Genomic DNA, 57671 nt, shown 5'->3' on the forward strand with positions numbered 1-57671 from the left:
CCCGAAACCGGGCGATCTATCCATGGGCAGGTTGAAGGTTGGGTAACACTAACTGGAGGACCGAACCGACTACCGTTGAAAAGTTAGCGGATGACCTGTGGATCGGAGTGAAAGGCTAATCAAGCTCGGAGATAGCTGGTTCTCCTCGAAAGCTATTTAGGTAGCGCCTCATGTATCACTGTAGGGGGTAGAGCACTGTTTCGGCTAGGGGGTCATCCCGACTTACCAAACCGATGCAAACTCCGAATACCTACAAGTGCCGAGCATGGGAGACACACGGCGGGTGCTAACGTCCGTCGTGAAAAGGGAAACAACCCAGACCGTCAGCTAAGGTCCCAAAGTTATGGTTAAGTGGGAAACGATGTGGGAAGGCTTAGACAGCTAGGAGGTTGGCTTAGAAGCAGCCACCCTTTAAAGAAAGCGTAATAGCTCACTAGTCGAGTCGGCCTGCGCGGAAGATGTAACGGGGCTCAAACCATACACCGAAGCTACGGGTATCACCTTCGGGTGATGCGGTAGAGGAGCGTTCTGTAAGCCTGTGAAGGTGAGTTGAGAAGCTTGCTGGAGGTATCAGAAGTGCGAATGCTGACATGAGTAACGACAATGGGTGTGAAAAACACCCACGCCGAAAGACCAAGGTTTCCTGCGCAACGTTAATCGACGCAGGGTTAGTCGGTCCCTAAGGCGAGGCTGAAAAGCGTAGTCGATGGAAAACAGGTTAATATTCCTGTACTTCTGGTTATTGCGATGGAGGGACGGAGAAGGCTAGGCCAGCTTGGCGTTGGTTGTCCAAGTTTAAGGTGGTAGGCTGAGATCTTAGGTAAATCCGGGATCTTAAGGCCGAGAGCTGATGACGAGTGTTCTTTTAGAACACGAAGTGGTTGATGCCATGCTTCCAAGAAAAGCTTCTAAGCTTCAGGTAACCAGGAACCGTACCCCAAACCGACACAGGTGGTTGGGTAGAGAATACCAAGGCGCTTGAGAGAACTCGGGTGAAGGAACTAGGCAAAATGGCACCGTAACTTCGGGAGAAGGTGCGCCGGTGAGGGTGAAGGACTTGCTCCGTAAGCTCATGCCGGTCGAAGATACCAGGCCGCTGCGACTGTTTATTAAAAACACAGCACTCTGCAAACACGAAAGTGGACGTATAGGGTGTGACGCCTGCCCGGTGCCGGAAGGTTAATTGATGGGGTTAGCTAACGCGAAGCTCTTGATCGAAGCCCCGGTAAACGGCGGCCGTAACTATAACGGTCCTAAGGTAGCGAAATTCCTTGTCGGGTAAGTTCCGACCTGCACGAATGGCGTAACGATGGCGGCGCTGTCTCCACCCGAGACTCAGTGAAATTGAAATCGCTGTGAAGATGCAGTGTATCCGCGGCTAGACGGAAAGACCCCGTGAACCTTTACTATAGCTTTGCACTGGACTTTGAATTTGCTTGTGTAGGATAGGTGGGAGGCTTTGAAGCGTGGACGCCAGTTCGCGTGGAGCCATCCTTGAAATACCACCCTGGCAACTTTGAGGTTCTAACTCAGGTCCGTTATCCGGATCGAGGACAGTGTATGGTGGGTAGTTTGACTGGGGCGGTCTCCTCCTAAAGAGTAACGGAGGAGTACGAAGGTGCGCTCAGACCGGTCGGAAATCGGTCGTAGAGTATAAAGGCAAAAGCGCGCTTGACTGCGAGACAGACACGTCGAGCAGGTACGAAAGTAGGTCTTAGTGATCCGGTGGTTCTGTATGGAAGGGCCATCGCTCAACGGATAAAAGGTACTCCGGGGATAACAGGCTGATACCGCCCAAGAGTTCATATCGACGGCGGTGTTTGGCACCTCGATGTCGGCTCATCACATCCTGGGGCTGAAGCCGGTCCCAAGGGTATGGCTGTTCGCCATTTAAAGTGGTACGCGAGCTGGGTTTAGAACGTCGTGAGACAGTTCGGTCCCTATCTGCCGTGGACGTTTGAGATTTGAGAGGGGCTGCTCCTAGTACGAGAGGACCGGAGTGGACGAACCTCTGGTGTTCCGGTTGTCACGCCAGTGGCATTGCCGGGTAGCTATGTTCGGGAAAGATAACCGCTGAAAGCATCTAAGCGGGAAACTTGCCTCAAGATGAGATCTCACTGGAACCTTGAGTTCCCTGAAGGGCCGTCGAAGACTACGACGTTGATAGGTTGGGTGTGTAAGCGCTGTGAGGCGTTGAGCTAACCAATACTAATTGCCCGTGAGGCTTGACCATATAACACCCAAGCAATTTGCTGACTCGAGAGAGCACCAGATTGCGGTGTGTGAAGACGAAACGAACCGAAAGTTCGACTGCACCTAAAAAGGCAGCACAAAACACCGAAAGCTACCACATACCCAATTTGCTGAAGCGCGGCCCTCTGGCCACGATTCGGTACCCGAATTTCTTGACGACCATAGAGCGTTGGAACCACCTGATCCCATCCCGAACTCAGCAGTGAAACGATGCATCGCCGATGGTAGTGTGGGGTTTCCCCATGTGAGAGTAGGTCATCGTCAAGATTAAATTCCGAAACCCCAATTGCGAAAGCAGTTGGGGTTTTGTTTTGCCCGCAGGAAAGTTCTTACAGCATTCGCGGACGCCGTCCGGCTGTCACAACCTGCCGACAATGCTAAGGTTCTGCCCTGGCTTTCGTACTTTTCCAAGGAAACCTTTATGCCGGACGCCCAGTCCCTCAATGCTGCATTCATGGTGGTTCAGAGCAATAGCCTGGACGAACTGCGCAGCCTTGTGATCAGCATAATGCGGCGTTATCCGCTGGCTCCCCTGGAAAACGAAATAGCTCTGGTGCAGAGCAACGGAATTGCCCAGTGGCTCAAATTGGCCTTGGCTGAAGACCCAGAGGAAGACGACCTCGGAGGTTGCGGCATTGCAGCGGCGATTGATGTACAACTGCCGGGGAGTTTCATGTGGCAGCTTTATCGCATGGTCTTGGGTCGAGATGAAATTCCTCCCAAATCGCTGCTGGATAAAGCCCCGTTGACCTGGCGCCTCATGCGCCTGCTTCCCCAAGTTATCGATCGTCCGCATTTTGAACCGCTGCAACGCTTCCTCATCAATGACACTGACTTGCGCAAGCGCTATCAACTGTCCGAACGTTTAGCGGACCTATTCGACCAGTATCAGGTGTACCGTGCTGACTGGCTGGAAGACTGGGCCGAGGGTCGACATCAGTTGCGCAGCGTCAGGGGCGAAGTAAAACCACTGCCGCCGACCAGTTGCTGGCAGGCAGAGTTGTGGCGTGCGCTGCTGGATGACGTAGGCGAACAGGGGATGGCGCAGAGTCGTGCCGGCGTTCACCAACGGTTTATCGAGCGCATCAACAACCTGACCGAAGCTCCTGCGGGATTGCCTTCGCGAGTGATCGTTTTCGGAATTTCTTCGCTGCCAGCCCAAGTGCTCGAAGCACTGGCCGGGCTTGCGCGTTTCAGTCAGGTCCTGCTGTGTGTACATAATCCCTGCCGACACCACTGGGCCGATATTGTTGCCGACAAGGACCTGTTGCGGCATCAATACAAGCGGCAATCGCGCAAGACTGGAATGCCCACAGTCCTGGACCCTGATGCTTTGCATCAACACGCTCATCCACTATTGGCCGCATGGGGCAAACAAGGCCGGGACTACATCAACCTGCTCGACAGTTATGACGACCCCAACAGCTATCGGGCGGCTTTTCGCGATGGTCGCATAGACCTGTTCAGCGATACTCAGCCACACAACCTGCTCAATCAACTACAGGACGACATCCTGGAGTTGCGCCCACTCAATGAAACCCGTGAACACTGGCCCGCTGTTGATCTGACTCTTGATGAGTCGATCCGTTTTCACATTGCCCACAGCGCTCAACGTGAAGTTGAAATACTGCACGACCAGCTTCTGGCGCGCTTCAGTGCCAACCCGGATCTGCGCCCCCGCGATGTGATCGTGATGGTGCCTGATGTCGATAGCTACGCACCGCATATCCGCGCAGTGTTTGGTCAACTTGACCGCCATGATTCGCGGTTCATCCCCTTCACATTGGCGGATCAGGGGCAACGTGGTCGTGATCCACTATTGATCGCGGTCGAACACCTGCTCAAGCTTCCCGACAGTCGTTTCCCGGTCAGTGAAATTCTCGACCTGCTCGATGTTCCCGCACTTCGCGCGCGTTTTGGTGTGGAGGAGCGCGACCTGCCAACACTGCACCGCTGGATCGAAGGTGCGGGCGTGCGCTGGGGCATGAATGCCGAGCAACGCGCGGGCCTGGGGTTACCCGACGAATTAGAGCAAAACAGCTGGCATTTCGGTTTGCGCCGCATGCTCCTGGGGTATGCCGTCGGCAGCGCCAACGCCTGTGAAGGGATCGAACCTTATGATGAAATCGGCGGACTCGACGCCGCACTGATCGGGCCGTTGGTGGCTCTGCTCGATGCCTTGGAACTCGCCCATCAACAGCTCACCCAACCCGCTCAACCCAAGGAGTGGGGGGATCGCTTGCAAGCGCTGATGCAATTGTTCTTCAAAGCCAGCAACGAGCATGACGACTACTTGTTGACCCAGCTCGAAGAGCTACGTGAGACCTGGCTGGAAACGTGCGAGGCTGTAGGCCTTGCGGATGAGCTGCCACTGACTGTGGTTCGTGAAGCCTGGCTCGCGGGGCTGGATCAGGGGCGCTTGTCTCAGCGCTTTCTGGCCGGCGCCGTGAATTTTTGTACGCTGATGCCCATGCGCGCCATTCCATTCAAACTGGTCTGTCTGCTGGGGATGAATGACGGCGATTATCCCCGTGCGCAGCCGCCGCTGGATTTCGACCTCATGGGCAGCGACTACCGTCCGGGTGATCGTTCGCGGCGTGAGGACGACCGCTATCTTTTGCTTGAAGCGCTTTTGTCAGCACGCAACCAGCTGTACATCAGTTGGGTTGGTCGTAGCATCCGCGATAACAGCGAGCGGCCGGCTTCAGTGTTGATCGGCCAATTGCGCGATCACCTCGCCAGCGGCTGGCGATTGCTCGACGAAAATCGTGATCTGCTGGGTGCCATGACGCAAGAGCATCCGCTGCAGCCGTTCAGTGCGCGCTATTTTCATGAAGGCGATCAGCTCTTCAGCTATGCCAGTGAATGGCAGGTTCTGCATCAACAGCATGAGCCTCAAAACGAAACTCAGCGACTTACCCCTTATGTACAAGAGGAGCCGTTGAGCCTTGCTCTGTTGCAGGATTTCTTGCGCAATCCCGTTCGGCATTTTTTCACCCAGCGCCTCAAGGTGTATTTCGAGGCTGCCGAAGCGCCGCTGGCCGACGAAGAACCCTTCGTATTGGATGCATTGCAGCGCTATACGCTCAGCGACAGTCTGCTCGAAGCCGCTCTCCGGCAACCGGACAATGTCGATCAGGCTCTGAATGCCCTGGCCCGACGTCTACAGAACAGCGGTCTGCTGCCAATGGCCGGGTTTGGCGAGTGCCTGCAACGAGAGTTGATCGAACCTTTGCCGGATTTGCTGCAACGTTATCAACAATTGCTGACACTTTGGCCGACCCCACTGAACAGTGCGATGCCGATCAATCTGGAGTTGCAGGGTTTGCGTCTTGAAGGTTGGCTCGCCGGGCTGCACCAGCGCACCGACGGTGGCCTGCTGTCGGTCACGACCATTCCCAACAGCATTGGCTCGATCAAAAGCCGCAAATGGCATCGCCTGACCAAACCCTGGATCAATCATCTGGTGGCCTGCGCCAGTGGACTTTCGCTGACGACAGCATTGGTCGCCAGCGACGATACCTTGCTGCTTGAACCCATGGAGCCAGCACGGGCGATACGTTTCCTTGGTGACTTGCTCCTCGCCTGGCAGGCAGGCATGCGACAGCCGCTGCCAATCGCGGTAAAAACCGCTTTTGCGTGGCTTTCCCAGACCGATCCCCTGAAGGCCGAAGCCGCGGCACGTAAAGCGTATGAAGGTGACGGGCAGACCAGCGAAGGCGAGCGCCGCGAGAGCCCGGCGTTGTCTCGGCAATACGCCGACTTCGATGCATTGCTGGAGGACGAAACATTCTCCGGTTGGTGCGGCGCGTTGTACCGCCCACTGTTTGAAGCACCCTGGCGTTCACTGTCCACTGAAGGGACTCGCGCATGAGCACAAAGACACCCCTCGCACTGGCCTTCCCGTTACAGGGCAGCCAGTTGATCGAAGCCAGTGCCGGTACCGGTAAAACCTTCACGATTTCTGCGCTCTATCTGCGGCTTATCCTGGGGCACGGTGGCGAGTCGAACGGGTTTGGTCGTGAATTGCTGCCGCCGCAAATTCTCGTTGTCACCTTCACCGATGCCGCGACCAAGGAACTGCGTGAGCGCATACGCACGCGTCTGGCTGAGGCCGCGCGATTTTTTCGTGACGAAACGCCTGCCCCTGACGGACTGATTACTGAACTGCGCGATCAATTCGAACCACAGCAGTGGCCAGGTTGTGCCAACCGCCTCGATGTCGCTGCGCAATGGATGGACGAGGCCGCCGTTTCGACCATCCACAGTTGGTGTCAGCGCATGCTACGTGAGCACGCGTTCGACAGCGGCAGCCTGTTCACTCAATCGCTGGAAACCGATCACAGCGACTTGCTCGGCGAAGTGCTGCGCGATTACTGGCGACTGTTCTGTTACCCGATGCAGGGCGATGCCTTGAACTGGGTTCGTAGCAACTGGGGCGGCCCTGCGGCATTGCTGCCTCGTGTGCGCGGCCTGTTTGCGAGTGAGCGCGACAGTGACGAGGGAAAGGCTCCGGCAGAGCTGATCGATGAATGCCTGCAAGAGCGCCGTGCAGCGCTGATCGAACTGAAAATGCCTTGGCGGCAGTGGGCAGACGAATTGCTCGCCATCTGCCAGCAAGGCGTTGCGAGCAAAACCGTCGACGGGCGCAAGATGCAGGCGCGGTACTTCGAGCCGTGGTTCGAAAAGCTCAAGGCATGGGCTGAAGACGAGTCGCTGGAGCAACTCGATATCGGCACCGGTTTCACCCGACTGACCCCCGACGGCATGGCCGAAGCGTGGAAAGGTCAGGCCCCGAACCATCCGGGCCTGGACGCCATGCCAAAGCTCAAGTCGAGTCTCGATGCATTGCCGACCCCCGATGCCGCTGTGCTGCAACATGCCGCCAAATGGGTAGGCAGACGCTTTGAAGAAGAGAAGCGGCGTCGCGCCGAGATGGGCTTCGATGACATGCTGTTACGTTTGGATGCGGCTTTGCAATCCGACGGTGGTGAACGCCTTGCGACGTTGATTCGCGAGCAATTTCCGGTCGCGCTGATCGATGAGTTTCAGGACACCGATCCGGTGCAGTACCGAATCTTTGAAAGCATCTATCGCATCGAAGACAACAGTCCCGAGACCGGCTTGTTCCTGATCGGTGATCCGAAGCAGGCGATCTACGCTTTCCGCGGTGCAGACATCTACACCTATCTGCGCGCGCGTCAGGCCACCACTGGCCGACTGCATACGCTGGGTACCAACTTCCGTTCCAGCCACGGCATGGTCAACGCGGTCAATCATGTATTCGAGCGCGCCGAGTCCCGAGAGCAGGGCCGCGGCGCGTTTTTGTTCCGCGAGAAAAACGGCGAAAACCCGGTGCCGTTCCTCCCCGTCGAATCTCAGGGGCGCGGGGAACAGCTGCAAGTTGCCGGGCAAGTTGTCGCGGCGTTGAATGTCTGGCACTTGTCCACCGACCAGCCACTGTCGGGCGCGGTCTATCGCCAACAGTTGGCAGCCGCGTGCGCCAGCGAAATCACCGCGTTGCTCAATGGCGGGCAAAACGCTAGCGCAGGGTTCACTCAGGACGGCAAAGACTTCAGAGGCCTGAGGCCGTCCGACATTGCGATTCTCGTACGCGACGGCAAAGAAGCCCAGGCCGTACGTAGTGAACTCGCCAGCCGAGGTGTGCGCAGTGTTTATCTCTCGGACAAGGATTCGGTATTCGCGGCCCAAGAAGCGCACGATCTGTTGTCCTGGCTCAAGGCCTGTGCCGAACCGGATGTCGAACGTTCCCTGAAAGCCGCGCTGGCCTGTATCACCTTGAACCTGCCATTGGCAGAGCTAGAACGTCTGAACCAGGACGAGTTGGTCTGGGAAACCCGAGTCATGCAGTTCCGTGGCTATCGCGAGCTATGGCGCAAGCAAGGCGTGCTGCCGATGTTGCGACGCCTGCTGCACGACTTTCACCTGCCGCAAACCCTGATGACACGCACGGATGGCGAGCGCGTGCTGACCAACCTTTTGCATCTGTCGGAACTGATGCAGCAAGCGGCTGCGGAACTGGACGGCGAACAAGCGCTGATCCGCCATCTCGGCGAACTGCTGGCCGTGTCCGGTCAGGCCGGTGAAGAGCAAATTCTGCGTCTGGAGAGTGACGAGCAGCTGGTCAAAGTCGTGACCATCCACAAGTCCAAGGGCCTGGAATATCCACTGGTGTTCTTGCCGTTCATTTGTTCGGCGAAACCCGTGGATGGCAGCCGCTTGCCGCTGCATTACCACGACGGCGCGGGAAAGGCCCAGATAAGCCTCAAGCCAACCGCCGAACTGATTGCGCAAGCGGACGACGAGCGTCTGGCCGAAGACCTGCGCCTGCTCTACGTTGCCCTGACGCGGGCGCAGCACGCCTGTTGGTTGGGCGTGACGGATCTCAAGCGTGGCAATAACAACAGCTCGGTGCTGCACCTCTCTGCGCTGGGTTATTTGCTCGGTGGTGGCGCATCTCTAGGCGAGTCCAGCGAACTGAAACGCTGGCTGCAAGACCTGCAACAAGATTGCCCGGCCATCAGCACCGGTGAAATGCCGCCACCTACCGATGAGCATTACCAGCCGCCACGCAATGACGCCGTGCTGAGTGCCACGCTGTTGCCCAAGCGCAAGGCCAGCGAAAACTGGTGGATCGCCTCCTACAGCGCCTTGCGCATCAGCGACGTGTTGAGTGTCGGCAGCGATGAGGCACCGGACAGTCCGCAAGCGCAAAAACTATTCGATGATGAGCGCCTCGATCCCGACGCCCCGCGAGAAATCATTTCCGGTGGCGCCGATATCCATCGCTTTCCCCGTGGCCCCAATCCAGGAACGTTTCTTCACGGTTTGCTGGAATGGGCCGGTGATGACGGCTTTGCCGTTACCCGCGAGGCGCTGGAAGATGCGATCGCCCGTCGCTGCAACTTGCGTGGCTGGGAAGGCTGGATTACCACCCTGAGTGACTGGCTGCAGCATCTGCTCAAGTCGCCACTGCCAGTTGCAGGCGGGCAGCCGCCGGTTGTTCTGGAACAGCTGAAGCAATACCGCGTCGAGATGGAGTTCTGGTTCGCCAGCCATAAAGTCGACGTGCTCAAACTCGACGAACTGGTCCGGCAGCACACTCACAGGGGCGTGGCCCGCGTGGCGGCAGAACCGGTGCAACTCAACGGCATGTTCAAAGGCTTTATCGACCTGACCTTTGAACACAATGGCCGTTACTACGTGGCCGACTACAAATCCAACTGGCTCGGCGTGGATGATCTGGCCTACACCGAGCAGGCCATGGAACAGTCGATCCTCGACAACCGTTATGACCTGCAATACGTGTTGTACCTGCTGGCGTTGCACCGCCAACTCAAGGCCCGGCTGCCTGATTATGACTACGACCGACATGTCGGCGGGGCGTTGTATCTGTTTCTGCGCGGTACTCGCGCCGACAGTCGCGGTGTCTATTTTATTCGTCCGCCCCGCGAGCTGATCGAACGCCTCGACCGGATGTTCCAAGGCAAACCCGAACCCAAGACCGAACCCGCCTGGGAACAGGGAGTCCTGCTATGAGCCGCACCTTTGCCGACCTGCTACCCACGCCGTTGGCAGCCGACAGTCTGTCGAAACTTTCGCCGCTGACCAGCGCTGATGACTTGTTGATATTGCTGACGCGTTGGGTCGAGCGCGGCTGGTTGCGAGCGCTGGACAAAGCATTCGTCGCATTCCTTCACGAACTCGAGCGCGACACGGATCCGCTGGTGTTGCTCGCGGCGGCCCTGACCAGTCATCAACTTGGCCACGGTCACGTCTGTCTTGATCTGTACGAAACCCTGAAAGCTCCCGACTTCGCACTTTCGCTGCCCCCCGAAGGAGATGTGCAAGGTGGTGTGTTGTTGCTGCCTTCGCAATTGCTCGAGGCGCTCGATGGTGCTCACTGGTGCAAGGTGCTGGCGGGCAGCGCTCTGATCGCATTGGCGGCGGATACCAGCGATTTCGCACAGCAACGCCCGTTGGTGTTGGCGGGGAAACGCCTGTATCTGCGACGTTACTGGACCTACGAACGGCGCATCGACACGGCGTTGCGCCAGCGCCTGCAACAAGTCGAGCCGACGCCGGACGATCTGCCGCAGCGCTTGAATGAGTTGTTCGGATCAGCGAGAACCGGCGAGGTAATCGACTGGCAGAAACTCGCCTGTGCCATCGCGACCCGTGGTGCCTTCAGCATCGTTACCGGTGGTCCGGGGACCGGCAAAACCACCACGGTCGTGCGTTTGCTGGCCCTGCTTCAAGCGCCCGCAGTCGCTGCCGGTCATCCGCTGCGGATTCGCCTGGCGGCACCGACGGGCAAGGCAGCGGCGCGGCTGACCGAGTCCATCAGCCAACAAGTGCAGTCGCTGAAAGTCACCGAAGAGGTGCGGGCGAAGATCCCTTGCGACGTCACCACCGTGCACCGTCTGCTGGGCAGTCGTCCTGGCACCCGGCACTTTCGGCACCATGCCGGCAATCGCCTGCCACTGGATGTGCTGGTGGTCGACGAAGCTTCGATGATCGACCTGGAAATGATGGCCAATCTGCTCGATGCCTTGCCACCCCATGCCCGACTGGTACTACTCGGCGACAAAGACCAATTGGCCTCTGTGGAGGCCGGTGCGGTGCTGGGAGATTTATGCCGTGACGCCGAGAGTGGCTGGTACAGCCCGCAGACCCGGCAGTGGCTGGAGTCGGTCAGCGGTGAGTCGCTGCAGGACAGTGGTTTGCATGAAGACGTCGATGGCGCTCACCCCTTGGCCCAGCAAGTGGTCATGCTGCGTCACTCCCGGCGTTTTGGCGAGGGCAGCGGCATCGGTCAGCTCGCGCGTCGGGTCAATCAACAGCTGCCGGATGAAGCGCGTCGGTTGCTCGCGGCCGGGCACTATGACGATGTGTATTCGTTGCCGCTCAAGGGCGAACAGGATCACAAGCTGGAGCGCCTGTTGCTGGAAGGGCACGGCGACGGCCCGCAGGGTTATCGCCGTTATCTGAGTGTGCTGCGTGATCAGCGTCCACCCTCGGGCCGGCCACTCGAACATCCGGACTGGGTCGTTTGGGCCCGCGAAATCTTGCAAGCATTCGACACTTTCCAGTTGCTGTGTGCCGTGCGCAAAGGGCCGTGGGGTGTCGAAGGTCTGAATCAACGCATCACCGCCGCATTGCTCAAAGCACGTCTGATCGAAAACGACCAGCAATGGTACGAAGGCCGTCCGGTCCTGATGACTCGTAACGATTACGGTCTGGGCTTGATGAACGGCGACATCGGGATCGCCCTCAAGCTGCCCGAGCGCGAAGGGCCCGACGCGGGCAAACCGGTATTGCGCGTGGCGTTCCCGCGCAACGACGGTCAGGGCGGCGTGCGTTTCGTACTGCCCAGCCGGCTCAATGACGTCGAAACCGTCTACGCGATGACGGTGCACAAGTCCCAAGGCTCGGAGTTTGCCCACACGGCGCTGATTCTGCCGGATGCCTTGAATCCGGTTTTGACCAAGGAATTGATCTACACCGGCATTACCCGGGCCAAGCATTGGTTCACTCTGATCGAATCCCGCGCCGGTGTGTTTGAAGAAGCGGTGCAACGCAGGGTCAAACGCCTGAGCGGACTGATGCTGGAACTGGAGGAGGGGGACGTGCCTGCGAGGTGAAAATCCTGACGATTGACGGCGATTACTGACCAACCGGTCAGAGGTCACTGTCTCGCTGGTGTTTCACTGCTGTGCTATCGTTGCGGCATCATTTCGCTACGATCCAAGAGAATCCCTGCATGAAGGTGTCTGTCTGGGCGACAGAGCGCGTAGTTGTCTGCAAGCACGCGTTGCTTGTCGGTCTGCTCTGGTTGTTGACGGGTGCGGCTTTCGCGCAATCACTAGCGCCGACAGGCATGGCCGAACAGCGGGCCAAATCTGTCACGCAGGTTGTTCTTGGCATTCTCAGTTACGCGCGCTGGCCAGTGGAACCGGCGCAATTGCGCCTGTGCATCGTCGGCCCGACCGAATACACCGACGATCTGGTCAAAGGCACCACTCAAGCCACCGGCCGGCCGGTCACCGTACGTCGCCTGCTGGCCGATAACCCGGCCATCGTCAGCGAATGCGATGCGGTGTACATCGGCAAACTCACGCCCGATGAACGCAATCGCTTGTTCGCATCGCTGATCGGTCATCCTGTGTTGAGCATCAGCGAAGGCGGGGATCAGTGCACCGTCGGCAGTCTGTTCTGTCTGCGCGTTGGCGATGACCAGGTATCCTTTGAGGTTAACCTCGACTCCGTAGCCCGCAGCGGCGTGCGCATTCACCCCAGCGTGCTGCAATTGTCGCGTCGCAAACCGGCGGCGCCATGAAACTGTTCAGAACCAGTAGCCGCCCGACGTTGGGTTCGGTCATAGGCCGAGGGCATTTGATTGTCGCGCTGGTTGGCGTGGCGATGGCCAGCGTTTCACTGACGTTTCTCGGTGTTCTGGCGCTGCGGGTGTACGCCGATCACAATTTGCACCTGATTGCCCGTTCGATCAGTTACACCGTTGAAGCGGCCGTTGTGTTTAATGACAAGACCGCCGCGACCGAAGCGCTGGCCTTGATTGCCTCTACCGAAGAGGTGGCGGAAGCTCAAGTGCTGGACGCTCAGGGTGATGTGCTTGCCCATTGGCAACGGCCAGAGAACGGCTTTTTCTCCGGCTTGGAAATGCAGATCACCCGTGCCGTTCTCGAGAAACCGATCAGCCTGCCCATCCTCCATCAGGATCGCGAGATTGGGCGCATTCTGCTCACGGGGCACGGCGGTAGCCTGATGCGTTTTCTGTTGAGCGGTCTGGCCGGGATCTTTCTATGCACGGCGATCAGTGCCTGGGTTGCGCTGTATCTGGCGCGTCGCCAGTTACGCGCGATCACCGGTCCCTTGCGCAGTCTTGCCAGTGTGGCCCACGCCGCGCGTAGCGAACGAGCGCTGGACCGCCGCGTGCCACAGGCGCAAATCGCCGAACTCGACAACCTCGGCAATGACTTCAACGCCCTGCTCGACGAACTGGAGTCGTGGCAAACCCATCTGCAAAACGAAAACGAAACCCTCGCTCATCAGGCCAGTCACGACAGCCTTACCGGTTTGCCGAACCGAGCCTTTTTCGAAGGACGGCTGATCCGCGCGTTGCGCAATGCCAGCAAACACAATGAGCGCGTTGCCGTGTTGTTTCTCGACAGTGACCGCTTCAAAGGCATCAACGACAACTTCGGCCACGCCGCCGGTGATGCGGTGTTGGTGGCCGTGGCCAATCGCGTTCGTGCGCAGTTGCGCGAAGAGGATCTGGTGGCACGGCTGGGCGGTGACGAGTTCGCCGTTTTGCTCACGCCGCTGCACAAGGTCGAAGATGCCGAGCGGATTGCCGACAAGATCCTCGCCAGCATGGACATGCCCATCGCGCTGCCGGGCGACACCAGTGTGGTGACCTCGCTCAGTATCGGCATTGCGGTTTTCCCCGATCATGGCGCCACGCCGGGGGCCTTGCTCGATGCCGCCGATGCGGCGATGTATCAAGCCAAGCGCCTGTCGCGCGGCGCCCAATTCACGACCGGGGCGGAGCACCCGGTCGATTCCGTTCAAACCAGGAGCTGACTCTCGTGTTCACACTGTCCATTCGATCTTTTTATGCTGTGCTGTTGATGGCCGTACTGGCCCTGACCGGTTGCCAGACTGCGCCGCAAAAAGGCCTGACCCCGGCACAAGTCGCCGTTCTCAAACAACAGGGCTTTGAGCTGACTGACGAGGGCTGGGAGTTTGGCCTGTCCGGGAAAGTGCTGTTTGGCAGCGACGTCGAAAGCCTGAACACGCAAAGCACCGAGATCGTCGAACGCATCGGCAAGGCCCTGCTGGGTGTCGGCATCGAGCGCGTGCGGGTCGATGGTCACACCGACGCATCGGGCAAGGAAACCTACAACCAGCAACTGTCGCTGCGCCGCGCGAAAAGTGTCGCCAAAGTGCTGGGCACAGTCGGCATGAAACAAGAGAACATCCAGTTGCAGGGGCTGGGCAGCAAGGAACCCGTGGCGTCCAACGATACGGCGGCCGGTCGCACGGAAAACCGCCGGGTGTCGATTGTGGTCAGCGCCGACTAGTCGGCGAACTGCATCTCGCGGGTCTGCCCCATCAGCAGGCCCTGATTGCGCTCGGTCACCTCGCGGATGTAATCCCACAACAGGGTGATCCGCTTCAACTTGCGCAGATCCTCCCGGCAGTACATCCAGAACTTCAAGGAACTCAGGTTAACCCAATGAATACAGGGGCTAACCGCCATGAGTATCCTTGAAGTTCGACCTGCTGTTACAAGCACCGTTACAACCCTCGCTTTTCCTTCGAAGCCAACCACAAGGCTTGCTAAGCCCTATCACTACAGACGCAACGGTATTTACTACATGCGTCTCAGGGCTACGGGTAGCACCACTGAGGCTGCTGCGGTTTCTCTTCAGACCAGCAATAGGCGGGAAGCATTAGACACCTCAGAGCAGCTCACGGGGCTGGTCAGGGCATTTCATTTGGAGAACCCGGACGCTCTTTGGAGCAAGCTGAAGGAGCACTTCCGTTTGGTCTCAGCGGAGTTATTTGAATCTGGACGCGAGGTCGTCACACAGTTTTGGGGGGCGTTGCACGATAGCCGCTCCGATTCCGTGAGCAGGTCGCTCAGTCTTCTTAAATCCGAAAAGGGAGCTTCGGTATCCGTACCTGTAATCGCACCAGCAGTGACCTTTGAGTTTCTTTCAGCACTCTATTTGGCTGACCGTGGGCAGGACCAGAAGGTATCGACCCTTAAGGAAACCAAGATTTGCCACGGGACTCTCTCTGCTGCTCTTGGAGAGCTGGACATGCGGACTCAGTCACGGGCTGACCTTGTAGCTTTGCGTGATCGTCTTGCAGATGGCCGAATGCCCTCAACGGTCAATAAGCTGATCGTGAAGCTCTCGGCGGTTCTTGCATGGTCAGTTGAAAACGGTCACATGTCCAAGTCGTACGACAAGAAACTTAAGCTCACGAAGGGCATTGAATCGACCCGTAAGGCGTTCACTCAGGATCAGATAAGCAAGCTGGTTGCCTACTCCAACACCCTCCCTGACACCTCTTGGAAACGTTGGCTGTTGAGTCTCGGTGCAATTACTGGTGGACGTCTGAATGAAATCTCACAGTTGTCGGTAAGCGATGTTCAAAACCTAACTTCAGGCGTCACAGCGATTCACATCATCGAAGCAGGCGAAGGAAAGTCAATTAAGAACAAGCGCAGTGAGCGACTGGTGCCACTGACTGACGGGGCTTATGGTTTCGACCTCGCAGCATTCTTGCGGTACGTCGAGTCATGCAAGCTCAGTGGGGCGGAGTCATTGGCTCAGATAGGTTACAAAACAGGAGGAGAGTGGGCGAACAAACAGGCAATCCCTGCTGCTCTCGGAGAGTCTTTTGCTCCTGGCTTGGTGTTTCATTCAATGCGCCACTCGCTTGCGTCCTTGATGCAGGCCAGAGGTGTACCGACGGCGTACGCACAGGCTGTAATGGGGCATGCCTCAGGCACTATCACTTTCGATGTCTACGGTTCAGGCGTGCCCGTTGAGACTATCGCTGAGATGCTTCGAGAATTGCTCGTTGGCGGGGGCCAGTGAGCGTGTTGTTGGGGGCTAATTACGACGCTGAAAACTCGTGAAAACCCCTCGATACACCCAGCCGCAACCGTAGCCAATGATATACAGAACAGTGCAAGCGCCAGTCCAGATAACGAGCATGGGGATTTTTCCGTCGGCTTGTCCTATTCAGTTGCCATTGCGTCGACGTGCTGCCGGAACAAAAAGAGACATTTCTTATATAAGGCGCGGGTGCAGTTCTCGTATTGTTTTCAGGAGATATGTCCGGCATTCAGCAGCGTTAGAAGCGCAGCAACTAAGCGTTTTAAAATGGAAAGCGCCTCTACCGGCTATCAAAAAATATTCTCGGAGACTGCATGAAAGTAGTAATTATTAAAATTTCATTATTATTTGTCATATCTATATTGTCTCTTTCCGTTAGCGCGGAATGTACCTTTTATCCAGGTCAGCGTGAGGCGTCCATTCAACTTAAGTTGCCTCCAACTATCTCAATTCCTAGAGATGCAACTAATGGAACAATTGTCTACCGGACAGAAACGACACTTGCTTCACCGTCCAACTCGATCAAGTGTACGACCTCTTTCTTCAGCGGATCAATCAGTGCTGGGGTTAGCAACGTTAATGGGACATTCCCAATTGGTAATAATACAGGCCTCGCATGGCGCTGGACTCGTGGAGGTAGTTCAGTTGGGCAATATCCGAGTGGAACTCGCAACCCTGCTGGCGATTATGACTCTAATGGCGAAACTCACGGCATTGAGCTGGTCAAAGATAGCAGCTATCTCTCAAATGGTGCTAAAGTCCCGGCCGGAACGCTCGGATACTATGTGCGTGATGGGCTTAGAGTTTTGAGTGTCGCGGTGACAGCAACGGAAGTAATCGCGCAATCTTGCCGCTCACCCGATAAAATAGATGTTCGTATGGGATCGCCAACTGCAAGCACATTGTTTGATCCTAACAATCCTCAATATATTTCTTTTTCTATTAGACTCACTGAATGCCCTAATGTAATTAATGCGATACATTATAGGCTGATACCAGCCGCTAGTTCACCCGCAATAGATGCACGTGTTGGTTTGATTAGTTTAAACGCTTCTTCTACTGCCAAGGGCGTCGGACTGCAATTATTAAGTGATTATGGAGGCTATTATGATTTAAATGGCATCTTCACTGTAGCGCGTGAATTTCGGCCCGGGATGCCATCCTATGATATCCATATGCTTGCAAAATATGTTAGGCTTCCTGGAGTTTCGCAAGCAGATATAGTGCCCGGAACGGCAAATGCTGAAATTATGTTTTTAATTAACTATCTTTAGGGGAACTCTGAAGACTTCCTGATTTTGGCAAAATCCCCGGATTCCATCCGCCGTGCCTTTGAGATTCTTGAACTTACCCAGTTAATGGCCTCCTTGGAGCACCACCCATATGGAGCAATTTTCACCGTTACCCCACATGCGGTTTCGTAAGCGGTGCGACTGGCGCGTGTAAAGGCCGGACGTGATCAACAACATGCTGATCGACCTCATGGCAACTATGGCTCGACTGGATCAAGAGAAGCGCGTGGAACGCATCAAGCAGGGTTTGGAGAACAAGAAAGCTGCTGAGCCTGAATGGAAGCCAGCAGGTAAAGGAAGGAATGCTGCCAAATGGTCGGAGGTACAGGCGCTGATGCAGAAACATCCAACCATGTCAGCTGATCAGATTGCCAAACTGGCTGACTGTGGTGTCGCTACGGTGTACAGGATCAAGAAAGAGACGAAGGCGGCGTAACGCTGGTTGTTGCACGGGCGATTCTGATCAAGCTATCCGGGGCCAAGTGCCCCACCTTATTTTAGGAAAGCTGCGGCTTTCATTTGGCCCCCTCGCACTTGACTTAGCACCTCGGGCAAAACCACCAAACTTATTTTTTCAGGCTGCTACACAAGCGACCCCACCCTATAGCTATTCCCAAAAATCGGCGAGGCCAGGAACTGGCTGGATCGAGTGATGTAGAATCCGCTGCCCGCCCACACCTTCAGTTTCAACACGTGCAGGATGACAGTCCCTTGATGTGGGCGGGGCTTGATTAGTCTGTGAACGCTCGCAGTCCATTCGTTAGGCAGTGATCTTTGATCGTTTGGCAGATACCTTCGGCAGAGTCGTCAGCACCATTCTCGGGAAAGAAGATCAGGTCAGAGCTCGCCGGGTGCTTCACCAGCCTCTTGAAATGCATGACTAGAGCGAGCTGGTAGTTGATGCTGCCTTCATCATTCTTGATGGTATTGATCAGCTCGATGAGCTCGGCTTTGCTGTACTCGGATAAAGAGTTCTTTACGTTCACTTCCAGTAATCCTGCGGAGTTTAGGCGGGCAAGGACATTGAGGATGTGATCAGCGCTCAGACTTCCCGACTCAAGTACCAGCTCCACCGCCACCAGCACCGGTTCGAGGCCAGCAATGGGGGCGGCAGTCAGCACCTGCACATGATTCGATCACCGTTGGTGTGACGCCTCAGTCCCCGTTTGAGAAACCGTAACGGCTTCGGCAGAGCAACGTATTTGAAGTCATGATGAGATCGAAAAGCAGGGCGCACCATGAGAATTGTCTGATTACGCTAAAAATGCTTCCGGCGGGTTGCGTAAATCTCAAGGCAAACACCGCTCATGAACATTGAGACGTTTCTCAAAGCGGCTATGTTGAATTTTTGTTAAGTTGTACTGCAAACGATTACTGACGCAGAAACACCAATGAATACGGATATCCAAACGTTCCCCCCCCCCTTCTGCCAAGGGTAGAAGAAATAATTCAGCGATCTATTGTTCGACTCTGATATCCCTCGCATCGATGGGACTGGCCGTAGCCATTGGACTCAAGCGGCTAATTAGCGGAATGTACAACTGTCAGCTCTGTCATCCGCCGAGAAAATTGAAGGAGGTCTATGCGGAATAATCGTTCAGAATATCAAGATGGTACAAAGTCAGCTTAGTCGTGACGACTATTTCAGGCTGCGTGACAATCGTGAGAGTGATGCTGAAACAGCATTGGGACTTTATCAAAAGGAACTCGCGGAGTGTCGCTCTCAAACTTTCATAGCAGATCAGGATGAGTCACTAGAATCACTGGCTATGCCTCATGGGCAACTGTCGACCACATCCGGGTGATGCTGTCATAGGCAATAGCTCACCGCAGCGCCTCTACCATGCACTCCTTGCAAGTTGATGTTGAGGATTTTATGTCAAAAGGATTGATACTACTTGTATGTGCAGCGCTGCTGAAATGCACGAATGCGTATGCCGACGGTTGCAATTTCCGTCCAGGAAGCAACACTCTAGAAGTTAATTTTAAACTCCCGCTTTCATTGAGCATACCTAGAGACCTGCCTGTGGGTTCAGTTATATATGAATCTCCCATTATGAGCGTTAATAACAACAATTCTGAATACATTTGTGATATTACTTTCGGTACCGGCATTGTTTCATTCAGTGGTGAAAGTGGAAATACACAAATATTCAAACTTGGCAATATAGGCGTAGGATTTCAATGGTTGGCAGGGAGTTCGCTGCAAATTTTGGGTGGATATCCAGACAATCGATTGCCAGCGGGCACCTATAAGGCTGCTTCGGCCCACCAGCTTAAGTTGGTGAAGATAGGTCCGATCGAAAATGGAGCGTATATTTCCGGGTCCGGCAGCCGCCTGGCGAATTGGAAAGTCGCCGAAAGTCTGATCCCCATGAAGCTCAACGTAACCGGGATGGTTATCCAGAACCTATCGTGTGAGACACCCGACGTCAAAGTCACCATGGGCCGTGAAGTACTAAGCGCCATCAGCACGGTTGGCGGGACCGCTACCGTTACGAGCTTTCAGATTCCCGTGAATAATTGCCCTGATGGGATCAAGAATGTCACTTACAGCTTGAGTCCAGTGGCTTCCAGCCCGGCCCTTGATACCGGTCGGGGAATCATTCGGTTAAATCTTCAGTCGACGGCCAAGGGCGCTGCAATTCAAATTACAGATGATGCCGGAATGCCCGTGGTTTTCAACAAAGCGTATCCACTCAAAGGTTATTTCTCCAGCGGTGGGAATCACAATATCCCACTGTCGGCCAAATATGTTCGCTCTCCCGTAGACACTGGCGGCTCTTCCGAACTGAAACCCGGTACTGCCAATGCAGAAATCGCGTTTATCATTGAGTATTTGTGACACATCTCAGGCCATTAGCCCTTCCTCAATCCAGGTCTGGAACTTGGTAGTTGCCGCAGCTCCCGCAACACCTGCACCCGTTGCAGCACTCCCGCCAGCAACAGCAACTCCGGCAGTACACAGGCCGCCACAAGACGCACCAGCAGCCGCGGCACCACCACCACCTAATAGAAGGCTTCCCTGTGCAGTGGGTAGCGCGTTGCCACTGATTTTCTTGAGAGGGATGTTTCCGTCTGCATCCGTTTCATTGCCACCGAGAATGGCAAACTCACCGTAGTTGCTCACCTTCTCGACAGGGATAAAGCCGGCTGGTTTCTTGTGGTCAATCACACCGTCTGGAAGATCGCAGCTCTTGGCGAACACACACCCCAAGCTATTTGGCTTGGCTGCTTCTTTGGTGGGAAGGTCTTTGTATTCAGCCCAACGCTGGGCGTGGATATCGACAGGCTCAACACCGCTATTGCGGTAGCCCTTTGGCGGGTTGGGTACATAACCAGACATGCAACTTCCTTTCGTCCTTGGGGAATTCCAGCCTGTAGCTGGGCAGCATCAACGTTACCGGGAAGCTCAGACGTTAGCTGTAGAACAAATCCCAAAAGCCTTGCTGATTGTTCCCTGTCTGCCGTGTCATTTGCTGAGGCGCGTAGGATATCGGGTTGGGAAGAGCTCTCGAATGATGGCAGTTTGCCGTAGCGCTTTTATCGCAATCTTCGACAATGCAGCCGCCATGACAGCCTTAAATTCGAACAATCAAGATATGAGCTTCGATGCGCGTTCAAATGTTACAAGTCGTGTACCAACTCCTGTTACAAAACGGTTGAAAAAAAGGCGTGCTGACCTCGCTACGATCCGGCCACCTGATTCCTTGAAGATCATCAGTCAGCAAACTGCATCTCGCCGGTCTCGCCCATCAGCAGCGCCTGATTGCGCTCCGTCACCTCGCGGATGTAATCCCACAACAGGGTGATCCGCTTCAACTTGCGCAGATCCTCCCGGCAGTACATCCAGAACTGCCGGGTGATGTCGATGTCCTCCGGCAACACTGGCAGCAAACGCGGATCCTGCGCGGCGAGGAAGCACGGCAGAATCGCCAGTGAGCGTCCTTGCTGCGCGGCGACGAACTGCGCAATTACGCTGGTGCTGCGCAAGTTGGCGCTGGCGCCGGGCAGTACGTTCGCCAGGTACAGCAGCTCCGAGCTGAACGCCAGGTCATCCACATAACTGATGAAATGATGCTTGCTCAAGTCGGCGGGGCGGCGGATCGGCGGGTGTTTGTCCAGATAGTCCTGAGTCGCGTAGAGCTGCAAACGGTAGTCGCAGAGTTTGCAGCACACGTACGGCCCGTGCTCCGGCCGTTCCAGCGCAATGACGATGTCGGCCTCACGCTTGGACAGGCTGATGAAGTGCGGCAGCGGCAGGATGTCCACCGAGATCGCCGGGTAGGCGTCGACGAAATGGCTCAATTGCGGCGTGATGAAAAAACTGCCGAAGCCTTCGGTGCAGCCCATGCGCACATGCCCGGAGAGTGCCACACCGGAACCTGACACCTGCTCGCAGGCCATGTGCAATGTGCTTTCGATCGACTCGGCATAACCGAGCAAACGCTGACCTTCGGTGGTCAGGACGAAGCCGCTGGTCCGCGACTTCTCGAACAGCAAAGTCCCCAATGCCGCTTCCAGCGAACTGATCCGCCGCGACACCGTGGTGTAGTCGACGGCCAGCCGTTTGGCGGCAGTGCTGGCCTTGCGGGTACGGGCGACTTCGAGGAAAAACTTGAGGTCGTCCCAGTTTAGCGAGCCTAAAGAGGTGATGTTTTTTTGCATGATGGACGGGCTTATATGTGCGTTCTTATTAGAAGTTTGCACATCTATACTCCAAAAACAGTCCGACAACCAATTCGTGACACACGCCTCATCTCAAGGCGAACCCTTCGCCTTGGCTCCTACGATAAAAACAAGTTCTGGAGACCAGCATGAACGCATCGCTTACGCCCAACGACACCACGCTGCAAAAGGTCAAACTGTTGATCGACGGCGAATGGGTCGAGTCGCAGACCACCGAGTGGCACGACATTATCAACCCGGCGACCCAGCAAGTGCTGGCGAAAGTGCCGTTTGCCACCGCCGCTGAAGTCGGTGCCGCCGTCAGCGCCGCCCAGCGCGCTTTCCAGACCTGGAAACTGACCCCGATCGGCGCGCGGATGCGCATCATGCTCAAGCTGCAAGCGCTGATCCGCGAACATTCCAAACGTATTGCCGTAGTGCTGAGCGCCGAGCAAGGCAAAACCATTGCCGACGCCGAGGGCGATATTTTTCGTGGCCTGGAAGTGGTCGAGCACGCCTGCTCCATCGGCACTCTGCAAATGGGCGAGTTCGCCGAGAACGTCGCCGGCGGTGTTGATACTTACACGCTGCGCCAGCCGATCGGCGTGTGTGCCGGCATCACCCCGTTCAACTTCCCGGCGATGATTCCGCTGTGGATGTTCCCGATGGCCATCGCCTGCGGCAACACTTTCGTGCTCAAGCCGTCGGAACAGGATCCGCTGTCGACCATGCTGCTGGTCGAGCTGGCGATCGAGGCCGGTGTTCCGGCTGGCGTGCTCAACGTGGTTCACGGTGGTAAAGAAGTGGTGGATGGCCTGTGCACACACAAGGACATCAAAGCGGTGTCCTTCGTCGGTTCGACAGCCGTTGGCACTCACGTTTATGACTTGGCCGGTAAGCACGGCAAACGCGTGCAATCGATGATGGGCGCGAAAAACCATGCCGTGGTGTTGGCTGATGCCAACCGCGAGCAAGCGCTGAATGCGCTGGTCGGTGCCGGTTTCGGTGCCGCCGGACAACGTTGCATGGCCACCTCGGTGGTGGTGCTGGTCGGGGCGGCGAAACAATGGCTGCCGGATCTGAAAGCGCTGGCGCAGAAACTCACGGTCAACGCCGGCAGCGAGCCGGGCACTGATGTCGGTCCGGTGATCTCGAAAAAAGCCAAGGCGCGGATTCTCGACCTGATCGAAAGCGGCATCAAAGAAGGCGCCAAACTTGAGCTGGACGGTCGCGACATCAAGGTACCGGGCTACGAGCAAGGCAACTTTGTCGGCCCGACCCTGTTTTCGGGCGTGACCACCGACATGCAGATATACACCCAGGAAATCTTCGGTCCGGTGCTGGTGGTGCTGGAAGTCGACACCCTTGATCAGGCGATTGCCCTGGTCAACGCCAACCCGTTCGGCAACGGCACGGGCCTGTTCACCCAGAGCGGTGCGGCGGCGCGTAAATTCCAGACAGAAATCGACGTCGGTCAGGTCGGCATCAACATTCCGATCCCCGTGCCGGTGCCGTTCTTCAGCTTCACCGGTTCGCGCGGTTCGAAACTCGGCGACCTCGGCCCTTACGGCAAGCAAGTGGTGCAGTTCTACACGCAGACCAAAACGGTCACGGCGCGCTGGTTCGACGACGACAGCGTTAACGACGGCGTGAACACCACCATCAACCTGCGCTGAGGAACGGTTATGAAAATCGCATTTATCGGTCTGGGCAACATGGGCGCGCCGATGGCGCGCAACTTGATCAAGGCTGGCCACTCGCTGAATCTGGTCGACCTGAACAAATCCGTGCTGGCGGAACTGGAGCAACTGGGCGGCACCATCCGTGCTTCGGCACGCGAAGCTGCTGAAGATGCTGAACTGGTGATCACCATGCTGCCAGCGGCTGTGCATGTGCGCGGCGTCTGGCTCGGTGAAGACGGTGTGCTCGCAGGTATCGGCAAAGGCGTGCCAGCGGTGGATTGCAGCACCATTGATCCGCAGACGGCCCGCGATGTGGCAGCGGCTGCGGCGAAACAAGGCGTCGCCATGGCCGATGCGCCAGTGTCCGGTGGCACCGGTGGTGCGACCGCCGGCACGCTGACCTTCATGGTCGGCGCCACTGCGGAACTGTTCGCCACGCTGCAGCCGGTGCTGGCGCAGATGGGCCGCAACATCGTCCATTGCGGTGAAGTCGGCACCGGGCAGATCGCCAAGATCTGCAACAACTTGCTGCTGGCGATCTCGATGGTGGGCGTCAGCGAGGCGATGGCGCTGGGTGATGCGCTGGGCATCGACACGTCGGTGCTGGCCGGGATTATCAACAGTTCGACCGGACGTTGCTGGAGTTCGGAGATGTACAACCCGTGGCCGGGCATTGTCGAGACAGCGCCGGCCTCGCGCGGTTACACCGGTGGGTTTGGCGCGGAACTGATGCTCAAGGATCTGGGACTGGCGACAGAAGCGGCGCGTCAGGCGCACCAACCGGTGGTGCTCGGCGCGGTGGCGCAGCAGTTGTATCAGGCGATGAGTCAGCGTGGGGACGGCGGGAAAGATTTCTCGGCGATCATCAACAGCTATCGTAAACCGCAATAGTAGGACAGTCTGGAACAAACTGTGGGAGCTAGCAGGCTAGCTCCCACAAGGATTCGAGTGAATCCGCGACATTTGCCGGGACATCACGTCGGGTGATCTCCCGGCTTTTTTGCATCAGGCGAAAACGAAATATTTACGCACGGTCTCGACCACTTCCCACGTACCTTTCATGCCCGGCTCAACCACGAAAATATCGCCGGCGCGCAGGTGGATCGGCGCCATGCCGTCCGGGGTGATCACGCAGTAGCCTTCCTGGAAATGGCAGTACTCCCACTTCACATAATCGACGCGCCACTTGCCCGGTGTGCAGATCCACGTGCCCATGATCTTGCTGCCGTCTTCGCTGGTGTAGGCGTTGAGGTTGACGGTGTGCGGGTCGCCTTCGAGTTTTTCCCACTTGCAGGCATCGAGTACCGGCAGCGGATGGGTGTCGCGTAGAACGGTGATAGGGGCGGTCGCGGTCATGGGGACTCCGGGCAGTGGACTTGAGGTATGAAGTCGCACCCTATAGCGCCCGGACGCGGGTCAGTTGTCTGTGCTCGACATCGAAGTGCTCAGAAGCGCGCAAACCGCTTAGAGGTTTTCCAGCGGGCAACTGACCCGGGCCTGTTCCAGACTGGCTTCGAAGCCTTCCAGTTGCGCGTATTGCCGGATGAGCTCGTCCATGCGGTTGTTGATTTCGCGCTTCTTCGCTTCGATGGCCTGTCGGGCCAGCGCCCAGGGCATCGCCTCGCCGTGGTGATCAGCGAAGATCGCCTGCAACTCCTTGAGGCGAAAACCCATGTCTTTGGCGCACTTGATGAAGATCAGCAGTTCGACGCTCTGTTGGTCGTAGAGGCGGTAGTTGCCTTGACGCCGGGGGTTGGGCAACAAGCCGATCGACTCATAGTGCCGGATGCTTTTGATGGTGGTGCCGGAGCGTTGCGCGGCTTGACCGATGTACATAAAAGTCCTTTTTCAATGTGAAACAGCGCGGGGCATTATCGGCAGACTTACCGGCCGGCGATAGCCTGCGCCTGTTGCAACCATGCTTGCCGTTGCTGCTCGGTGGAGCCGAGCACCGGGCCGAAGGTCAGCGTACGCACGGGTTTGATCCCGCAGAATTCGAGCGTTGCCTGGCGCACCTCATGCAGTCCGGGCATGCGGTAGACCCAGCGGTAATACCAGGGCGGTGTGTCCATGGTCACCAGCAAATCTGCGGTGCGGCCCTTCAACAGTTTGTCCGGGAACGCTTTGCCCTTGCGGTATTTGAAAGCGAAACCCGGCAGCAGCACCCGATCAAAAAAACCTTTGAGCAGCGCCGGAATGCCGCCCCACCAGATCGGGTACACCAGCGTCAGATGTTCGGCCCAAAGGATGTCGGACTGTGCCGCACTCAAGTCGCTTTCCAGCGCCTGGAGCTGTTGATAACCCTCGCGCAGCACCGGGTCGAAATCCATCTCGCCAAGCCGTAACTGACGCACCTCATGTCCGGCCTCTAGCGCTGATTGTGCATAGCGATCAGCGAGTGCGGCGCACAGGCTTGTCGGCGAAGGGTGGCCGAGAATCAGGAGAATGCGTTTGCCCATCGTCACTGTCCTTGCTGATGAAAAGCCAAGGATGAAGTCTGCCCCTTAGGGGAGAGTCAAGGCATGCAACAGGGCTTTGGCGTACCCCGGCAATACGCTGAAGTCTCTGGCACAGAGCATCAACGTGCGGCGGGCCCAAGGCTCATCAAGGGCGACGCTATTGAAGGTGCGAGACGGCCCGCGTTCGACGGCGGCCAGCGGCACAATCGCGAGCCCCGCGCCACGGCCGACCATGCGCATCACGCCGTCGAAGCCATCCGCGCGGATGCGAATCTGCATTCGCGAGCCACTGTGCAGCGCCTGCTCTTCGAGATAGATCGCCAGTGCGCTGTCGGCGCTCAGTCCTACAAAATCGTGGCGCAAGGCGTCGCTGAAACTGACTTCGGCGGCGCCAGACAACGGATGGTCCAATGGCAGAATCAGTAGCAGTGGATCGTCACGAAACACTTGAGTTTGTAAGTCGCTAGTGTCGACTGCGTCCGAAACGATCCCCAGATCCGCCGCGCCCTGGCGCAGGGCATGAGTGATGCGCGCGCTTGGCAGCTCCTGCAAGTCGATGTCGAGATTGGGATGACCGCGCAGGAAGTCCGCGAGTACTTCGGGCAGGTATTCGGTGATCGCTGTGGTGTTGCATAGCAAGCGCACCTGACCTTTGACGCCTTGGGCATAATCGGCCAGATCCTGTTGCAGGCGTTCGGCCTGTTGCAGGAGGATGCGCGCGTGCTGGGCGAGGGCTTTTCCGGCGGCCGTCGGCGTGACGCCACGGCGGCCGCGCTCAAGAAAATCGACGCCAAGCGAGGCTTCCATGGCGCGGATTCTGGCGCTGGCGGCGGCCAGGGATAAATGGCTGCGCGCCGCGCCGGCGGTGATGTTGCCGGTGTCGAGGATGTGCAGGTAGAGGCGCAGGTCGGTGAGGTCGAAGTGCATGGGGCAACCTCTAAAAGTTCTGGTGTCTGGACTGGCCTCATCGCGAGCAGGCTCACTCCAACATGGGATCTGTGGCGATCACAAAACCTGTAGGAGTGAGCCTGCTCGCGATGAGGCAAGAGGCTTCAAAGAAAATATCAGCCTCTTGTATGGACAGAGGCAGCCTCAGTATATGGCAGATTTCCAGCCTACCCAGAGTGGCGCACAGTAGCGCCATGAACACACTCGCAGACTTCTATCAAAACCTCGGCTTGGCCTTGTCGTTGCTGGTCATCATGACGTTCATGCTCGCCGGTCTGATCAAAGGCGTGATCGGCCTCGGCCTGCCCACGGTCGCCATGGGCTTGCTCGGTCTGGCTATGGCGCCGTCACAGGCTGCGGCATTGCTGATCATCCCGGCAACCCTGACCAATGTCTGGCAACTGGCGTTCGGCGGTCATCTGAAAGGGCTGATCAAACGTCTTTGGCCGATGCTGCTGATGATCTTCCTCGGCACCGGCGTCGGCACGTTATGGATCGGCATGGCGGGCGGGCATTGGGTGGTGCGCGGGTTAGGCGCGGCGCTGTTGCTCTATGCGTTGAGTGGATTGTTTTTGCCAACACAGCGCATCCAGCCGCGCCATGAAACCTGGCTCGGCCCGGTGAGCGGTTTGATCACCGGCGTCATCACCTCAGCCACCGGCGTGTTCGTGATTCCTGCGGTGCCATACCTGCAAGCGCTGGGCTTGAATCGCGATGAATTGGTCCAGGCGCTGGGCCTGTCATTTACCGTTTCGACGTTGGCGTTGGCCGCTGGATTGCTTTGGCGTGGCGCCCTCGGTGGCGGCGAACTCAGCGCGTCGCTGCTGGCGCTGATACCGGCCATTCTCGGTATGTTGCTCGGCCAATGGCTGCGCGAACGCATCAGCGCCGTGCTGTTCAAGCGCGTGTTCTTCATCGGTCTGGGCGCGCTCGGCGCCCATTTGTTGATCAGCGGTTAGCCGAGGCTTCGCTGAGCATGTCGATCGGGCGGATATCGAAATCGCGCTCCAGGTAGTCCATGCGCCGTTCAAGGAATGCCTTCATGTGTGGCAGATTCGAATGCACATCCAGGTGCGCCTGCGACGCCCAGATCTCGTAGAAGATGAACAGCGTCGGATCTTCCTTGTCGCGCAGCATGTGGTATTCGATGCAGCCGGGCTCGGCGCGGCTCGGCTCAACGTAAGCGCGGAACAACGCCTCGAAGGCCTCGGCTTTTTCCGGGCGGGTCTTGGCGTGCAGGATAAAACCCTGGCGTTCACTCATCACAACAACTCCTCGAATACAGATGGCCAAGCATGCTATGGCAATAATCGGCGTTCGATTCGTGCTTTTCAGTCAAATGTATTTTGCGCAATCACGGCTTATTCCGCGCGAGGCACCTCGTTAATCTGCCGCCATTCCAGTTTCCTTTCTCCACCCAGCCCACTGGCTGCGCCGAGGCTTTCTCATGAAAAAAGTGCTGTTGCTCAATGGCGGTAAAAAATTCGCTCACTCCGACGGTCGCTACAACACCACCCTGCACGAAGCCGCACTGAGCGTGCTCGATCGTGGCGGTGTCGATGTGAAAACCACGTTCATCGACGAGGGCTACGACGTGGCTGAAGAGGTCGCGAAATTTCTCTGGGCCGACGTGATCATTTACCAGATGCCGGGCTGGTGGATGGGCGCACCGTGGACGGTGAAAAAGTACCTCGACGAAGTCTTCACTGAAGGCCACGGCAGCCTCTACGCCAGCGATGGCCGCACCCGTTCCGATGCGTCGCAAAAGTACGGCAGTGGTGGCCTGATTCAGGGCAAGCAATACATGCTGTCGCTGACCTGGAATGCACCGCAGCAGGCGTTCGATGACCCGACTGATTTCTTTGAGGCCAAAGGCGTCGACGCGGTGTACTTCCCGTTTCACAAGGCCAACGAGTTTTTGGGCATGACTGCTTTGCCGACTTTTCTGTGCGTTGATGTGATGAAGCGCCCGAACATCGAGAACGATGTGGCGCGGTATGAACAGCATCTCAAAGAGGTGTTCGCTCTCAAGGCTTGATGGGTTTCGGGCTACTATCGGTTGTAACAGCAAAAGATCGCAGCCTTCGGCAGCTCCTGCCTTGAAAGCATTCCCCTGTAGGAGCTGCCGAAGGCTGCGATCTTGGCGATTTAAAAGAGGACACCCGTGAAAGCCAGATCCGATGAGTTGCAGATTTTCGTCTGCGTGATCGAATGCGGTTCGATTTCCGCCGCCGCCGAACAGGTCGGGCAGACGCCTTCGGCGGTCAGTCGCACGTTGTCGAAGCTGGAAGCCAAGCTCGACACCACGCTGATCAACCGCACCACGCGGCGCATGGACCTGACCGAGGAGGGCAAGTACTTCTTCGAACAGGCCAAGCTGATTCTCGATCAGATGGATCAACTCGAAGAGCGCCTGTCCTCGCGCCAGCAAACCCCGTCCGGGCGTCTGCGGATCAACGCTGCATCGCCGTTCATGCTGCATGCAGTCGTCCCCTACATCGATGAATTCCGCAGGCTCTATCCGGACATCCAGCTCGAACTCAACAGCAACGATCTGATTATTGACCTGCTGGAACAAAGCACCGACGTCGCGATCCGCATCGGCACACTCGCCGATTCGACGCTGCACGCGCGCTCGCTCGGTTGCAGTCCACTGCTGATCGTCGCCAGCCCCGCCTACCTGAAAAAACATGGCGCGCCGCAGCAAGTCGCCGATCTGAGCGAGCACACCTTGCTCGGCTTCACCCAGAACGAAGGCCTCAACCAATGGCCGCTGCGCTATGTGCACGGTGACCGTTGGCCGATCACCCCGGCGATCAGCGCCTCCAGCGGCGAAACCGTGCGTCATCTGGCACTGGAAGGTCAGGGCATCGCCTGCCTGTCGCACTTCATGACCATCGATGACATTCGTGCCGGGCGCCTGAAAGTCCTGCTCGGCGAATTCAACAGCGGTTATCGTCAGCCGATCAACGCCGTGTACTACCGTAACTCGCAACTGGCGTTGCGCATTCAATGCTTCCTCGACTTTATCCAGAGCAAACTCGCCGCGTACGCCAGCGCCGATTTCAAGGGCTGATTCGTGACCTCTGCGCAAGAGTGAATTGGCCGAGGGTGGGTTTTTCCCTCGGACCCACGGGCAGATACTCGTCCCATCACTTACTCACGCAGGGAGTTTCTCCATGAACGTATTCGTCACCGGCGCTGCCGGTTTTATCGGCGGCTCGATCGCTACCGGTCTGGTACAGGCTGGCCACACCGTCACCGGTCTGGTGCGCAGCACCGAACAGGCCGCTGAGCTCAAGGCACTGGGCATCACCCCGGTCATCGGCACCCTCGACGACAAAGTGCTGCTGGCCGAGCAGGCCCGCGCTGCCGATGCGGTGATCAACGCCGCCAGCAGCGATCATCGCGGTGCGGTCGAAGCGGTGCTCGATGCCTTGCGTGGTTCCAACAAAGTCTTCCTGCACACCAGCGGTTCGAGCATCGTCGGCGATGCATCCGGCGGTAAATCCAGTGACGTCATCTACTACGAAGACAATTTGCCGGAACCGACCGTCGACAAAGCCGCGCGTGTGGCCATCGACAACCTGATCCTCGCAGCGGCGAAGGATGGCGTGAACTCGGCGGTGATCTGCAACACGCTGATTTACGGCCATAGCCTGGGCGTCAATCGCGACAGCGTGCAACTGCCGCGACTGCTCAAACAGGCCCGTAAAAGCGGCGTAGTGCGGCACGTCGGCACAGGCCAGAACATCTGGTCCAACGTGCACATCGAAGACGTCGTTGCCCTGTACCTGCTGGCGCTGACCAAGAACGTACCGGGTACTTTCTACTTCGTCGAAAGCGGCGAAGCATCGTTCATCGACATGACCACCGCCATGGCCCAAGCGCTGAAACTGGGTCAGCCACAAGACTGGCCGTTGAAAGACGCCGAAGCCGAATGGGGCTATGAAATGGCCAACTACGGCCTCGGCTCCAACAGCCGCGTACGTGGCAAACACGCCCGCGAACTGTTGGGCTGGGCGCCAAAGCGTACCTCAGTCGTTGAATGGATTCGTGACGAGATGGTGTGAGCGGCTTCTTTGACGTTGTAAGTCGCATCGGGCAGACGAATCTGCCCGATGCTGCCGAGACGCCCCGCGCCATCGTATGAACCGGTACAGGACGTTCTGGCATCAGCCAGAAATATGCCTTCGGCGAGAGGCCCCGGCATGGCTCCCTAACGGCAGGATGCCGGTGGCGACAGTAACAATGTCAGGGATGATGCCGGTGCAGTTGCCACAGGCCGGGAAGTCCTGATTGAGTCCAGGGTTAGTCAGTTTTTGTACAAAAACGACGCTGTCGGACAACGCTCGGTTGAAGCCCCTCGAATCGAATTTTCCGTCCTTGAGAGGCAATTTACGGGCAATGTCGTTGACGGTTTGCACGTCGGCATGCAAGCCGGCAATGCCTGCGCGGATCGGGATTTCGGGATGTGCCCGAACATGATTCATGATCAGTTTCATTGTTTCGGGATGCAGAAACACACCGTTGCGTTGGTACTCTTCACGCAGCGCCGACTTGAACTGTTTCCTCGCCGTCACGGAATACGTACCCAAATCGCCCGGGGGCAGAAAGTCACTGTCTTTCCTCGATTGCGGATCCTTTCGAACGCCTTCAAACGTTGGGATTTGTAGATTCCGGGGGATTTTTGTCGGCTTTGAGGTAATGCCTGGAAAAGCATTGTTTCCCGATGGGCTGCCTTGAAAGTTATGGAAGGCGAGCATCTCTGAAGAACCGCCGCGCATGACGTAACTGGCATGTGCGATGTACTTTTTCAGGTTTTTTCCGCTGGGTGGGCCAGGGTCAGACTCGGATCGCTTGTGCACTCTTCTTCTGGGTTTGCCTTTAGCCTTGGGCTCGGGCGTGGCATTTTCGTTTAGTGTGCCGGTCAGCCAGCGTGTTTTTGCCGAGAACTTGCCGTAGGAACTGTTCGGTTGATCTATCAAATGGGCGAGCGGGGCTCTTTCAATCGCGCTGGCTGGAATGTCCAGATGGTTTAACGATTCGTACTTCTGCAAGCCGCCGTGATCGCTATATCTGATCGGGTTGTTACCCACCATGCAAAACAGGTTCAAGCCGTCGACGGTTCCGGCTGGGTCCGCGCTGATCCAGCGTTGCAACCAAGGGGCGTAGTAACGGTGGCCGTAGTAATACAGGCCGCTGCTGTCGCGTTCCTTGCCCGAGTAGCGCACCGTTGTGTATTGCGCCTCGATGACTGACCGCGCGGCGCTCCAGGCCGTGCCCCCAAAGGGGTAGTAAGTTTCCTGGCTGATCAGACTCGCGTCGTCGTCAAGCTCCAGCACGCAGGATCCACAGGGTTCGTCCAGGCTATAGCGCAGTTGCTGGCGCGGGCCCATTTCTGCGGGACGGCCCTCGGCCCAGTGCAGATAGCGGATGTTGCATCGGCCGGCCTGCATCGTAATGACCTCCAGGCGCTGCCTGTTTTGCGAACGCAACTCCAGTCCCGGCAAATAAACCACCTCATCGCGATGGGTAAGCGTCCCGCCGTAAAATGTGCGCGATTTGTACACGCGCTGGCCGCTTCCGTCATACACGTAGCGTTCCTCGTCATTGACGCCGTTGGCACGGCTGACCAGTGTCACGCCAGCCAATTGGCCCAAGGCATTCCATTGCAACGGTTGACCGGGCTGTAAGGTCAGCAGGTTACCGTGGTCATCCGAGTCTATGGCAGTGCCGGTAACCGAGTCGCCCTGATTCCAGGCAACAAGACGATTGCTGTCTTCGGCAATGTTGAGGTTTCTCGTATATTGATTGCCATCGCGAACATGGCGCAAGGTTGTCAGATTGCCTCCCGTGTCGTAAGCAAAATGCTGGGTGTAGTTGAACAACTCACCGACCGCAATCGTCATGCTTGCCGCGGGCACCAGTTTTGGCTGGGTGATTGCAGCCTGCGCTTCGCGGCCGGTGGCGCTGGTCAATTGGTAGAGGCTGTCATAAGTGAAGCGGCTGACGGCCTGTACCTGTTGATTGTTCGCGAAGCTGGTGGGCTGGGCCCTGTCGGTAATGGACAAGACGTTGCCCACCGCGTCGAAGGAGTACTGCAAATCCTGCAGGACCCGGCCAGCCTTCGAGGCATTCAGCTTAAGGAGGCGACCGCTGGCCATATCGTAAGTCGCGCGGTTGATCACGCCGTTTGCGGCCCGTTGGGTCTCGATCTGTCCAAACGCGTTGTACTCGATGTCGCTGATGATTACGCGTTCGGTGGGTTGGTCGGCGATTTTCAGGTGCAGCGTTTTGAGTTGCCCGGCGACATTGAACGAATAGCGTTGGGTATGGCCTTTCGCATCGGTTTGTTCCAGCGTTGCACCGCTGCTGTCGTACCGCCAGTGTGTGGTATGGCGTTGAACTTCAAGCAGGGCGTCACGTTTTTCGACTGAATCCGGCCAGTCTGGCAATTGTGGAGCGAATAACAATTGCCGCGTCTGGCTGGACGGTTCTCCGCACAGGGCATAGGCATCGCTCGACAGCGTGCCCGCACTGTCATCGTGGCGCACCAGTCGGGCGCAGCAATTGCGCTGTGCCGAGTCGGCAGAGCTGTCGCCATAGGTAAATCGTTCGGCAACGCGCATGGCTTGACCGGGCGCTTGTTCATCGACCCTCACCGGGCGTAACTGGCGATCATATTCCATGTTCCAGAGGTTGCCGCGTTGATCCCAACGCCTGCCAGTCTGGCCGCTGGCCTGAGCCAGTGACAGGCTCCACCCGGAATCGACACAAACCACGCCCAATGGCGTGCCGGCCAGCGAGTAGGACATCGTGCGATTAGGCGTGAGTTTTCGTGCGTCCTGTCTGGCATCCCACTGCTCGATCAGGTGCCCGGCAGTGTCGTAGGTATGCCGCGTGACCCTGGGGGCTGCGGGTACCTGCGATTCACTGCTGCGGTAATAAGCGATGTGGCGCACCATCAGTCCACGGCTGTCGATGACGCTGACGTCAGGTGTCTTGTTGTGCAGGCGGGCGCTCATGCTTGCACTCCTTTCGAGGTGGCGGACATGACTTCTTCGAGGGTGTCGTTCTCGTCTTCCATGACTGAATACCAAGGGTGATAACGGTGGCGACGCAGGTATGAAATCGCGCCCTGTTTTGCCAGAAATGTTTCGGTCGGTCTGCCCAGTGCGTCGTAATGCTGAAGGTCGTAATGGTCCAGTGTGCGCATCGACGTGTCCTTGACGTAGCAGTGACGATCGGCGAAGTACGGTCGATAGATGCGGATTGGCAGGCCCTTGTTGTTGTATTCCTGCCTGCCGGTGACGCACCAGCGTGTGGTGGTGACGCTTTCGTGCGCGACGTCGTTATCGAGGACGAGTCTGTTGTCGTCGCCGACCAGGTATGCCAGTCCCGGATCGACCTTTTGTTTGCTTTGCAACTCCCGCCCGAAGCCATCAAGGCAGCTCAGGGAAATACCGATCTGCGGCTGATCGCCGGGATAACGGTCCGCACTCAACAAGGCTGTGTGCACGGGCTCGCGATGGGCCCGCTGAATCAGGTCTGCAAGCTTTTGCGCATCACCGCTCAGCCGAGCGCCGCTGGCGGTAAGTTCGCGGGCGCGTGTGCAGATGTGGCCGTCGGGTAACAGAAGACCTTGTGCTACGCAGCGCTTCAGCCATTCGATATCGCGCCGTGCGTTTTCTTCGATGCGGCCCATCCAGCTGAACACATCGTAGGCTGCGATACTTGCGGCGTTCTGCAGTGCGCCCTGCGGATCGGCAATTGCGCTCGACGGTGTGAGCGAGTCCGGTCGTCGGTAGCTGCTCAGCTCGGCGAATCCGACCGGTCGGCCCTGCTCGGTACCATGCACACTGCTGGCCAGTACCTGACCGAAAGGGTTCACCAGCACTTCATTGATGTTGCCATTGGCGTCGGTGATTTGCGTGGGTGCCATGACACGGTAATTGTATTTGGCCTGGGTGGCGCAGCCATCCTCCTGGCGAATGGCGAGCACACAGCAGTGATACGCATCATGCTTCAGGGTCACCCGACCCTGGAGTGCGGTGGCTTGCAGGGACTCAGGTTTATGGAAGCCTTTTCCGGAGGCCACGGTCACGAAGCCGCTCTTGACCGACCAGAACTTGTTTTGCGCCCCGGCGGGCGCGAGCCAGTCGCTCATGCGCTCATAGCCAAAACGTGTCAGCAACGCGTCGTCTGGCCGAAGATCGGGCGCCAGGGTATCGAAGGCACGCAGGGCAGATTGATCGAATTCAGCTGTTTCGACGTAGGCGCCAATGCCGGCGAATTCAGCCACGCCATCGGGCAATACCCCGCCGCTCCGGGCGTTTTGATAGCGTTGTACAGACAATCCGGTCAACACTCCCGTCTTCGCAACGCCAGAGTCGACAAGCCATTTCGCGAACTTTTCGTAAGTGATGTCACTTGGGTTCAACTCATCGACTGCCGTTGATTTGTCTGCTTCGTATGCCTGGCTGCGCTGACGCCAGGGCAGGCCGAGGCGCCAGCCCTGAGCATCGCTGAGATGAATGTATTTGGCACAGTGTTCACTAATGTAGAAGCGCTGTTGCGCCGGGTCATGGGCGTCTTTCCACCAGTCGTTTTCATGGGCTTGATCGAAGGGGGCGGTGTCACTGGCGGTCAGACGTCGCGCGTAATGGATCTGGAAACTCTGCTCGACGGCGCCGAACCGGTCCCGGCGGGCATTGATCGTGTGCAGGCATTGCGGATCTGCAACGAAGCCGTCGTAGTTGTAATTAATCGATTCGAGTTCCAGTGGCAGTACACGGATGTGGTCTCGCGCCACCTGTTGTGGTGTCAGCAGGCGCACGTGATAACGGTGTTCTTCAACCTGCAGCAGCTTGCGCGATGTCCACCCGGCGCCGAGATCAAAGACCTCGCGCCGCAGCAGGCGCCCGCACAGGGCCCTGGCAATCGCCCGGCGGGTGGCTTCATCGGTCGCTTCGACGGCGAGGTCTTTTGCGTCCTGATACCGACTCACATAGACCTTGCCCAAGGGGCGCGCGTATTTGTCGGACGTGTCATAGCCGCGACGAGATGGCTCGCTTGGCTGGCCGGTATGAAACCACTGGCGGGTTCTGCTCGGCGGCATGCAATCGGCGCTGGACACGCGTTCGCTGCTGTTTTCGATCAGCAGCCCGAATCCGCGCAGTTGCCGCTCCTTGCTGTCGTAGTAGCCCTGGCGATAGCTGAAGCGTTGCGTCAGCTGATTTTCAGTGATTTCATCCCGTTGCATCTGGCTCCTGACCAGATGCAAGGCGAAGGGCAAGTGGCAGGTCAGGTCGACCTTTTTCCCCTTCATGCGCTCGGTTTTTTCGTCCAGCCATTCCTGCGCGGAACTGCGGTAAGCAATACTCGTGGACTGCCCCATGTTGTTGTTTGAGGCGGTCAGCAGGTAGGGCTTGCGCTGGACGAAGTCATAGCGCCAGTGATGTGGGGAATTTCGGGGCGCATGGAGCACCAGGCTGGAACAGCCCAGACCACGGGTGTCGACCAAATCGACACGGCACAGATCGTCGAAGCGCCACGTCTCGGGCCAGGTCAATGTCACTGCTGAATCGAAGCCGTGGCCGGCGCGATTGATGAAAATCAGCGCGTGTTCGGCTGTCAGGTAAATCAGGTCTGCCGCGCCCGAACCGTCCAGATCCGCAAGACGAATGCGCGAAGCGTCGAAAGTTTCGCGCGCCAAACCGGGCCAGGTTAAAACCCGGCCCGGGCCAAAACGCCCGCGACCAAGGTTTGCCCACACCTTGATTTCATCGTGACGGATGCGCACCAGATGCTGCTGGCCGCTGCCAAGCAGATCGCTGAACGCGACCAGCTCCTGCTTCGAATCGCTGAACACCGGAAGGTTGTCTTCGTCATCGGAGCGGGCGACTTCCAGTGCAGCACTGAACCCGTCACTCCGCTGGTTGGCGTACAGCCGGACGCTGCGTGGCCCGATCATTGCCAGATCGGCCAGGCCTTCGCCCATCAGGTCGGCCTGAAGGGCCTTGTTGTTGAAGAAGTCCAGAGGAAACGCTTTGAAAGCGTTGAAGTCGGTCCACGACCGATTCGGCGACATGGAGAAAAAACCGCTCATGGCCGGTTGCGCAACGACCCAGTCCAGACGCCCGTCGCCGGTCAGGTCGGACAGCGATTGCCGGGATGCATTGTTCAGCGTGGGCAGGGTGGGCAAAGGCTGCCCTTCGCCGTACACGACGTGGTCGGTGTTCGGCTTGCCGCGTAACGGCTCACGGTAACGCCAGTGGTCTTGCTGCCGGTAGAGCAACCCTGGCAAGCCTTCGCCATACAGGTCGACCCATTCCATGCGGTGGCTCTCGACCGTGGGCATCTGGCTGAAGGATGTCCAGGCAGAGGCCGATGGTTGCAGATTGAATTCGCTGTAGCTGAATTCAACAGGCGGATGGCTTTCGGGCTCGGGCGCCTCGTCGAATGCCTGCTGATGGGCGGCTGACAGCAAATGGTAACCCGCCTCGGTTTGCTGATAGTCGAGCAGCAGGCGCCTGACTAGCTGCGGGTCGTCTCCCAGTTCGGCGGGGAACCAATGGAACATCAGAATCTGCCGGCACAAGCGCTTCGTGCGCAACTCAAACCCGTAAGCGTAATTGAGAACTTCATCTTCGCGATTGACTGCATTGCCAGAGCCATATCCGGGTTTTTCCGAGTACCCGGTATCGCGTCCGCCGTAGTCCAATACCAGTTCAAAATGCCAGCGCACGGACTCCAGACGCTTCGGACGCCACAGAAACAGGTGTTGCTGAGATTTTTCGTTGCCGTAGCAGACACGGCTCAGATAACGCTGTGCCGTCGCTTTACCGCCAGCCATGTCGGCCTGATATTCGTAGTAGATGTGCTCGCCTGAAGCGTTGACGCTTTCTTGCAGCAGCCATTCGCCGACACGCTGTGGATCGGCAGGGTCGCCCCGTCGTGCAATGGCCTGCCGGCCGAACAGGTGAAGGGTGCCATCGGCGCCATGAACCAGCCAGAAACCGGCGGGGTCATCGCTGGCAGACCAATGTTCAATCCGGTCGAAAGCGCTTTCCACTCGAGCCAGATAGCGCGTTACCGTGTAGCTTTTTTTCAGATCAAAGTCATTGTACTTGTGGTGTTGGCTCGACTCTGCCGGATACCACTCGACGCCGTCCGGGCCGGCGACTTCGTCTTCGCGGGTGTAAGTGGGCACCCCTTTGCCGGTCACGCGGGTCACTGCCGGTATCGGCAGATTCCATCCGATGCCGAACACGCCGTTGCCTGCCGAGCTCGAATAACCCAGGGTCATGGCCGGGTCAAACCCGCGCCCCGTCGAGATCGGCAACGCCAGCTGGAAACTGGAAGCGCCGGTCGGCCCTACAGGCCCCCAGCCTTTACCCACGCTTTGAATGGCACCACCACCCTTGGGCAGCGCCGGAATATTGATGGAAACGGACTCAGGGCGACTCATTTCTGGTCCCCCGACGACCTGGCCGTGTAGCTGATGTGAACAAGCACGTCAGTCAGCGAGTTGATGAAAGTCTTTTGGTCTGTGTGATTGGAAATGCACAGACTCCAACTGGAAATGGCGCCGGTGAATTCGAAGGGCAGGTAGCGCTCATCGTTGAAATTGAGAGTGAACAGGCCGTTATCGTCAACGCCGGTCGACAGCGCGATGATTTCGTTGACCCGTTGGTTTTTCAGAACAGGCGAGTCCTTTTCGGGTTTCAGACGGACTTCGCTGGAGAGTTGCATCAGGGTCGCCCGAACGTTTTCATACGGAGCGAGAACTGCCGGGAAAGAAACGCTGATGGTTTTGATCCGGCGCAGATAGTGCTTTTTGTAATCCTGCTCGAACAGCTCGTTTTTAAATTCGAAATCGCACTTGCCCTTGTCTGTGAAGTTAGTCAGGACATCGCTCCATTCCACATCGCTGGCGGCTTTGAGCTGACGCAACGACACCGTTTTGCGAATCTCCAGCTCCCTGCAATTGCGCTGCAAGTAGTCTGCCTGCATTTTCATCAGAGCCAGCTTTAGCGGCTCCCCGGCTCCAAGCCCACGCCGGGAATTTTGCCACGTGCCATGCGGCAGGAAGACTGTGCTGAAATCGGCAATCTCGTATTGCCAGGCTGCCTCGGCGGCCTTGCACAGTGCCAGGGTCATGTCGTAAGCCTGACTGTAGAGAGGGGCGAGTTGGGTGCCAAGCCACTGATACAACTGTGCCTGGGTGAAGCGCGTGCTGAGGAAGTCGTAGTTGCTCTTGGCCTGGGACAAAGTTGTCTGCGCCTGACGCATCAAAAGCTCTGTGGCTTTCTGCTGTTCTTCCATCGCTTTCAACTGGGCGTCGATCTGGTTCAGCTCCAGTGCCGCTTGATCGCGCGCAAGCGTCCATTCTTCACGGCGCCGGGTGAATTGTGCCGTACGGTCCAGGTGGCTGGCGGCCGTTTGGTCAGCGGCCGATGCCCCTTGGGCGATGGCGCTCAAGGCATGCAATGCGCCCTCCCAACGCATGCCGCCATTGGCCAGGCCGAAAGTGTTTGGCGCCAGCATCAGGGCACCGGCACCGACCTGGGAGGCTAACGCCAGTTGTTCGGCTACACCACTGCGCAAGTACAACTGACTGGCATTGGCCTCCTCGGCACTGAGGTCCTGTTTTAGCAGCGTTTCATAATGCTCAAACCGCTGCTGCACGATCGCTTTGCCCACCTCCAGCGCTTTCTGATTCTGCTGTTCGCCGCGCAATGCCTGTGTCTGTAAGTCCACCGCCAGCGAGGCCAGCGCCCAGGCTTGCTGTTGCTGCACTTCCTGAAATTGCGATTGTTCCTGACGCTCGATCAGTGAGAGGAGCGTCAAGCCGAACTGAATCAGACTGTCAACGGCGCTCAACGCCTGTCCATGCATCACATTGAAGCGGTAATGCGGGATTTGCGTCGAGGCAAGGGCCGAACTCATGTCACTCTGGCCACCGGAGTGGGCTGTCAGCAGCGTGCGTGGGTCCAGAGGCGATTCGAACAAGCGAACGGGCTGGCGTTTACCGGCGATGTCCAGACCATGCCTCAAGTTATACAGGCGACTGTCCACCTGATCCCAACGCTTGAGTAAATCCGGATGGAATGGAATGCGCAGATGATTGATCGCGGGGAGCTGCAGTTGTACCGGGTTTTTTTGCCTGTTCAGATGCAGCGGGACGCTGCCACCCTTCTTGATGAGCTCCTGTTCAAGCTCTTTCATCTCCGTCAGGTCATCTTTTGCCAGTAGCTCAAGTGTGATCTGCTTCCAGACCTCTTTCCGGCCGTTGATCACCGGGCGATTGCCAAGCAGATGACGCGCTTGCAGATAGAGCGACTTCGCCTGGTTAAGACTCTCGGTTGTCAGGCGGCGATAAGCTTCGTCAGCGCGATTGAGCAAAATGTCGATATAGAGGAAAAACACTGCCTTGCGAAAATGCACGCGATGGCTGAGCGCAATCTGATGCGGGTCATAGGGATTTTTAAGCGCATAGGAAGGCTCTTCGACAGGATTCAGGGGTTCTGATTTCCAGAACTGTTTCTGGCCATTGTTATCCTGGCCCCAAGGGTCGAAGAGGTAATTGACCCATTTCATCGCGTCTTCGTAACGGTGCTCGGCATTCAAGCGACTCGCGAGCAGCCATGGGACGTACAAAAACAGTTCTGTGAAGTACTGGCCGTAAGCGCCATGAAAATCCAGCGCCTGGTGACTCGTGTGGGCTGAGCCTGGCGCGGACAGTTCGGATTTCGGTGAGTCGAGGTTGAACAGTTCGTCCAGACTGTTTTCTGCGCGGCGAATCATTTCGGCGGCGAAGCCGGTGTCGAGACTGATGCTGTTGTCATGGGATGGAGACGTTTCACCCTTTTTAGCGGTACGTTTTAATAGCTGCGATGAGTCTTCATTAACGATATCCCAGGCCGTATCTTTATCATTTTTCGTCATTATGCGTCGATGCTTGTCGAGCTCTAAAATGGCGTTCAGATGCGCTTGTGTTATTTGGAATACGGTGCTTTCATCCGTTACTGTAAGAAAAAAATTCTTATCGATATAGCCACCCAGGCTGTCGAGCTCCATCGTTAGGCGTATTTCGAGCTGATTATCTTTTTCAAAAGCCTGGATTGAGACAAGTTTGTTAAATTTTTCGGGCGTTAGAGCGGTCAAGTAACTTTTGGAAAAGCGTTCGAGACATGTTTTCGGCAGGCTCCAGGTGCCATCGATTTTACGCCACGCATAAATAAGCTTAACTTGTGAGTTACTTTGTCCTTTTGTACTTCCCTCCGCAAGCTGGTGGGGATGCTGATGATTACTTTCTGCCCAGAATACAAATAGTCGATTGTTGAACCAAACGGGCCGAATGGTATGTTGAATGGCATTTTGTGAAATCGGCACATCTGCTTTTTCCCATTGACTCCAGGCGAGAGGGTCAGGGCGCTTGAGTTTCTCGGCGCCCTCAGCGCTGAGCGTCACCGGGCGCTGCGACATATCGAGCGAGCGCCAATAATAGCGATCAGCTGAGCGCGATTTGGCCAGCAAATAATGAACACCGTTGTCGACGTCATCGCCATCGATATAACCATTGAGGATACTCAGGTTCGCCACTTCTTCAAACCGGGTCAGATAACCCAGTATTGCTTTTTGCGCGGTCGCTGAGTCGATCCGTCCCTGTGTCAAATCGTTTTCCAGTTGGCAAAAATTTTCGCTTTTATCGACCCGCAATGCAGGATCAAGATAAAGCGAAGGTAAATACATCAGTTGCTGGTGCGCTGCCCAGGTCGGGTAATGGCTCAAAACATTGCGCCAGGAAGAGCGCTGTTCCTCGCTCTTCGAATAATCGGAAGAACGGCGAGTAAAAGCCAGTTCGATGTGATGTTGAAGGCTGGAGATGGCAAAGCTGACCGGCGTCGTCGAAACATCATTACTGATAAGTGCATCAAGCAAACAGTGATCGTAAAGCGCTTCGGCAGATCTGATTTCCGTGTCGGGATTTTCAGACGTTTCGAGGTGGAGATAATAAGCTACCTGGGCATCGCGCAGGCTCTCCTGCAACTGCTTATGAATTTCTATGTTTTTCATGTTTATTCCCTTAAACATTTACGTTGTGGAGAAGTTCGGCAGCGACGGCGCGCCATTCATCCATTGAGTTTTGGCTGTTAAACTTCAATAGGTCACGCAGTTTTTCCAGCGAAAGCCCCGTGTTTTTGCATAATTCAAGGTGGCGGGTGACCCAGTCCAGTTGCTGCATGTTTTCAACTCTTCCCCTGGGTAACTCCTTGGTCAAAGTGTTCAGGGTTTGCTTGGTAACAAGAAACTTTGCCAACGCGTCGTTGGCTTTTATTTGAGTATCGGTATGGGAAAGTTTCAGGAAGCCGAGAAGCTCGTGACTCGCGCCTGGATCGTGCCGGCTGTAATTGGCAAAGCGTTCGAGACAATAGAAGTCTTGCAGTTCAAATGCGCTGTTCCAGTCCGGTTTGATCAGTGTGTGATCGCTCAGCAAGTTGAGCAATATGTCGCTGCTTATGTTTAATGTCTGGCAGATTTCAGCGGCGGCCAGTGACTTGTGTAACAGCAGGGTTTTCCCTTTCTTGATTTCTGCACATATTCTTTGCTCGGTGGTATTGGCCATTTTCATGACGCACGGAACGTATTGCACCGAAAGCCCTGCGACGTCCTGCAGCAACTGGTGCACGGCAAGGGTATGTTGTTTTTCAGCGGTGGCATCGCGCAGGGCACTTATCGCAGCGACATGCACGGGAAGTTTTTCACGAGCAAAAGGCAAGCGGCGCCCCAGCATGCGCAACAGTTGTGCGACTGTAAGGCCGGCTGATCGTAACCATGTCATCACCCCGTCCACTGCCATCAACAAATGGAGGATGTCGGCTTCGGTTTCACTGCTCAATTTTCCTGATACCAGCAATCGCTCGAATGCTTCGCCCCCGAGTAAATTGATTAACTCCTTGCATTCGAGGGGGGATAAACCAAACAGCCGCGCTACGCGTGCCTGACGATAAAGAGATGAAGCGGTCGGCAAGTTTTGATGCAGGCTTCCCAAGTGTTTTTTGGCTAAACGTATGCACAAGTCGAACGATTCCTGCGTCATTTGAAGATCCATACCGTCGGCAAGGGCGACGGGAGATACTTCAGTGGATCCTTCTTCTTTTTTAAACAAATTGGCTGCCGGGAAACCGCGATGGAAAACACGATCAAACAAAGAGGCCCGGCCGTTGACCGAGTCGGTGGGTAAGCGGTACAGAAGGGCTGCGAATTCCTCTGCCTCAATCCCATAATGTTGATTGAAATATTGATAAACACCCACGGCTCGCAGTGTGGACCTGGGAATAAATGTGTCACTGCCATCGCTGGAAATTGCGCTGTAGACCAGAGTGTCGAGTTCCCCCAGCGAAATGTTGCTCCATTTGTGAAAACGTATCATGCGCTGGATACGATCAAGGGCAGTAACCATATGTGCTTCGGGATTGTCGTGTGTCAACGAAATGGTTTTTAGTTTACTGCCGGGTACATTGTCCACTACAAGGTGCGAGGAGCTTGATGGGTATGATTTGGAAACTTGAAGATCAACGAATTGTTTGATTTGCGACGGCCAGCAATTGGTTTGGGAGGCAAACAGGTTAAGGTCGTAACGATCTTCTTGTATGCTGAATTTATCTACAACGCTGTGTGTCGCGCCTGTCTCCGTGTCTGTTGGACTGATATATTCTGCGAGCTTGGCCGTCAGAACATCGATTTGCCTGTTGCTCAGATTCGACATCTTTATCTGAGCTTCGCAAAGCAGGTTCAGGGTTACCTTGTCAGGGTTCTGAAAAAACGTATTTGGCCATAGAAGTTGCAGTTTATAGTCCAGAATGCCCAATCCAAGATTCTTCGCAGCGAGCGCTACTACACATTGTCGATGACGGTGATGGTAGGGGAGGAAAATAGGTTTAGTCTGTATGGACATTATCTCCAGAGTCGTTTTGTCGTTGGCGTGCTTTGCATGTTTTTTTATTTTATGGCCCAGCACCTTGTTGACGAGTTGCAAGGCCGGGAGTGGTTCAAAAACACTGGAAGCATCTATCTGTTGAGTGGCAATGTCCGGACGAATCTCGCTTATTTTGCGCGTGGGTTTTTCTTCCGCATCAAGCTGGCCGGAAAATATGTACAGGGCACGCAGATAAGCGGCTGGCGAGTCGATCGCATTTAAATCGTTCTGCGCGCAAAAGTTATCCCAGTTTTCTTTAAATAGATTTTCATACGTTGGCTCAACGCTATCGACACCACGCTTGGGGCGTGTTTTGCCTGTCTTGTGAAGTTGGCGCTCCATTTGCTCGCGTGTTATTTGCCGGGCAAAACTGCTGGCGTAGTCGTGAGCTATTTCGGCATTCAGTTTTTCATCGGGGGTTTTTTGTGTTTGCTTGTATTGGTCTCTGGACTGCTGAACCACGGTGAGAGTGGAGTTCATAGCGATGCCATGTATTTTAAAAGTCTGAGTGTCAGCAATGTCAGGAAGTAATTTAAGTTTGTTAAGGTCTATGTCGCTCATTGTTTATGTTTCCGTTTAATGTTGTGTCTTTTGGGGCGATGAACATAACTTACTCCGAGGAATTCTAAATGTAGGAGTTTTCTCTATTGCAGGTAAGGCGAAAAAATTTGAACTAAGTAGTTTGCAGGCAAACTTCTGAAAGGATTATTCCGGCTCGGTTTTATTGTTCTCCGCCTGATATTTGCTGGTTGTTTGTTTCCAGGCATGCATTGGAGTCGTCGGCTTGATTTTTTATAAAAGGTTTCGCCGACGAAAATCTCATGGCGTGATTTTCATTAATCACGACAATACATACCCATTAGCGACACGCCTTATCTCTCCACGAAAATTACTTTCATGCGGTTTGAAATCTCGATCTCGAAATGATTTATGAGTTTCACAACCCATTCGAACGTGACCCTTTCGAGGAGTACCGCATGACGCCTTCCTTCGGCTATTGGCTGCTGGTCTATGCCGCCGTCGCCATCATCGCGCTGATCGTGTTGATCGCCCGTTACCGGCTCAATCCGTTCATCGTCATCACCCTGATTTCCATCGGCCTGGCGCTGGTGGCCGGGATGCCGCCGTCGGGTGTGGTGGGGGCGTATGAGGCCGGGGTGGGCAAGACGCTGGGGCATATTGCGCTAGTGGTGGCGCTGGGCACGATGCTCGGCAAGATGATGGCCGAGTCCGGCGGTGCCGAGCAGATGGCACGCACGCTGATCGATAAATTCGGCGAGAAGAACGCGCACTGGGCAATGGTCTGCATCGCGTTCCTGGTTGGGCTACCGCTGTTTTTTGAGGTCGGTTTCGTCTTGCTGGTGCCGATCGCGTTTACCGTGGCGCGACGCGTCGGCGTGTCGATTTTGATGGTCGGGTTGCCGATGGTGGCCGGCCTGTCAGTGGTGCATGCATTGGTGCCGCCGCACCCGGCGGCGATGCTCGCGGTGCAGGCCTATCAGGCGTCGGTCGGGCAGACCTTGCTGTATGCGATCGCCGTCGGCATTCCCACCGCGATCATTGCCGGGCCGCTGTACGCCAAATTCATCGTGCCGCGCATTCAATTGCCGGCGGATAACCCGCTGGAAAAACAATTCCTCGACCGCGAACCGCGCAACCAACTGCCGGGTTTCGGCATCACCATGGCGACCATTCTGTTGCCGGTGGTGTTGATGCTGATCGGTGGCTGGGCCAACCTGATTTCCACGCCGGGCAGTGGCTTCAATCAATTCCTGTTGTTCATCGGTAACTCCGTGATTGCGCTGTTGCTGGCGACCTTGTTGAGTTTCTGGACGCTCGGTATCGCTCAGGGTTTCAACCGCGAATCGATCCTCAAATTCACCAATGAATGCCTGGCACCCACCGCCAGCATCACTTTGCTGGTCGGTGCCGGTGGCGGCTTGAACCGGATTCTGGTGGATGCCGGCGTCACCGATCAGATCGTCGGCCTCGCTCATGAATTCCACCTGTCGCCGCTGATCATGGGCTGGCTGTTCGCCGCATTGATGCGCATCGCTACAGGCTCCGCGACCGTGGCCATGACCACCGCGTCCGGCGTGGTCGCGCCGGTGGCCATTGGTCTGGGATATCCACACCCTGAGCTGTTGGTGCTGGCGACCGGTGCTGGCTCGGTTATCTTTTCCCACGTCAACGACGGCGGCTTCTGGTTGATCAAGGAATACTTCAACATGACGGTCGCGCAGACGTTCAAAACCTGGACCGTGCTCGAGACGTTGATCTCGCTGGTCGCATTCGGTCTGACCGTCGGCCTTTCTTACCTGCTGTAACCGGAGCCCGCCGCCCATGGACATCCTCTACCAGATCCGCGCCCGTCAGGATTTCTTCAGCGCCGGTGAAGGTCGCATCGCTCGGCTGATGCTCGACGACGTTGGTTTTGCCGCGAGCGCCAGCCTCGAAGACCTCGCGCAACGCGCCGAGGTCAGCACCGCTACGCTGTCGCGGTTTGCCCGCACCGTCGGTTGCCGTGACCTGCGTGATCTGCGCCTGCAACTGGCTCAGGCCAGCGGTGTTGGCCGCCGTTTTCTCGACCCGGCGGGCACGCCTGAGCAGTCGGCGTTTTACGGGCAGATCGTTGGCGATATCGAAACCACGCTGCGCCAGCACTTGGCCGGATTCGACGAATCGCGCTTTGCCGACGCGGTGAAAATGCTTGGTCAGGCACGGATGATTCACGCCTTCGGCATGGGCGGTTGCTCGACTTTATGCAGCGATGAATTGCAGGTGCGCCTGGTGCGCCTCGGCTACCCGATTGCGGTGTGTCATGACGCGGTGATGATGCGCGTCACCGCCGCCAGCCTGAACGCCGAGCAAGTGCTTATCGTCTGTTCGCTGACTGGCATCACCCCGGAATTGCTCGAGACTGTCGAACTGGCGCGCAACTACGGCGCACGCATTCTGGCGATCACCCGCGCCGACTCGCCGCTGGCCGAACTGGCCGACATCGTTCTGCCGCTGCAAGGCGCGGAAACCTCGTTCATCTACAAACCGACGGCGGCGCGCTACGGCATGCTGCTCGCCATCGATGTGCTCGCGACCGAGCTGGCGCTGGCCAATCCTGAAGACAATCAAGAACGTCTGCGGCGGATCAAACTCGCCCTCGACGAATACCGTGGCGGCGACGATCACCTGCCGCTGGGAGACTGACATGCTGTACGACACCCTGATTCGCAATGCCCTGATCATCGATGGCAGCAACACCCCCGGTTACCGCGCTGACGTGGCGATTCGCGATGGCCGCATCGAGCGCATCGGCGACTTGCACGATGCCACGGCGACCGAAGAAATCGACGCGGCCGGTCGCGTACTGGCGCCGGGTTTTATCGACGTGCACACCCACGACGACACGGTGGTGATTCGTCAGCCAGAGATGCTGCCAAAGCTCAGCCAGGGCGTGACTACGGTGATTGTCGGCAATTGCGGGATCAGCGCGTCGCCGGTCAGTCTGAAAGGCAATCCACCGGATCCGATGAACCTGCTCGGCACTGCCGCAGCGTTCGTTTATCCGCGCTTCAGTGATTACCGTGCGGCGGTCGAAGCGGCCAACACCACGTTGAATGTGGCAGCGCTAGTCGGTCACACGGCGCTGCGCAGCAATCATCTGGATGACTTGTTCCGTACCGCGACACCGGAAGAAATCGCGGCGATGCGTGAGCAACTGCGTGAAAGTCTTGAGGCCGGTGCATTGGGTTTATCCACAGGTCTGGCGTATGCGAGCGCCTACAACGCCTCCACCGATGAAGTGAAGCAACTGACTGAAGAACTGACGGCATTCGGCGCGGTGTACACCACGCATCTGCGCAGCGAATTCGAACCGGTTCTGGAAGCGATGGATGAAGCGTTCAGCATCGGCCGTCATTCGCGGTCACCGGTGATCATTTCCCACCTCAAATGTGCCGGTGTCGGTAACTGGGGGCGCAGTCCGCAGTTGCTTGCCTCACTGGAAGAAGCCGCAAAGACCCACCCGGTCGGCTGCGATTGCTACCCCTATGCGGCGAGTTCTTCGACGCTGGATCTCAAGCAAGTCACCGACGCGCACCGCATCACCATCACCTGGTCGACGCCGCACCCGCAAGTCAGCGGCCGCGACCTGATCGACATCGCCGCTGAATGGAATCTGCCGTTGCTCGATGCCGCCAAACGCCTGCAACCGGCGGGTGCGGTTTACTACGGCATGGACGAGGCAGATGTACGAAGAATCCTCGCGCATCCGTTGTCGATGGTCGGTTCTGACGGACTGCCGGAAGACCCGTTCCCGCATCCGCGCCTATGGGGCGCTTTCCCACGGGTGTTGGGGCATTTCAGTCGTGATGTCGGGCTGTTTCCCCTGCACACCGCCGTGCACAAGATGACCGGGTTGTCGGCCGCGCGATTTGGGTTGAAGGAGCGCGGCGAGATTCGTGAAGGGTATTGGGCGGATCTGGTGTTGTTCGATCCGGCGACGGTGCGTGATGTCGCGGATTTCAACGACCCGCAACGGGCTGCGCAGGGGATTGACGGTGTGTGGATCAATGGGGTGTTGAGTTATCGGGATGGTCAGGCGAATGGCCGGAGGGAGGGGCGTTTTCTGGCACGCGAAGGCGATCTGCGCGACGGATTTCATTGACGGTGATGGCGCCAAAAGATCGCAGCCTGCGGCAGCTCCTACATGGGAATGCGAGCTCCTGTAGGAGCTGCCGAAGGCTGCGATCTTTTGATCGATGTCTCATAGTGGCACTCTGAGATTAAAGAAAGCCATCAACAGGCCGAATTGCTGACATCCACCCCGTCTACACTGTGGGGCCAATCAGTCAGGGAGCACCCCATGAGCTTCGGCAAAACCACCCCGATCCTGCGGATCTTCGATGAAGCCAAAGCTGTCGAGTTTTACGTCGACTTCCTCGGTTTCAAGATCGACTGGCAGCATCGCTTCGAGGCGAATTTTCCGTTGTATCTGCAGGTGTCGCGCGGTGAATGTGTGCTGCATTTGTCCGAACATCATGGCGATGCGTGCCCGGGTTCGGCATTGCGTATCGAGACGGATGAGCTGGAGGCGTTTCAGCAGCAGTTGGTGGCCAAGGATTACAAGTTCTCGCACCCGGGTATTCAGGCGATGCCGTGGGGGAGTCAGGACATGACCATCGTTGATCCGTTTGGTAATCGGTTGGTGTTTACCAACGCCATCAGCCTCTGAAGCGAAAAGCCCCTCACCCTAGCCCTCCCGAAACGTCGGACCGCCCAGAGGGAGAGGGGACCGATCCGGGGATGCTTGAGAGATACACCGACCTGAACCTGCTCGGTCGAATCCATAATCGACTCGTTTATTCAGGTCGATGTATAGAGCCAGACACCTCGGTCGGCCCCCTCTCCCTCCGGGAGAGGGCTGGGGTGAGGGGAAAATGGCACACCGCAAAAAGACGCCCGCCACCTAACCATCACAGTTGGGCGGCGGGCTTTTTCGTTAGTCGGTCGGCACTAACCTGTCCAGCACGCGATTGACGGCCATTTCCGCCACCATCACCACTTGCGCAATACCTTGCAGGGTTTTGCGGTGCGTGCCTTCGACTTGCGCGGCGTGATTATTGAGCATGACGGTCGCCGAACCCAGGGTTTCGCTGGCGTCGGCCAGCAGGGATTCGGTGTCTGCCTTGGGGTTGGCCATGTACACTCGTGTTGGGGGAGTAGGGCGTGGCCATGAGGTCGGCGTTTGTGGGGCCGAGATAGTGATCCAGTGCGCGCTCGGCAGCTTCGTGGAATTTCTTCGAATCAGGGGATGCGTAGGGGGAGGCCGGGTCGGTGACCGGTGGATTTGGCGTTACTTTGAACATGGGAGCGTACCTTTTAAAGCCGCATCCATTTCGCCGCTAAGCAAAAGGGAGGCAGCTGTGCGCAAGTTAGCGGACCGGTCGCTTCCCACCCCGGCGCACCCGAAGGTGCCATGCGCACAGCCACCATCAAGCGCAGGCAAATACCTGACAGGATGATACTCGTGCAGCGGGGAGCGAATGTAGCCGAGCCGCTAAGCTCGATCACTGGGAATCAGTGATGGAATCAAGTTACGCAGCATGCTCCAGGCGCACAAGCCGGCGGATTCTGGCGCAGGCGTAGGCAGCGGCGCAAGGATTTGTGGGTTGTTTCGCGTAACGCTGAGTGTCTTTAAACAGCTACGGTGTGAGGGGTTTATTGCGCTACAGAGTTCGGGGAATTATCTGTCGGATCTTGGTGCGGCGACTGGCAATTCGCGAGCAGGCTCGCTCCCACAGTAGTTCTTTAGTGAACACAGATGATGTATCGCACATAAATCCCATGTGGGAGCGAGCCTGCTCGCGAAGAGGCCCGCGAAGTCACCCACGATGCATCTGCCGAAACTCCCCCGGCGGCATCCCGCGCCGACTCTTGAACGTGCGGTGAAACGAGCGTGGTTCGGTAAACCCCAGATACTGCGCAATGTCCTGAATCGGCAAGCTGCTATTGAGCAAATAATGCTCAGCCAGCTCCTGACGCAAATCATCGAGAATCTGCTGATACGACGTCCCCGCCTGATGCAGCTGCCGCTGCAACGTGCGCACTGAAACAGCGAGCTGCTCGGCTACCTGTTCCTTGCGCGGCAAACCCTCCTTGAGCAACTGCCGCAGAATGTTTTTCACCTGCTGCGCGAGCGACACATCCTCCAGCGTCGCCATCAATCCCAGCGCATGTTCTTCCAGCGTGCGCAGTAACTGCGCATCCGCCTGACGCAACGGCAACTGCAAATAAGCCAGCGGTACGATCAGCGCCGAATACGCCTGATCAAACAGCACCGGGCAATCGAAAAACGCTTGATATTGCGCTGACGTCGCTTCGGCCGGGCACGCATGTTCCAGCCAGACAGCGGCCGGCGACATCTGCGTATCGGCGATCCAGCGGGCATAGTGCAGCCATGAGCCAAGCACGTTTTCCACCAGGTGGCGACGAATCCGCGGGCGCTGATAGCGGCAGCTCCAGATCAGATGCACATGGCCATCCTGCACCTGCGCGCGGCTGACGCCCATGTCGCCGACCAGTTTTTCGAACGGCATGATCCGGCTCATCGCATCGCCCAGCGTCGCGCAGTTCATGGTGATGTAGCCGAGCACGCTCCACGAATTGGGCAGGACGAAATTCGCCGCGTTGAGGCCAAACAATGGATCGCCCGAGTGTTCGCAAAAATAATCGAGCAAGCGTTCATGCGCTTCACCGGGCAAACGCAGGGTGTTATCGCTCAACTGCTGCGCCTGCAAACCCGCCGCCGCCAACGCAGGTTCAATGGCCATGCCGAGTTGTTCGGCATGGCGCAGGTATTTGAGCAGTGGCGGAACCGAGGTGAAGCCGAGCGATTGCATGATCCCATTCCTTTGATCAACGGCGGCGGAGGCGGATGAATAGCCTGAAAGGTAATTTGAAACCACGGCTAAAGTAAATGGCTGACGCTTGCGCGACGTTTGACTCAATTGGCTACACGAACTGGCCGGATGCGACCGTGACACTTTGCGGCCGCTGGCTAGTATGGGGGCCTGAAAGTTCACTGATCCGACGGTTAAAAGGACACACGCATGCGACGCTGGAACGGCTGGGGAGAGGCAAGCACGGTGGTCGAACTGCCGGCCCAGGGCGCGGAGTTTCTTCATCAACGACTGGGCGAGGGGCGAGCGCTGCCCGATGCCACACTGGAGGCGGCATTGGCGCGCGTGCCGGCTTCGCGGTTGCCGGTGCACGCGTTGTACAGCGTCGATGCCCATGACCGCTTGCTGCATGCCCGAGGCCAGAGCCTGCCGGACTGGCTGGCGTTGCGCGAAGGTGCTTTGGGCAATTACCCCGATGCGGTGGCATTTCCCGAGACCGCTGAGCATATTCGCCAGTTGCTGGCGCTCGCCGATGAACAGGACGTGTGCCTGATCCCGTATGGCGGCGGTACGTCGGTGGCCGGGCACATCAATCCACCAAATTCTGCGCGGCCAGTGGTGACGGTTTCACTGGCGCGGATGAATCGCCTGATCGACCTCGATGAACAGAGTCTGCTCGCGACATTCGGTCCCGGTGCGAGCGGGCCGCAGGTAGAAAGTCAGTTGCGTGCGCGGGGCTATACGCTGGGGCATTTCCCGCAGTCGTGGGAGTTGTCGACACTGGGCGGTTGGGTCGCCAGTCGTTCCAGCGGTCAGCAGTCGTTGCGCTATGGCCGGATCGAGCAGTTATTTGCTGGCGGAACGCTGGAGACCTTCGCCGGGCCGATGCACATTGCAACCTTCCCGGCTTCGGCAGCGGGGCCCGATTTGCGAGAAGTGGTGCTCGGCTGTGAAGGCCGTTTCGGGATCATTTCCGAGGTCAAAGTAAGGGTCAGCGCATTGCCTGCGGATGAGCGCTTCTACGGCGTGTTTTTGCCCAGTTGGACCAAGGCGCTGCAAGCCATCCGCCAATTGGCTCAGGCGCGCGTGCCGCTGTCGATGCTGCGTTTATCCAACGCCGTGGAGACCGAAACGCAACTGGCATTGGCCGGTCATCCGCAGCAAATCGCCTGGCTGGAAAAATACCTGAGCCTGCGCGGTGCTGGCGCGGGCAAATGCCTGCTGACCTTTGGCGTGACCGGCAATCGTCGGCAAAACGCGTTGTCGTTAAAGCAGGCACGTCAGCATCTGAAGGCCTTCGACGGTGTGTTCACCGGCACCTTGCTCGGCAAGAAATGGGCGCAAAACCGCTTCCGTTTCCCTTACCTGCGCGAGAACCTGTGGAACGCCGGTTACGTGGTCGACACCCTGGAAACCGCCACCGACTGGAGCCATGTCGATAACCTGCTCAACCTCGTCGAAAACAGCCTGCGTGATGCCTTGGCCGCGGAGGGCGAGCGCGTGCATGTGTTCACGCACTTGTCCCACGTCTACGGCGAAGGCTCGAGCATCTACACCACTTACGTGTTTCGCCCGGCGGCTGACTATCCGGCGACGCTGGCGCGCTGGAAAGCGCTCAAACACGCGGCCAGTCAGACCATCGTTGACAACCACGGCACCATCAGTCACCAGCACGGTGTCGGCAAGGATCACGCGCCGTACCTGTTGCGTGAGAAAGGCGCACTGGCGATGGACACCTTGCAGGCGCTGAGCAAACATTTCGATCCTGCCGGGCGCCTCAACCCCGGCACGCTATTGCCGGAGTGACGGCCATGAGTCAGAACTGGAATGCCGCATGGCGCCAGCAGATTCTGCCGACGCTGGCAGACGAGAGCTGGGATCTGATCGTCATCGGCGGCGGCATCAGTGGCGCCGGAATCCTGCGCGAAGCGGCGCGTCGAGGCTGGCGCTGTCTGTTGCTGGAGCAGCGCGATTTTGCCTGGGGCACCTCCAGTCGTTCTTCAAAAATGGTCCATGGCGGTTTGCGTTACATCGCCAAGGGGCAGTGGCGCCTGACCCGCGATTCGGTGCGCGAACGTCAGCGCTTGCTCGACGAAGCGCCGGGGCTGGTCGAGCCGATGAGTTTCCTGATGCCGCACTATCGCGGCGGCTTTCCCGGGCGACGAGTGCTGGGTGGCTTGCTGAGCGTGTACGACGCGTTGGCGGGCCGGCGCAGCCATCATTTTCATGACGCGCACCAGCTGCGATATCTGGCGCCGGGCGTGAGAGAAAATGACCTGCTCGGCGGCACCTGTTTTGTCGATGCACTGACCGATGATGCGCGGCTGGTGATGCGCGTGTTGAGCGAGGCGCGGGCGGAGGGTGCTGTCGTGGTTAACGGTGTGCGTGTCGAACATTTGCTGCGAGAAAACGGGCGAGTGTGCGGCGTTGAGGTCGAGGATTGCGAGGCCGGTTCGTCACTGCAATTGCGCTGCGGCGTGCTCGCCGTGGCGACTGGCGCGTGGGCCGAGCGTTTGCGCCCGACTGAGGCTCCCCGGCAATTACGCCCATTGCATGGCAGCCATTTGTTGCTGCCGGGTTGGCGTTTGCCGGTGGCGCAGGCATTCACTTTTCTGCATCAGCGTGATCGCCGTCCGGTGTTCGTTTTTCCATGGGAAGGCGCGACGGTGGTGGGCACCACGGACCTCGATCATCACGAGGATCTGGATCAGAGCGCGAGCATTTCTAACGAAGAACTCGACTACCTGCTGGCCGCCTGCGCGCAACAATTTCCCGCTGCTGAAATCACGGCCAATGACGTGCTGTCGACGTGGTCTGGCGTGCGTCCGGTGGTCGGCAGGGCGGCGGGCGATCATCAGGACAAACCGTCGAACGAAACCCGTGAACATGTGCTGTGGCAGGAGCCGGGTTGCGTGACGCTGGCCGGCGGCAAACTGACCACGTTTCGCCCGCAAGCCCTCGAAGTGCTCAAGGCCTGCGCGGCCATGCTCGAACGCCCCTTCGTCGATGACGCAGCGCCGGTGTTTGCCGCTGTCCCTGCGCTGGCGATTGCCGGGTTGAGCCGCCATCAGTGGCGACGTCTGGCCGGACGGCATGGCCGAACCCTGCCGAGGCTGGCGCAATTGATCAAAGAGATCGGTCATGCCACGGTCGGCACCACGGACACTTTATGGGCAGAACTGGCCTTCGCCTGCGAAGCGGAAATGGTCTTGCACCTCGACGATCTGCTGCTGCGTCGTACGCGTCTCGGTCTACTGCTGCCTCGTGGCGGCGAAGATTATTTCGCCGCGATCCGCCCACTCTGCCAGCCGCGACTGGGCTGGAGCGACGAGCACTGGCAGGAAGAAATTCAGCGTTATCGGGCGTTGTGGCAACGCCATCACGGTTTGCCGGATGCCACGCCTTGATGCCCCTTGAAGAGAGCTCCATGGATAACCACCCGAACAAGCGTTACCTGCTGGCCATCGACAACGGCACCCAGAGCGTGCGTGCCTTGCTCTTCGATTTGCAGGGCAATCTGCTCGGCAAAGGCAAGGTCGAACTGCAGGCTTATTACTCGACGCAACCGGGCTGGGCCGAGCAGGATCCGGAATATTACTGGGCGAAACTCGGCGAGGCGTGTCAGCAGGTCTGGCAACAAACGGGGATTGATCGCTCACAGATTGCCGGCGTTTCCCTGACCACTCAGCGCGGCACGGTGATCAATGTCGATGCCGAAGGCAAGCCGTTGCGCCCGGCGATTCTGTGGCTCGATCAACGTCAGAGCGAAGTCGACGGCGGCATCAAAGGGCCGTGGGGCTGGTTGTTCAAACTGGTCGGCGCACAGGCCACCGTGGATTTTTTTCGTGCCCAGGCTGAGGCTAACTGGATCGCAAAACACCAGCCAGACGTGTGGGCGGCGACCGACAAGTTTTTGCTGCTCTCGGGGTTTCTCACGCATCGACTGTGCGGACGTTTTGTCGACTCGGTGGGGTGCTGCGTCGGCTATCTGCCGTTCGACTTCAAACGCCTGAAATGGGCCGCGCCCAGAGACTGGAAATGGCAGGCACTGGCGGTACGGCCGGAACAATTGCCGAGCTTGCAAAAACCCGGTGCAACCCTCGGCCACATCACCGCTGAAGCCGCTCGCCACACCGGCATTCCCGAAGGCTTGCCGCTGATTGCCGCGGGGGCCGACAAGGCGTGCGAAGTGGTCGGTTCCGGTGTGGTCGATGCGAGCACGGTGTGCCTGTCCTACGGCACTACGGCGACGATCACCAGCACCCGCTCGCGCTATCTGGAGATCGTCCCGTTGATTCCGCCGTACCCCTCGGCAGTGCCGGATCAGTACAACTGCGAGGTGATGATTTATCGCGGTTACTGGATGGTCAGCTGGTTCAAGAACGAGTTCGGTTTGCGCGAGATGCAGCAGGCCAAAGAACAGGGTATCGAACCGGAGCAGTTGTTCGATGCGCTGGTCGATGCGGTGCCGCCGGGATCGATGGGTTTGATGCTGCAACCGTATTGGTCGCCGGGGATTCGCGAGCCGGGTGTCGAGGCGAAGGGCGCGATGATCGGCTTCGGCGATGTGCACACCAGGGCGCATATTTACCGGGCGATTCTTGAGGGGTTGGCGTATGCCTTGCGCCAAGGCATGGAGAACATCGAACGACGCTCCAAGGTTTCGATCAAGCGCTTGCGCGTGGCCGGCGGCGGTTCGCAGAGTGATGCGGCGATGCAGCTGACGGCGAATATTTTCGGCCTGCCGGCGGAGCGTCCGCATGTGTATGAAGCCTCGGGTCTGGGCGCGGCGATTTGTTGTGCGGTGGGGCTTGGGTTGCACGCGGATTTCCCCACGGCAATTGCCGCAATGACCCGAGTCGGCGCGGTATTCATGCCGCAACCCGATGCACAAAAAATCTACGAACAACTCTACAAAGACGTCTACCTGCGCATGTACCGCCAGCTCAAACCGCTGTATCAGAGCATCCGCAAAATCACCGGTTATCCCGCCTGAAAGCACAGCACCAATCCCCTGTAGGAGCTGCCGAAGGCTGCGATCTTTTGATCTTGTTTTTTAAGATCAAAGTCAAAAGATCGCAGCCTTCGGCAGCTCCTACAGGGACCGTATTGCGATTCTATGTGGCGCCATCGGAGAACTTTTCTGGTGAGATCGGACAGTGTCAGCGGCGGGGTCGGTTGTTAGGCTCATCCCCTACGGCACCGCCAATAAGAACGAAAAGCAATGAAGCTGACTTTCCTCCTGTTGCTGTTTTGTGCAACGGCCCCGAGCGCCTGGGGCTGGTCGAACCATACGGTGGGCAGCTATCTGGCGTTGCAGGACCTGCCGGCGTTGCGCGATGCGCCAGCGGTTGAAGTCGAGCCACTGGAGCAGTTTCTCCGCGAGCAATACCCAGCCGTGCTGGCGCTGTTGGAGCAACAGGAAAGCTTCGCCCGCGCGCACTTCGCTCAGTACCCGCCACGCCCCGATCACCTGAAGTTACCGCTCGTGCCAAGTGACAATCTGCGCCACGACTTCCTCACGGCGCTGCGCATCAATCCCCAGATTCATCTGGCGATGGTCATCCAGCCAATGCCTGGCAAAGACCTGCCCGAGCGTGAGCACTTGCAGGCCGATCAAGTGATGGTCGAGCAAACCCTGTCACCCTGGAATCGCCAGCGTTTCATCGTCGTCACCAATCACGAAAAAGTCGCGGCGCTGGCCGTGCTCGCCAGCGCCGCCGACGAGCCGGATTACGGCCACGACATCAACCTGTTCAGCGACAATCCCGGTGACGTCGCTGCGATCTACGGCTTCGGCCCGCAACCGTTCGGTGATGCGCGTTTCCAGTACAGCTCGCAGGCGCCGTTCCATATGGGGTTCTTCCATGAAAGCGCGGTGGTCTATGCCGCTGCCGGTTTCCTTGAGCGCAGTTGGCCGGACTGGCGCGCGTATCAATACATGGGCCTGGCGCGATTGGCATTTGCCAGCGGTCATCCGTATTGGGGTTATCGCTTTCTCGGCTGGGGCCTGCACCACATTCAGGACCTGACCCAGCCGTATCACGCCAAGCCGTTGCCCGGCGTCGACCTCGCCAGTCTTCTGCTGCTGGAAGGCAAGGCAATCGCCGGTTTCGCCGAGGACAAACAGGCCTCCATCGAGCGTGTCGCTACCCGGCACATGGAAGTGGAGAAGTACCAGTCGACCTGGCTGCGCCGTTTGCTGCGCGCCGGTCAGCCGCATCCGATGCTCGACGCTTACGCCGATGTGGCTCAAGACAAAACCTACCCGCCGTACTCGGTCGACTACCTGCGCGAAGTGGTCAGCGC

General features: G+C 57.5%; 36 protein-coding genes, 2 rRNA genes and 4 pseudogenes (2 of these 42 only partly in view). 26 read left to right on the forward strand and 16 right to left on the reverse strand.

What is annotated here, in order from left to right:
• From P3G59_RS03545 to P3G59_RS03580, 8 genes are all read left to right on the forward strand, one after another.
• Positions 1-2233, forward strand: a 23S ribosomal RNA gene (locus P3G59_RS03545); it begins 661 nt to the left of the window's first position.
• Positions 2234-2404: 171 nt separating this feature from the next.
• Positions 2405-2520: ribosomal RNA gene (rrf, locus tag P3G59_RS03550) — 5S ribosomal RNA — on the forward strand.
• Positions 2521-2674: 154 nt separating this feature from the next.
• On the forward strand, positions 2675-6127 hold the full coding sequence (gene recC, locus P3G59_RS03555) for an exodeoxyribonuclease V subunit gamma (protein ID WP_277760484.1): 3453 nt from the start codon (positions 2675-2677) through the stop codon (positions 6125-6127).
• The gene (recB, locus tag P3G59_RS03560; protein WP_277760486.1) at positions 6124-9813 is read left to right on the forward strand and encodes an exodeoxyribonuclease V subunit beta; all 3690 of its coding nucleotides are present in this window, start codon (positions 6124-6126) and stop codon (positions 9811-9813) included. Before recC ends, recB begins: the two co-directional genes overlap by 4 nt.
• Complete coding sequence (gene recD, locus P3G59_RS03565) at positions 9810-11918, forward strand: exodeoxyribonuclease V subunit alpha (protein ID WP_277760487.1); 2109 nt, start codon at positions 9810-9812, stop codon at positions 11916-11918. The genes recB and recD overlap by 4 nt, the downstream gene beginning before the upstream one ends.
• A gap of 119 nt (positions 11919-12037) precedes the next feature.
• Positions 12038-12613 (forward strand): YfiR family protein, encoded by a 576-nt coding sequence (locus P3G59_RS03570; RefSeq protein WP_277760488.1) that lies wholly within the window; start codon positions 12038-12040, stop codon positions 12611-12613.
• Positions 12610-13878: a diguanylate cyclase gene (locus tag P3G59_RS03575; protein WP_277760489.1), complete on the forward strand. Its 1269-nt coding sequence runs from the start codon at positions 12610-12612 to the stop codon at positions 13876-13878. The genes P3G59_RS03570 and P3G59_RS03575 overlap by 4 nt, the downstream gene beginning before the upstream one ends.
• Before the next feature lie 5 nt (positions 13879-13883).
• Entirely contained in the window at positions 13884-14378 is a 495-nt protein-coding gene (locus tag P3G59_RS03580) for an OmpA family protein (RefSeq protein WP_277760490.1), read from the forward strand.
• Here the strand turns inward: P3G59_RS03580 and P3G59_RS03585 are convergent.
• A pseudogene (locus P3G59_RS03585) lies at positions 14375-14518 on the reverse strand (LysR family transcriptional regulator); the annotation flags it as partial. The gene P3G59_RS03580 and the pseudogene P3G59_RS03585 sit on opposite strands and share 4 nt — an antisense overlap.
• Positions 14519-14555: 37 nt before the next feature.
• On the opposite strand from P3G59_RS03585, the gene P3G59_RS03590 reads away from it, so the two are divergent.
• From P3G59_RS03590 to P3G59_RS03600, 3 genes and pseudogenes are all read left to right on the forward strand, one after another.
• Complete coding sequence (locus P3G59_RS03590) at positions 14556-15908, forward strand: tyrosine-type recombinase/integrase (protein WP_277760491.1); 1353 nt, start codon at positions 14556-14558, stop codon at positions 15906-15908.
• 335 nt (positions 15909-16243) lie between these two features.
• Positions 16244-17203: a fimbrial protein gene (locus tag P3G59_RS03595; RefSeq protein ID WP_277760492.1), complete on the forward strand. Its 960-nt coding sequence runs from the start codon at positions 16244-16246 to the stop codon at positions 17201-17203.
• Between the two features lie 178 nt (positions 17204-17381).
• Positions 17382-17657, forward strand: a pseudogene (locus tag P3G59_RS03600) (helix-turn-helix domain-containing protein); the annotation flags it as partial.
• 295 nt (positions 17658-17952) lie between these two features.
• Here the strand turns inward: P3G59_RS03600 and P3G59_RS03605 are convergent.
• On the reverse strand, positions 17953-18207 hold the full coding sequence (locus P3G59_RS03605; RefSeq protein ID WP_277762109.1) for a bacteriocin immunity protein: 255 nt from the start codon (positions 18205-18207) through the stop codon (positions 17953-17955).
• A gap of 21 nt (positions 18208-18228) precedes the next feature.
• Positions 18229-18413: pseudogene (locus P3G59_RS03610) on the reverse strand (IS21 family transposase); the annotation flags it as partial.
• A gap of 864 nt (positions 18414-19277) precedes the next feature.
• Between P3G59_RS03610 and P3G59_RS03615 the strand changes: the two are divergent.
• On the forward strand, positions 19278-20066 hold the full coding sequence (locus tag P3G59_RS03615; protein WP_277760493.1) for a fimbrial protein: 789 nt from the start codon (positions 19278-19280) through the stop codon (positions 20064-20066).
• Between the two features lie 6 nt (positions 20067-20072).
• Here P3G59_RS03615 and P3G59_RS03620 read toward each other — a convergent pair whose 3' ends face one another.
• Positions 20073-20567 (reverse strand): hypothetical protein, encoded by a 495-nt coding sequence (locus P3G59_RS03620; protein WP_347276968.1) that lies wholly within the window; start codon positions 20565-20567, stop codon positions 20073-20075.
• Between the two features lie 374 nt (positions 20568-20941).
• Positions 20942-21889 (reverse strand): LysR family transcriptional regulator, encoded by a 948-nt coding sequence (locus P3G59_RS03625; RefSeq protein ID WP_277760494.1) that lies wholly within the window; start codon positions 21887-21889, stop codon positions 20942-20944.
• A gap of 149 nt (positions 21890-22038) precedes the next feature.
• Here P3G59_RS03625 and P3G59_RS03630 point away from each other — a divergent pair, with 149 nt between their 5' ends.
• Complete coding sequence (locus P3G59_RS03630; RefSeq protein ID WP_277760495.1) at positions 22039-23565, forward strand: CoA-acylating methylmalonate-semialdehyde dehydrogenase; 1527 nt, start codon at positions 22039-22041, stop codon at positions 23563-23565.
• A 9-nt stretch (positions 23566-23574) separates the two neighbouring features.
• The gene (gene mmsB, locus P3G59_RS03635) at positions 23575-24462 is read left to right on the forward strand and encodes a 3-hydroxyisobutyrate dehydrogenase (RefSeq protein ID WP_277760496.1); all 888 of its coding nucleotides are present in this window, start codon (positions 23575-23577) and stop codon (positions 24460-24462) included.
• 114 nt (positions 24463-24576) lie between these two features.
• On the opposite strand, the gene P3G59_RS03640 is transcribed toward mmsB, so the two are convergent.
• From P3G59_RS03640 to P3G59_RS03655, 4 genes are all read right to left on the reverse strand, one after another.
• Complete coding sequence (locus tag P3G59_RS03640) at positions 24577-24927, reverse strand: cupin domain-containing protein (protein WP_016770579.1); 351 nt, start codon at positions 24925-24927, stop codon at positions 24577-24579.
• A gap of 108 nt (positions 24928-25035) precedes the next feature.
• The gene (locus P3G59_RS03645; RefSeq protein WP_277760497.1) at positions 25036-25407 is read right to left on the reverse strand and encodes a MerR family transcriptional regulator; all 372 of its coding nucleotides are present in this window, start codon (positions 25405-25407) and stop codon (positions 25036-25038) included.
• A gap of 47 nt (positions 25408-25454) precedes the next feature.
• On the reverse strand, positions 25455-26030 hold the full coding sequence (locus P3G59_RS03650) for an NAD(P)H-dependent oxidoreductase (RefSeq protein WP_277760498.1): 576 nt from the start codon (positions 26028-26030) through the stop codon (positions 25455-25457).
• Positions 26031-26075: 45 nt separating this feature from the next.
• Positions 26076-26957: a LysR substrate-binding domain-containing protein gene (locus P3G59_RS03655; RefSeq protein ID WP_277760499.1), complete on the reverse strand. Its 882-nt coding sequence runs from the start codon at positions 26955-26957 to the stop codon at positions 26076-26078.
• A 215-nt stretch (positions 26958-27172) separates the two neighbouring features.
• Here P3G59_RS03655 and P3G59_RS03660 point away from each other — a divergent pair, with 215 nt between their 5' ends.
• Positions 27173-27937: a sulfite exporter TauE/SafE family protein gene (locus P3G59_RS03660; protein ID WP_277760500.1), complete on the forward strand. Its 765-nt coding sequence runs from the start codon at positions 27173-27175 to the stop codon at positions 27935-27937.
• Here P3G59_RS03660 and P3G59_RS03665 read toward each other — a convergent pair.
• Complete coding sequence (locus P3G59_RS03665) at positions 27927-28241, reverse strand: putative quinol monooxygenase (protein WP_277760501.1); 315 nt, start codon at positions 28239-28241, stop codon at positions 27927-27929. The two genes, P3G59_RS03660 and P3G59_RS03665, sit on opposite strands and share 11 nt — an antisense overlap.
• Positions 28242-28425: 184 nt before the next feature.
• On the opposite strand from P3G59_RS03665, the gene P3G59_RS03670 reads away from it, so the two are divergent.
• The 3 genes from P3G59_RS03670 to P3G59_RS03680 all read left to right on the forward strand — a co-directional run bounded on the left by P3G59_RS03670 (position 28426) and on the right by P3G59_RS03680 (position 31051).
• A complete protein-coding gene (locus P3G59_RS03670; protein WP_103303263.1) occupies positions 28426-29016 on the forward strand; it encodes an NAD(P)H-dependent oxidoreductase in 591 nt (196 codons plus the stop codon).
• Between the two features lie 126 nt (positions 29017-29142).
• Complete coding sequence (locus P3G59_RS03675) at positions 29143-30054, forward strand: LysR family transcriptional regulator (RefSeq protein WP_277760502.1); 912 nt, start codon at positions 29143-29145, stop codon at positions 30052-30054.
• A gap of 103 nt (positions 30055-30157) precedes the next feature.
• Positions 30158-31051 (forward strand): NAD-dependent epimerase/dehydratase family protein, encoded by an 894-nt coding sequence (locus P3G59_RS03680; RefSeq protein ID WP_277760503.1) that lies wholly within the window; start codon positions 30158-30160, stop codon positions 31049-31051.
• 102 nt (positions 31052-31153) lie between these two features.
• Here the strand turns inward: P3G59_RS03680 and P3G59_RS03685 are convergent, their stop codons facing one another.
• From P3G59_RS03685 to P3G59_RS03700, 4 genes are read right to left on the reverse strand one after another with little or no spacing between them, the layout of a single operon-like run.
• The gene (locus tag P3G59_RS03685; protein ID WP_277760504.1) at positions 31154-34006 is read right to left on the reverse strand and encodes an RHS repeat-associated core domain-containing protein; all 2853 of its coding nucleotides are present in this window, start codon (positions 34004-34006) and stop codon (positions 31154-31156) included.
• Positions 34003-38451: a SpvB/TcaC N-terminal domain-containing protein gene (locus P3G59_RS03690; RefSeq protein WP_277760505.1), complete on the reverse strand. Its 4449-nt coding sequence runs from the start codon at positions 38449-38451 to the stop codon at positions 34003-34005. Before P3G59_RS03690 ends, P3G59_RS03685 begins: the two co-directional genes overlap by 4 nt.
• Positions 38448-42062, reverse strand: coding sequence for a neuraminidase-like domain-containing protein (locus P3G59_RS03695; protein ID WP_277760506.1), 3615 nt, complete (start codon positions 42060-42062; stop codon positions 38448-38450). Before P3G59_RS03695 ends, P3G59_RS03690 begins: the two co-directional genes overlap by 4 nt.
• Positions 42063-42072: 10 nt before the next feature.
• Complete coding sequence (locus tag P3G59_RS03700; protein ID WP_277760507.1) at positions 42073-44526, reverse strand: Tc toxin subunit A; 2454 nt, start codon at positions 44524-44526, stop codon at positions 42073-42075.
• Between the two features lie 416 nt (positions 44527-44942).
• Between P3G59_RS03700 and P3G59_RS03705 the strand changes: the two genes are divergently transcribed.
• The 4 genes from P3G59_RS03705 to P3G59_RS03720 all read left to right on the forward strand — a co-directional run bounded on the left by P3G59_RS03705 (position 44943) and on the right by P3G59_RS03720 (position 49195).
• Positions 44943-46292, forward strand: coding sequence for a GntP family permease (locus tag P3G59_RS03705; protein ID WP_277760508.1), 1350 nt, complete (start codon positions 44943-44945; stop codon positions 46290-46292).
• 16 nt (positions 46293-46308) lie between these two features.
• Entirely contained in the window at positions 46309-47169 is an 861-nt protein-coding gene (locus P3G59_RS03710; protein WP_277760509.1) for a MurR/RpiR family transcriptional regulator, read from the forward strand.
• Between the two features lies 1 nt (position 47170).
• Entirely contained in the window at positions 47171-48628 is a 1458-nt protein-coding gene (locus tag P3G59_RS03715; RefSeq protein ID WP_277760510.1) for a D-aminoacylase, read from the forward strand.
• A gap of 198 nt (positions 48629-48826) precedes the next feature.
• A complete protein-coding gene (locus P3G59_RS03720) occupies positions 48827-49195 on the forward strand; it encodes a glyoxalase superfamily protein (protein WP_034154383.1) in 369 nt (122 codons plus the stop codon).
• Between the two features lie 267 nt (positions 49196-49462).
• On the opposite strand, the pseudogene P3G59_RS03725 reads toward P3G59_RS03720, so the two are convergent.
• Both P3G59_RS03725 and P3G59_RS03730 read right to left on the reverse strand, forming a co-directional pair.
• A pseudogene (locus tag P3G59_RS03725) lies at positions 49463-49829 on the reverse strand (hypothetical protein).
• Positions 49830-50345: 516 nt separating this feature from the next.
• Entirely contained in the window at positions 50346-51362 is a 1017-nt protein-coding gene (locus P3G59_RS03730) for an AraC family transcriptional regulator (protein ID WP_277760511.1), read from the reverse strand.
• 210 nt (positions 51363-51572) lie between these two features.
• On the opposite strand from P3G59_RS03730, the gene P3G59_RS03735 reads away from it, so the two are divergent.
• From P3G59_RS03735 to P3G59_RS03750, 4 genes are all read left to right on the forward strand, one after another.
• Positions 51573-53168: an FAD-binding oxidoreductase gene (locus P3G59_RS03735; protein ID WP_277760512.1), complete on the forward strand. Its 1596-nt coding sequence runs from the start codon at positions 51573-51575 to the stop codon at positions 53166-53168.
• Positions 53169-53173: 5 nt separating this feature from the next.
• Entirely contained in the window at positions 53174-54769 is a 1596-nt protein-coding gene (locus tag P3G59_RS03740; protein ID WP_277760513.1) for a glycerol-3-phosphate dehydrogenase/oxidase, read from the forward strand.
• 20 nt (positions 54770-54789) lie between these two features.
• Entirely contained in the window at positions 54790-56358 is a 1569-nt protein-coding gene (locus tag P3G59_RS03745) for an FGGY-family carbohydrate kinase (protein ID WP_277760514.1), read from the forward strand.
• A gap of 228 nt (positions 56359-56586) precedes the next feature.
• A protein-coding gene (locus P3G59_RS03750; RefSeq protein ID WP_277760515.1) for a phospholipase crosses the window boundary here: on the forward strand, positions 56587-57671 show its 5' portion. Its footprint extends 205 nt past the window's final position; only the first 1085 of its 1290 coding nucleotides appear in the window; it begins with the start codon at positions 56587-56589; its stop codon lies beyond the right edge, outside the window.

Source organism: Pseudomonas sp. A34-9, assembly GCF_029543085.1.
Classification (GTDB): domain Bacteria; phylum Pseudomonadota; class Gammaproteobacteria; order Pseudomonadales; family Pseudomonadaceae; genus Aquipseudomonas.

Coding starts and splice junctions, on each gene's coding strand:
- P3G59_RS03745 (WP_277760514.1), top strand. CDS start 54,790: ATGGATAACCACCCGAACAAGCGTTACCTGCTGGCCATCGACAACGGC.
- P3G59_RS03615 (WP_277760493.1), top strand. CDS start 19,278: ATGAGCGTTAATAACAACAATTCTGAATACATTTGTGATATTACTTTC.
- P3G59_RS03575 (WP_277760489.1), top strand. CDS start 12,610: ATGAAACTGTTCAGAACCAGTAGCCGCCCGACGTTGGGTTCGGTCATA.
- P3G59_RS03690 (WP_277760505.1), bottom strand. CDS start 38,451: ATGAGTCGCCCTGAGTCCGTTTCCATCAATATTCCGGCGCTGCCCAAG.
- P3G59_RS03705 (WP_277760508.1), top strand. CDS start 44,943: ATGACGCCTTCCTTCGGCTATTGGCTGCTGGTCTATGCCGCCGTCGCC.
- P3G59_RS03595 (WP_277760492.1), top strand. CDS start 16,244: ATGAAAGTAGTAATTATTAAAATTTCATTATTATTTGTCATATCTATA.
- P3G59_RS03650 (WP_277760498.1), bottom strand. CDS start 26,030: ATGGGCAAACGCATTCTCCTGATTCTCGGCCACCCTTCGCCGACAAGC.
- P3G59_RS03590 (WP_277760491.1), top strand. CDS start 14,556: ATGAGTATCCTTGAAGTTCGACCTGCTGTTACAAGCACCGTTACAACC.
- P3G59_RS03645 (WP_277760497.1), bottom strand. CDS start 25,407: ATGTACATCGGTCAAGCCGCGCAACGCTCCGGCACCACCATCAAAAGC.
- recC (WP_277760484.1), top strand. CDS start 2,675: ATGCCGGACGCCCAGTCCCTCAATGCTGCATTCATGGTGGTTCAGAGC.
- recB (WP_277760486.1), top strand. CDS start 6,124: ATGAGCACAAAGACACCCCTCGCACTGGCCTTCCCGTTACAGGGCAGC.
- P3G59_RS03720 (WP_034154383.1), top strand. CDS start 48,827: ATGAGCTTCGGCAAAACCACCCCGATCCTGCGGATCTTCGATGAAGCC.
- P3G59_RS03620 (WP_347276968.1), bottom strand. CDS start 20,567: ATGTCTGGTTATGTACCCAACCCGCCAAAGGGCTACCGCAATAGCGGT.
- P3G59_RS03700 (WP_277760507.1), bottom strand. CDS start 44,526: ATGAGCGACATAGACCTTAACAAACTTAAATTACTTCCTGACATTGCT.
- P3G59_RS03640 (WP_016770579.1), bottom strand. CDS start 24,927: ATGACCGCGACCGCCCCTATCACCGTTCTACGCGACACCCATCCGCTG.
- P3G59_RS03685 (WP_277760504.1), bottom strand. CDS start 34,006: ATGAGCGCCCGCCTGCACAACAAGACACCTGACGTCAGCGTCATCGAC.
- P3G59_RS03665 (WP_277760501.1), bottom strand. CDS start 28,241: ATGAGTGAACGCCAGGGTTTTATCCTGCACGCCAAGACCCGCCCGGAA.
- P3G59_RS03740 (WP_277760513.1), top strand. CDS start 53,174: ATGAGTCAGAACTGGAATGCCGCATGGCGCCAGCAGATTCTGCCGACG.
- recD (WP_277760487.1), top strand. CDS start 9,810: ATGAGCCGCACCTTTGCCGACCTGCTACCCACGCCGTTGGCAGCCGAC.
- mmsB (WP_277760496.1), top strand. CDS start 23,575: ATGAAAATCGCATTTATCGGTCTGGGCAACATGGGCGCGCCGATGGCG.
- P3G59_RS03680 (WP_277760503.1), top strand. CDS start 30,158: ATGAACGTATTCGTCACCGGCGCTGCCGGTTTTATCGGCGGCTCGATC.
- P3G59_RS03570 (WP_277760488.1), top strand. CDS start 12,038: ATGAAGGTGTCTGTCTGGGCGACAGAGCGCGTAGTTGTCTGCAAGCAC.
- P3G59_RS03730 (WP_277760511.1), bottom strand. CDS start 51,362: ATGCAATCGCTCGGCTTCACCTCGGTTCCGCCACTGCTCAAATACCTG.
- P3G59_RS03625 (WP_277760494.1), bottom strand. CDS start 21,889: ATGCAAAAAAACATCACCTCTTTAGGCTCGCTAAACTGGGACGACCTC.
- P3G59_RS03630 (WP_277760495.1), top strand. CDS start 22,039: ATGAACGCATCGCTTACGCCCAACGACACCACGCTGCAAAAGGTCAAA.
- P3G59_RS03710 (WP_277760509.1), top strand. CDS start 46,309: ATGGACATCCTCTACCAGATCCGCGCCCGTCAGGATTTCTTCAGCGCC.
- P3G59_RS03735 (WP_277760512.1), top strand. CDS start 51,573: ATGCGACGCTGGAACGGCTGGGGAGAGGCAAGCACGGTGGTCGAACTG.
- P3G59_RS03695 (WP_277760506.1), bottom strand. CDS start 42,062: ATGAAAAACATAGAAATTCATAAGCAGTTGCAGGAGAGCCTGCGCGAT.
- P3G59_RS03655 (WP_277760499.1), bottom strand. CDS start 26,957: ATGCACTTCGACCTCACCGACCTGCGCCTCTACCTGCACATCCTCGAC.
- P3G59_RS03660 (WP_277760500.1), top strand. CDS start 27,173: ATGAACACACTCGCAGACTTCTATCAAAACCTCGGCTTGGCCTTGTCG.
- P3G59_RS03715 (WP_277760510.1), top strand. CDS start 47,171: ATGCTGTACGACACCCTGATTCGCAATGCCCTGATCATCGATGGCAGC.
- P3G59_RS03670 (WP_103303263.1), top strand. CDS start 28,426: ATGAAAAAAGTGCTGTTGCTCAATGGCGGTAAAAAATTCGCTCACTCC.